We start from the raw sequence: 57,377 nt of genomic DNA, 5'->3' as shown, positions 1-57,377 counted from the left end.
ATAGTCAATATCAAGCCCGTCTGCATCATACAATCCGCCGTAAGCGTCTGAAATTCCAACTACCTTCGCACCGGCATCATGCATGAATTTAGACAAAAAGCTGCCGGCATTGCCAAATCCCTGAACGATGACACGTGCCCCTTTTATCTCGATTCCCCGTTTTTTAGCTGCTTCATGGATGCAAATCGTCACTCCTTGAGCGGTCGCTTTTTCTCTTCCATGTGACCCGCCGAGTGCCAAAGGCTTCCCGGTAATAAATCCTGGGGAATCGAATTCGCGAATACGGCTGTATTCGTCCATCATCCAGGCCATAATCTGTGAATTTGTGTATACATCCGGTGCCGGAATATCCTTTGTCGGCCCAACAATTTGACTGATTGCCCGAACATATCCGCGGCTAATGTTTTCAATCTCTCTCATTGAAAGCTGGCGCGGGTCACAGATCACGCCGCCTTTTCCGCCTCCGTATGGCAAATCCACAATACCCGCCTTCAGCGTCATCCACATAGATAACGCTTTCACCTCTTCTTCATTTACTTCAGGGTGAAAACGAACGCCGCCCTTTGTCGGACCAGGAGCATCGTTATGCTGTGCCCGGTATCCAGTGAAAATTTTCACCGATCCATCATCCATTTTTACCGGAATGCGCACCGTCATCATGCGGAGCGGCTCTTTCAACAGCTCGTACATTTCTTCCGTGTAGCCGAGTTTTGTCAGCGCTTCTTTAATAACATTCTGGGTTGATGTGAACAAGTTCAAGTTTTCAGCCATATACCTTCGCCTCTTTTATTCTCATTTTTACAGCTTTCATGCTTCCGCTTTCATTGTACGCCTGTGAAGAGACCATTCGCAAGCAATTCCGTCAGCCTTTTTTCTGTTCTTCCTTCATTGATTGTTCGATCCATTCCTGCAGCTTGTCCTGCAGTGGATGAAAGCCGTCGCCATCATCATCGATCTGAATGCCGCGCCGTTGATTCCGGCTTCCCTCTTCTGTCGCTCGAATCGATAAGCTGATTTTCGATTCATCGTCATTGACTGATAATACCTTTACGGTAACGTCATCGCCCACTGTTAAATAATCGTGAATATCACGTACAAACCCGTGCGTGATTTCCGATATGTGAATAAGACCCTGGCGTCCGTAGTCGAGCGCAACAAAAGCGCCATACGGCTGAATGCCTGTGATCTTCCCGGTCACAATCTGCCCCGGTTCAAATTTTGATTCCATCAAATCTCTCCAGTTTTTTATTGGTTTCTTGTTTTATGCGTCGCGATATTATACCATACTTTTGGTTGGCATGAAATTAATGACTGGTTTTTTGCGCAAAAAAGAAGTACAGTAGTAGTTTCGACAATGAGTAGAAATCGAGGAGTTGACGTATGAAAAAGCAGGAACAATGGTCTTCAAAAATCGGGTTTATTTTAGCCGCTGCCGGTTCGGCAATTGGCCTTGGCGCTATATGGAAATTTCCGTACATGGCCGGAACGAATGGCGGCGGCGTCTTTTTTCTTTTGTTTATTTTATTTACCATTTTAATTGGTGCACCTATATTGCTGGCCGAATTTTTTATCGGGCGCCGTACCCAAAAAGATGCGATTTCGTCCTTTCAAGCATTAGCGCCTAAAACCGCCTGGCCTATTGTCGGGACCGTTGGTGTTATTGCCGCGTTTATTATTTTATCGTTTTACAGTGTTGTTGGCGGATGGGTTCTTTCCTATATGTGGCGCACGGCTGCGGGAGTTATCAGTCAGGATATGAACTTTGATGCGCTGTTCGGTGAAATCATTTCAAATCCTGTGGAAGTGTTAATCGCGCAGGCGCTCTTTATGATCATGACGATTATGGTCGTGCAGGGCGGTGTGCAAAAAGGAATTGAACGCGCCAGCACCTTTATGATGCCCGCCCTGTTCATTTTGTTTATTGCCCTTGTGATCCGGTCCTTGACCCTTCCCGGTGCGATGGAGGGTGTACGGTTTTTACTGTCACCGGACTGGGCCTACTTAAATGGCCAGACGGCATTAACCGCGCTTGGCCAGGCTTTTTTCGCACTCAGCATCGGTGTCTCTGTCATGGTGACCTACGCATCGTATTTGGATAAAAAAGAAGATATGACACGGTCTGCTTTTTCAGTAGCAGGATTGAACATTGTTATTTCCCTGCTGGCCGGTCTCGTTATTTTTCCGGCTGTGTTTGCACTTGGATATGAGCCTGGTCAGGGTCCGGGACTGGTGTTCGTTGTTCTGCCGGCTGTGTTCGGGCAAATGCCTTTTGGCTCTCTGTTTTTCTTTGTCTTTTTAGTTTTGCTGCTGTTTGCCACGCTGACCTCCGCTTTTTCCATTTTAGAAATTGTCGTGGCTGCTGTGACAAAACAGGATGCAGGCAAACGAAAAAAAGCCGCCTGGCTAACAGGTCTGGCCATTTTTATCGTCGGCATTCCTTCTGCCCTTTCATTTGGCGTATTAAGCCACATCACGATCCTGAACCGGTCTATTTTTGATTTCGCGGACTTTATGACCAGCAGCATTGCGATGCCGCTCGGGGCACTGTTCATTGCGCTATTTACCGGATTCAAAATGAAAAAGGCCGATGTTCAGGAAGAAGTGCTGCGCGGCTCTTCGATGAGCATGGCACTCTTCAACACATGGTATGTTCTCGTGAAATTTGTTGCCCCTGCCGCTATTTTGTTTATCCTGCTGCAGTCGGTCGGTTTGTTTAACTAAAAAAGAACGGATCAAGAGCCGTGCAATAACCGGAAAAGCCGAACGACTGCGATGAACTTTCGCATTCGTTCGGCTTTTCCTATTAATTAAACGAAATAAAATCGGTTTTATTCCCCGTATATTTCTTCTTGTGTTAAATACCCGTCTTTTACAATGGTATCACGTATCGTGTCCTTCGTTATCGCAACTGGTTCCAATAAAATAGCGGGTATATCCGCTTCTCCGTTATTGACAGACTGCTCAGCGTCAACCGGCTTATCCGCTGCGACCGTTACAGCAATATCGGCCGCCTGTGACGCAAGCAAAGAGATAGGCTTATACACTGTCATCGATTGAGTGCCCGCTACAACACGCCTTACGCCTTCAAGCTCCGCGTCCTGGCCTGAAACCGGCACTTTCCCCGCCATTCCTTGTTCTGAAAGCGCCTTAATGACACCACCCGCCGTTCCATCGTTCGCTGCGATAACTGCGTCAAATTTATTCCCTCTTTGCTTCAGTGCAGCCTTCATATTTTCCTCTGCTTTGTTCGGATCCCATCCGTCCGTATACTGATCGTATGCAAGCTGTATCGTTCCTTTATCAATATGCGGCTTCAGTACATTCATCGCTCCCTGCCGGAACAACACCGCGTTGTTATCGGATTCTGCACCGCCAATATATGCATACGTGCCAGACGGTTTTATTTTAAGAATTTCTGTCGCCTGCAACTCGCCCACCTTTACGTTATCAAATGAAATATAATAATCTACTGGTGCGTTTGTGATTAGCCGGTCATAGGAGATTACTTTAACGTCTGCTTCATGCGCCATGTCTACAATTGCGGCTGAATATGCGGCATCATGCGGTACAACAACAAGCACGTCCACCCCTTCTTCAATTAATAGCTCCGCCTGCTTAAGCTGAACATCGTCATTGCCATTTGCCGCCAATGTCTTAATTCTCGCCCCTTTTGACTCCACTGCCTCTTCAAATAATTGTTTGTCTTTATACCACCGCTCATCCTTCAGCGTATCAAGCACAAAACCTACATAAAGCTGATCCGAATCGGTTAATTTCTGATCTTCTGTCGGAGAGCTGCTGTTTTCTGCTGTACCGCAAGCCGAAAGCATCAGCAGAACAAGCAAAATCCCTATCCATTTTCTCATGATTGTCCCTCCTCAAGAAAGTTTAAATTGCTGAATTCTCGCATTCATTTTCTCTGCCATTTCAGATAGCTGTTTTGCGCTCCCGGAGATAGAATGAACCGACTGTGCTTGTTCAAGCACGGTTGCTGATATTTCCTCTGATCCTGCAGCGGACAGCTCAGAAATCTGGGCAATCTGTTCAACAGACGTATTGATTTCCTGGCTCGTTTGCTCAATTAAGGCAAAAACAGAAGCGATTGCTTGAATCTTGGAAAACATTACATCAATTCGATCTTTAATATCATGAAAGTTTTGACTTGATTGCTGCATCGTTTCAGTGCCTTTCGCTACTTCACTATAGCCTTTCGTCAAATCATCTGAGATAGCCGCTGTATCAAAGTTGATAACGTTCACAATAGTAGTGATATCGTGAACGGCATGGCCTACTTGCTCAGATAGCTTTCTCACTTCTGAAGCGACGACTGAAAACCCTTTTCCCGCTTCTCCTGCACGCGCTGCTTCGATTGATGCGTTAAGCGCCAGTAAATTTGTTTGGTCAGCGATCGACTGAATGGCGCCAACAAGGGCTGTGATAGAGCCTGTTTTTTCTTCAAGTGATTTGATTTTTTCAAGTGAGCCTTCCATCACTAAATGAATTCTTTCAATCTGCTTCATCGACTCTGTCATTTGCAAATATCCTCTAGTCGATACCTCTAAAACCTCGCCAGAAAAACGATCCAGCTCCTTCGTATGTTCACCTGCCCGAATAATATCTGTGCTGAATGAGCGGGTATTGTGAGAGATAATAGACGCCTTATCCGCCTGCGAAGCTGCGCCTTGTGTCATTTCTTCAATCGTTATAGCCATTTGGCTGCTTCCCGCCCCCACCTCTTCTGATGCGGAAAACAGCATAGCACTTTGAGAATCCACCATTCGAGACAAGTCGGCTACCTCAGAAAGAGTCAACTTCAGACTGTCTCCCATTTTATTTAATGAATCAGAAAGCTGCCCAATTTCATCCTTGCCTTTATAAGTCAAAGGCTCTGTGTTTAAGTGGCCTTTGGCAATTTCATCACTTTTTTGGACGATCCGTTTTAAGCTGCTGCTGATCGACCGGCTCGTCCATAAAAGCAGGATAAGTGACAAAATCAAAGAGGCGGTCGCTGATACAAGCAATACAAAAACGGTTTTTGCAAGACTTTCTGTAGCAGAGGTAATGGCCCCTTTACTCGACTGCACAGCGGATGCCTGCAGCTTCTTTCCAAGCGCAACCGTTTCTTCTTTTAATGAATTCACTTCTATCTGCAGCGCAGCAAACTCTTCCGTATCAATATCCTGGACCTTTGGCACAACGGTGCTGAAAAAATATTGGTCCAGCTGATCATTGTTTTTTATCATATTTTCAAAGATGGGAACCTGATCTTCAGATAAATGCGGCTTCATTTCTTTTGCTGTTGCTACAAGCTCCTTGCTCGCTTCTAAATACGCTGAAAGCATTTCTTCATCAGCAAGCAAAATATATTCCGGTATTAACATGTACTTTTCTTGATAGGCAGCAACGAGCTCTCCACTATTGTTCGCCACTTCATTTTTTGTCCCCGTTTCTCTCATTTCTTCCTGTGCACCGGATAAATAAAAATAAGCCGCTAATATAGCCATAAAAAATACAAGTGCCATTACAAGAAAAATGATGGTGTATTTCAATCCAATACTGAGGTTTCTCCACCTTAAACTGTTCATACCGAATCCTCCTGTCTACCTCGACCGCAGTCACTATTTTTGCATCCTTTGAAACAAAGCTGCTTCTTCTACTTTATTTGTATATGTCTTCATATAAATGGTACTCATCCTTTATCACCGTTTCACTCAGATTGGTTTGATCTACGGCAATAGGTGACAATAAGACTGAAGGAACATCCACTTTACCGTTGTTTATTGTCTGAAATGCTTTCGTCTCTTCATCACGTGCAAGCTGAACAGCAAGGCGTGCAGCTTCTTTCGTAAGCTGTTGGATAGGCTTGTAGACTGTCATTGTCTGGGTGCCTTTCGTAATTCGCTGTACAGCTGCAAGCTCAGCATCTTGTCCGGCAACAGGAATTTTGCCCGCCAGCCCCTTTCTGGAAAGCGCTTCAATGACTCCTCCTGCTGTTGCATCATTAGCTGCAATCACCGCGTCAATCTGGTTATTGTTCGCTTTTAATGCCGCCTCCATATTGTTTAATGCATTTACGGGGGTCCAATCCTGCGTCCACTGATCATAAACAACTTGAATATCTCCGCGTTTAATATACGGTTTCAATATATTAAAAACACCTTTTTTAAATAAATGAGCATTGTTGTCTGTAATAGCTCCTCCAATATATACATAATTTCCTTCAGGTACTAACCTGGTCATCGCCTCTGCCTGAAGCTCCCCCACTTTTTCGTTATCAAATGAAATGTACAAGTCAATATCCGCATTTTTCACTAGCCGGTCATAGGCAATCACTTTTATTCCTGCCAAATGTGCTTTATGAACAATAGCTGCCGTCGCCTCCGCATTATGAGGCACGAGAACTAAAAGATCGACCCCCTGATTAATTAATGTTTCAGCCTGAGCGATTTGAAGTGCGTCATCTCCATTGGCAGCTAAGATTTCCACTTCTGCGCCCAATTCTTCAACTGATTGCTTAAACAAATCCCGGTCCCTCAGCCATCTTTCTTCAAGCAAGGTATCCATTGAAAATCCAATTCGGATTGTTTCGCCAGAAGGATCTTCAGTCAATGGGTATTCCTTTATCACTTTTTGTTCAGTAACAGGGCGCGCTTCTTTCTCACAGGCGGAACTGATCAGAATACAGCTTAACAGCAAGAAGATGAACATCATCCGATTCGGCGGCCGATTCACCTTCACAGCCCCCCTCTCTTTTTCAACTCGTTTTATTTAATAATGTTTTTCTGTATTCTTTTGGTGAAACTCCGCACATTTTTTTAAATACTTTACTGAAGTAATTAGGTTCATGATAGCCGACATCAAATGAAATTTCTTTCAGGCTTTTATCAGGGTCCATCAAAAGCTTTTTTGCTTTTTCCATCCGGCATTCTGTTAAAAATTCGATGTAATTAATCCCAAGCTTTTCTTTAAACAGTTTGCTAATATATATCGGACTCAAATCTATTTTCTTTGAAAGAATTTCAAGTGAGATATCTTCATGGGAATGCTCTTTGATAAAACGTTGAATTTGATAAATTTTATCCGCTTCCGTTTTGTCATAATGGTTTTCGTACAATACCTCCATGCGGTCAATCAAGAGCATTGTTTCCGTTCTTAATTGCCGGTAATCCTGTGCTTGAAATGAATAATAAGGTGCGTCTGACTTAATCCCCATCTCATCCATAATACGACTGGCCACCCAAAGTGTTTCAAGAGCACGCTGTTGTGTTTGGACTAAATGAGCTCCCTCCTGTTCAAAACGTTGAATCACATCGAGAATCCCCTGTCTTACTTTTTCCCACTCTCCCAAACGAATTTGGTCAAAAAATTGCTTTTCCTGCTCCTTTACGAGGCCTCTTTCTATCTTTGGGTCGAGGACAGGTACGTCAGAGTAAAACCGGAATTTCACAGGGAGCGTTGTGTCCATTGTCGCAATAAGCGATTCTTGGTAAGACTGCTTTATCTCCTCAAGTTTTGTGGAAACATTTCCGATTCCGATAAACCAGTTTATTTTCTCGTCTTTATCTGCTGCAGAAAGAATAGATTTTGCGAGAGCAATCGCCTGGGAACGAAAGGACTGCTCTCTGTTCCTGAATACAATGATTGGCAGTTGACGGCCATATAATGCGCCAACCCAGCCACTTCTCTCCTTCCGCACCTTTTCCTTGATCAGTGAATAATACCGCCCCGAACCTTCCGGCAGCAAAACAACCATAACAAATTGATCCTCTGTCGATTGAATACTTAACATGTTCATTAATAAATCGATATGTATCTCATGAACATGGTCGTATAAAAGCTGGGTGACAACATCTGTTTCAATTAGCGCTAATGCTTTCGTCCACTCCTCCTGCTTTGTCTGACGTGTGGTTTCTTCTGACTTTTCTTTCCTGTGCTCATCCAAAACCTGTCCGACTGCTGCCACAATTTCCTTCGCCTTGCTTGGCTTGAGCAAATAATCTTTGACTCCTAGTTTAAGCGCCTGGCGGGCATAATCGAACATATCATAAGCGGTCACCATGACAAACTTCATTTTCGGGTGCTGTGATTGGATTTGTTCAATCGCCTCAAGCCCGGTCATGACAGGCATCATAATGTCCATCAATATAATATCGGGATGAAAAATGTTCGTAATCTCTACCGCTGCCTTCCCATTTTTTGCTTGTTTGATAGTAAGACTCGGAAAAGCTTTTTGCAAAATCATCTGCATGCTTTCGCGTTCAATCGGCTCATCATCCACAATTAAGAGCTTAATCATGGTTCCCCTCCTCTTGTTTATAAGGTATTTTCAAATGAACACTTGTCCCTTTTCCTTCTTCACTTTCAATAGAAATTAAGTTCTTTTTACCGTAGAAAAGCTGCAATCGCTTCACAACATTTCTGAAGCCGATTCCAGACGAATGTTTTTCTATTTCTATTCGATCGCTTTCTAAAAGACGGTTAATTTTTTCAAGCGGCATCCCTTTTCCATCGTCCTTAATTTCAATGAACACAAAATCCTTCCCCGGGTGTATCCGAAACCAGATGGTTCCGCCATCTTCTTCTGGCTCTACAGCATGAATAACAGCATTTTCAATAATAGGCTGTAAGGATAACCCAGGGATTAGCACATCCAGGCAGGTCGGGTCAATTTCCACGTTAAACCGCAGACGGTCTGTGAACCGCGCTTTTTGTATGTCCATGTATTGTTTCAGCACAATGACTTCTTCGGATAATGTGACCGGATGATCCAGCCGCTTTAAATTGTAGCGCAGCAGTTCAGCTACACTGACGATCAAATCACTTGTTTCCTCAGCACCGTCCAAATATGCTTTCTTCGACAGGATATTCAAAGTGTTGAATAAAAAATGAGGATTAATTTGGCTTTGTAAATTTCTTAACTGACTTTCTTTCAGTAGCAATTTATTTTCCTGAAGTTCGTGTTCAAGATCAGCCTTTTGCTGAATTTCAGATATTAACCGATTAATGTTGATTCGCATGGCATTAAACGTTTTAGCTAAAAAAGCAATTTCATCATTTGACTCTACAGTAATAGACTGGTCAAAACGTCCATTCGACAATTCATTCGCCGCTTTTGTTAATTGGTGCACGGGCCGGGTAATACTCAAGGAAACCCAGTACGTAATAAACAGCAGAACAACGGTTATTAATAATAAAAGCCAGATGCCAAGCTTTTTTAACTCTTTCGATTGAATAATAATGTCCCGGTAAAAGTGGTCGTACGTTTTTAATTCATTGTCTAAAATCGTTAATGTCAGTTCTGAAATATATTTTGAAATCCTTGATGCTTCTGTAAATTCTGATGCGGAGGATTCTGTTTCTTCCTGATCCCGAAACGCCATTGTTCGTTCCGTTGTTTCAATTAAACTATCGATCAAGTTCATATAATTTGTCAGAGCAAATGTATTCTCCATATTCCGAAGTTCGTTAATTTCCTTTTTAACATGCCGAAGTGATTCAGTGCTTTTGTTTACTTGATCTTTTTTTGCAGCTGACGGTTCAATCAAGTAATTGTTCAAGTTCATAATCACCTGGTCACTTACGCTCGTTACTTCATTCATTTGTATATACCGCTGCAGAATATCGTTGTATTGCTCCTGCGTTTTCTGATTGTAGTACGTCAGCGTCAACCAAATAATAATCATGATTAATAAAACAACTGATACAAGCCCCCAAATTTTCTTTTGGATCGTATTCATTTCATAGACCCTGCGGATTCAATCATACGAATGCCAGTCAAATAGCCCTGCATATCCAGCGGCACGGTTTCTCCTGAAATCCATTGCGTCACACGCCTGACACTTTCTTCCCCCATCCGAAACGGGGACTGCTCAAGCAACCCGTCCAATTTTCCCTCCGCTAATAATGAATCCGATTCAGACCCATCATCAAAGGTGTAAATATGATAAGGCTCTACTTGAGAGCGGCGGCCAATTTCCTGGATCATGAGCCCTGCATGATTCGCATTAACGGCGATAAATGCATCGACCTCCGGCAATTGATTCATCAATTGCTGAGTAGTGGAGATAATTTGCTCTTTTTCGTCCCCGGTGCTTCCATATAAAAGACTGATTTCAGGGTATCCTTTTAACACAGACTGAATTCCTTCCAGACGTCTTTCCTGGTAGTACTCCTTCTCTTGATCTCCCAGTATGATGACTTGTCCGGCAACCCCCATTTGATCAAGTAGCTCTTCTGCCACTACTTTTCCAGCCTCGAATTGATCAGAGCCTATATATGTTTTCCGCAGACTTTCTTCCATCGGAACATCATTTGCAACAGTAATGATCGGAATGCCGTAAGAGGCGGCTTTTACTTTTGACAGCTCTTTAAAGGATTCAGTATCCAGCCCCTGCACGATAATTCCATCTACTTTCGAGTGTATCGCTACATCCAATTTTTTCAGAAAATCCTCTTTATTGTTGCCGTAGCTCCCCCATACCTCCAAGCTGACCTTTTCCTTTAATGCTTGTGCCTCGGCGCCTTTGCTTACCTTTCTCCAAAAGGGAGTGTCCAATTCTTGTGTGATGAGCACGAGACGAATCTCTTCTTTATCCTCTGCCGGTATGACAGGAATTTCGATGCCGGATTGAAAGACTTTTAGGGCAGAGGTGAATGTTACATACACAAGTATGATAAAAAAAACAGCAAAAATAATGATGACTTTTTTCCTCAATAAAATCCCCTCCGGAATGAAAACCCTTTCTTTTTATTATATCACCCAAATACATAAGAGCAATATCACCTATGACAATAAGCACCCTTTTATTATAAAAGGGTGCCACTGTTCCTTCATCAAGCCCGCTGCTTACGCGTCATCACATCAAAGATTACTGCTAAAGCCAGGACACTTCCGCGAATCATGTACTGATAAGAAATCCCTACACCCAGCAGATTCATTCCGCTTGATAGCGAGGCCATCACAACAGCACCAATGATGGCCCCTGTTACCTTCCCTACTCCACCAGCAGAAGATACTCCACCAACATAAGCCGCCGCAATCGCATCAAGCTCGAATAATGTTCCAGCTGTTGTTGTGGCCGATTGAAGACGAGCCGTAAAAAGAATTCCAGAGAGCGCCGCAAGCATTCCCATAGAGCCAAAAACAATATATGTAATTTTCTCTACATTAATCCCGCTTAAATGAGCTGCTTCCGGATTGCTTCCAACCGCATAAATATGACGCCCCAGAACCGTTTTGGTTGTTAAGAAGTGATAGAGAATCACAACAGCCACCATGATCACAACGGTCCAGGAAAATCCATTATAGCCTGCCAGGATCCAGGTCACATACCCAATGATTGCTGATACAATCGCCATTTTAGTGATAAAAATAGCCTTAGACGGAACATCAAAACCATACTTCACTTTATCTTTCCGGTTCGATAGCTCACTGTAAATATACAAAACAATACCAAAAATCCCCACGAGTAAAGAAAGAAGATGCAGTCCGTTCACCTGCATAATAGATGGGATAAAGCCGTTTCCGATTGCGTTAAATTGATCATCATTCACTATGATCGTTCCTGTTTTTTCTGTTACCTGCAAGAGGGCACCGCGAAAGATCAGCATCCCTGCCAGTGTCGCGACAAATGAAGGAATTCCAATTTTGGCAATAAGCACTCCATTAAAAAGTCCAACAATAATACCGAATACTAAAATAACTGGAATGGTCACAAGAACAGGTACACCGAGCTGAGTTAAAAAAATGGCCGCGATGGCACCCAAAAATCCTGCTACGAAACCAACGGACAAATCAATGTGGCGGATGACGATGACAAGCGTCATTCCAACGGCTAATACAGCGATGTAGCCAGCTGAATCCAGTAAGTTGCTTATATTTCGCGATGACATAAAAAGTCCGTTTGTCATAATAGTAAAAGTAAGCATAATGACGATCAGTGCGATGTACATGCCATAATCACGAATATTTGCTTTAACAAGCTGTTTTGCTTCTGTTAAGTAATTCATTGTCAATACCTCCTATTGCGTCGCTAGCTCCATAATATTCTCCTGCGTCGCTTCTTCGATGGCCATTTCACCTTTTACTTTTCCTTCTGCCATGACATAAATACGATCACTCATGCCAAGAATTTCGCCTAATTCGGATGAAATCATAATGATGCTCATGCCTTCATTAATGAGCTGATTCATAATGGAATATATTTCAAACTTCGCTCCGACATCAATCCCCCTGGTCGGTTCATCCAGGATGAGTATCTTAGGTCCTGTAAACAGCCATTTGCCAAGCGATACTTTCTGCTGATTTCCTCCGCTCAGTTTTCCGACAATCTGTTCTAGTGAACTCGCTTTAATGTACAGGGAATTTTTATACTCAGTCCCCACCTTTACTTCTTCATTCAAATTTAAAACACCCTTTGTGGAGATGCCTTTCAAGTGGGCGGCCGAAACGTTGCTTTTAATATCCTGCAGTAAAAACAGTCCATCTCCTTTACGGTCCTCCGTCACGTAAGCAATGCCTGCTTTTATCGCTTCACTCGTATGCTTCAGCGCTTTGGGCGCCCCATGAATGTGCATATTTCCTTGCAGCTTGTACTTCTTCGGATTACCAAAGATGCTAAGAGCAAGCTCCGTTCTTCCTGATCCCATCAAACCGGCAATACCAACAATTTCACCTTTTTTCACTTCTAGATTTACATTTTCGACTACGTGTCGACCGAGCTGCGCATCGTAAGCAGACCAATTGTCCAGCTTCAGCACCGCGTCCCCAATGTTCTTATCGGGGCGTTTCGGGTAAATATCTTCTATATCGCGGCCTACCATATTTTTAATAATAACGCTTTCTGTTATTTCACCCTTTTCCGCCTCCAACGTACAAATGGTTTTGCCGTCACGAAGAACGGTTGCTTTATCCGCAATCGAAATCACTTCTTTTAATTTATGAGAGATCATAATGCAGCTGATTCCCTGGCTTTTCAGCTCTTTCAGGAGATCCAATAGGTTTTCACTGTCATCTTCATTTAGAGCGGCGGTTGGTTCATCCAAAATTAATAACTTCACATCTTTGCTCAATGCTTTAGCAATTTCAACAAGCTGCTGTTTTCCAACGCCTAAATCCTTTATTAATGTTTCCGGAGCAACATGAAGCTTTACTTTTTTTAACATGCTGGTGGCCTGTACAATGGTTTGATTCCAGTCAACTAACGGTCCTTTACTCACTTCGTTTCCGGCAAAAATATTTTCATAAACCGTTAAATCCGGAAAAAGCGCCAATTCCTGATAAATAATTCCAATTCCAGCTTTCACACTGTCATTAATTTCATTAAACTTTTGTACTTGACCTTCAAACAGGATATCGCCCGAATAGGTTCCATGCGGATAGACCCCGCTCAACACTTTCATTAACGTTGATTTTCCTGCCCCGTTTTCGCCAATCAAACAATGAATTTCACCTTTTTCCACTTTGAAATTCACATTTGTCAGCGCTTTAACTCCAGGGAATTCTTTAGAAATATCCTTCATTTCTAAAATATAGCTACTCATCTAAATGCCTCCTTTGCCATGAACAAATCGTGAAGGAAGAAGCAGTGGGAACAAATGGCCCACCGCTTCTTTTTCCTCAAAATAAGATGCTTACTCTATTCCTGTGAAATCGCCTGCTTCATAATAACCGGAGTCAATAAGCTCTGCTTTCACATTTTCTTTATCAACCACGATGACATCTGTTTGTTTTGCCTTTACTTCAACTTCTCCATTATCGTAAGAACCTGTTGTTTCCGGTGATGCTCCATCTAAAATCTCAACTGCCATGCCCATCGCATCTTTCACCAATGTGCGAACATCCTTAAACACGGTCATCGATTGCTTTTCATCGATAATGTATTGGATAGACGCTTGTTCTGCATCCTGACCTGTTACAAGATAGCTTGTAATTGCACTGTCAGAAGCGAATACATCCGCAATGGAGCGTGCAGTTCCGTCATTTGGCGCCAGAATTGCAACGTCCCCTTTTTGATCGTTTCCAACAGCCGTTAAATGCGTTTGCGCTTTGTTTTTTGCTTCATTCGGATCCCAGTTCGTCGTAATTTGATCGATAATTTTTCCTAATTGATCACGGGACAAGTCAGCTGAATCCTTCAGCTTTTCTGCTTCGTTTGAGTTCGCAATCTTGAATGTTCCATCAGCGATTTTAGGCTGCAGCACTTTCCAGGCTCCTTCAAAAAATAAAAAAGCATTGTTGTCCGAGCCCGCGCCAGCGTACAAGTAAAGCGGAATGTCTGAGCCTTGTGCATTATCCACTAAATATTGGGCCTGTGCGGCACCAACTGCCAAGCTGTCAAACGTTACATAGTAGTCGACTGCATCGGTGTCAGTTATCAGCCGGTCATACGAAATAACTGTTACATCATCTTTTTTCGCAGCTTCCACTGCGGCAGCTGCTGCTGCTCCATCATGCGGAGTGATAATCAGCACTTTAATCCCTTTATTTAAAAGCGCTTCAACGTTTTCTTTTTCTTTCGCTGATGAACCTTGACTAAACAAAATCTCTGTTGAATAATCTGAATCCGCCAGCGCATCTTTGAATCGCTGTTCATCTTGTACCCAGCGCGGCTCATCCTTTGTTGGCAGGACAATCCCTACGTCGACTCCACTGCCGCCTCCGCTGCCCCCCGCATTTCCACAGCCCGCTGCTACTACTGCAAAAACCATAGCCATAATAATAAATGTTAATTCTTTAAAACGTTTTCTCATGCTCGTCTTCATCTCCTTTGTAAGTATTAGTACTTCTTTAGTATAAATTTTGAAAATGATTATGAAAGCGTTATCACAAGCATTTTTTTAATATTAGCTGTACTTTTTTAACATTTCGTATAGTACGGTGAATTTCCAAGATCCTGAGCAAAAAGAATGGTCCTTAATCAAAAAAACACCTTTCGACTAGAATTTAGTTGTTTAAAACTAAATTCAAATCGAAAGGTGTATATGAGCTGTTTCTTTTTCCTGACCATCCTCATCGAACTGTTTTTACTTCGTATTGTTTTCAATAAAACGGCTTATTCGTTTAACGGCTTCCTGCAGCTGGCTCATGGACGAGGCGTACGAGCAGCGAATGTAGCCCTCGCCGCCTGCCCCGAATACCGATCCCGGCACGACCGCTACCTTTTCTTCAAGAAGCAGCTTTTCCGCAAACTGCTCGGACGTCAAGCCTGTTGATTGAATGGACGGGAAAACGTAAAAGGCACCGCCCGGCAAATGACAGTCCAGCCCGATTTCTTTAAAAGACTGCACCATATAATTGCGCCGCTGCCGGTAGTCCTTTTTCATGCTTTCCACATCACCCATGCCATGCTGCAGCGCTTCTAACGCCGCATATTGGGCAGGAGTTGAGGCGCACATCATCGCATACTGATGAATTTTCAGCATTGCACTTGAAATTTCCTCCGGTGCACACGTGAAGCCGAGACGCCAGCCCGTCATCGCAAATCCTTTTGAGAATCCATTGATTAAAATCGTCCGCCCCCGCATTCCTTCGAGCGAGGCAATGGACGTGTGTGCCTGATCATACGCAAGCTCTGCATAAATTTCATCCGCAATTACAAGCAGATCATACTTTTTCACCATCTCCGCGATCGCTTCAAGGTCATCCCGGTCCAGCTGGGTTCCAGTTGGATTATTCGGGTAGCAAAGCAATATCGCTTTTGTTTTATCGGTTATGGCCGCCTCCAGCTGCTCTGGCTGCAGCTTAAAGCCCGTATCGCCTGTGGTGCCAATTGTCACAGCGCGCCCGCCTGCAAGCTCTACCAGCGGAGCATAGGAGACAAAGCACGGCTCCACGACAATAATTTCATCACCCGGATCTGTGATAGCCCGGATCGCAATGTCAAGCGCCTGGCTTGCCCCGACCGTTACAATGATTTCTTCCTTCGGTGAATAATGCACGTGGAAGCGATCACTCATGTATCGGGCAATTTCCTGCCGCAGCTCGATCAACCCGGCATTGGCCGTGTAGGATGTGAATCCCCGTTCAAGTGAATTGATCGCCGCTTCCCGAACAGACCAGGACGTGACGAAATCCGGCTCGCCCACCCCGAGTGAGACAACCCCGTCCATCGTTGCGGCCAGGTCAAAGAACTTTCGGATGCCAGACGGACGCATCTGCTCCACTGACTTCGCGACATAGCTTTTCGTAATTGTCATTACGGCGACACCACGATTCGGTTGTCTTCACGCTTGGCTGTATAGATCATGCCGTCATGCTTATATTTTTTCAGCTGGAAATGAGTCGTCGTTGAAACAACGGAATCAAGCGTTGATAATTTTTCTGATACAAAGCGGGCAATTTCATTCATCGATTTTCCTTCAACCGTTACCGATAAATCATACACACCCGACATTAAATAAACCGAGCTGACTTCCTTGAAGCGATAAATCCGTTCTGCCACTTCATCAAAGCCGACGCCTCGTTTCGGGGTTACCTTCACATCGATCATCGCCGTTACACCTGTGTAATTGTCCATTTTCGCCCAGTCTACGAGTGTGGCGTAGTGCACAATCACTTTTTCTTCTTCCAGGCGTCGAATAGTGTCGGCTACTTCCGTTTCAGAAAGACCGATCATTTTAGCGATGTCCGCCGCTTCAAAACGGGCGTCCTTTTGCAGAATTTCCAGGATTTCCACTTCTTTTTCATTCAGCTTCATTACAAGTCCTCCTCAATAAGTCAAAACTACAAGCTTCATTATAACAAAAATCCCACTCGTTTGTTTTATCCACTAAAAATATCTATTATTTTTGTGTTTTTTCACAAAGAGCATGATGAATTTCTTTTTATTTCCAATAGTTTCTCTGCTAATTCAATCGGTTCTCCGCCAGGCATCGGCTGATCGAAGGAGTGCTCATAAATGGAACGGATTTGAGCGGCAAGCTTTAACGCCTTTTCCTGCTGATGAACAGCGTAAATCACATCGGCCATTTCCGTTTCATAAAATCCCTCACCCGCTTCGTATGGATCAAATGCCTGCAATTCCTCCATAAGCGCCAAATTCAACTGAGCCGTTTCATTCATTTGTATTCCCCTTCTTACTTGATGTATGTTTATTGTCAAGGAGAGTGAGAGACATGTCAAGATTTGATGAAGTCATTGAACGCCGTGGAACACATGCGGTCAAGTGGGATGGATTAAAAACTGTTTTTGGTCGTGAGGATGTGCTGCCAATGTGGGTAGCGGATATGGATTTTAAAGCGCCAGACGAGGTGTCTGAAGCGATTCAAAAAGCGGCAGCACATGGCATTTTCGGTTATACGATCGTTCCAGACTCCACAAAAGAGGTGATTGTCAACTGGATGCAGAGCCGCCATCACTGGTCCGTTCAAAAAGAATGGCTTCTGTTCAATCACGGTGTCGTTCCGTCTATCGGTGCCGCCGTTGAAGCATTAACGAAACCCGGAGATGCCGTGATCGTTCAGCCGCCTGTTTACAATCCGTTTTTCGAGATGATTGAACGAAATGAACGAAAGCTTGTCCACAATGAGCTGCTCTTGAAGGATGGGCGTTACGAAATGGATTTTGCTGATTTAGAAGAGAAAATTCAAACGGAAAAAGCGAAGATGGTCGTTTTGTGCTCACCTCACAATCCAGGCGGACGTGTTTGGACGAAGGAGGAGCTGACGACGCTTTGTGAGATTTGCGAAAAACACAATGTGTATCTCGTTTCAGATGAAATTCATGCGGACTTAACACGCGAACCGAACAAGCATCTTCCCGCTGCCTCGTTGTCCGAGCGCTATGCCGCCTTTACCGTGACTCTTGTGGCACCGAGCAAAACGTTTAATCTGGCCGGACTGCAGGCTTCCGCGCTTATTATTCCAAATAAAGACATTCGCACCAGGCTGCAAAAGGTCTTTGCCCGTCAAGGACAGTTTACGCTCAACCAGCTGGGTATCGCCGGCATGGAAGCCGCTTACCGCCATGGCAGTGAATGGCTTGAGGAAGCGCTCGATTACATACAGGAAAATGCCCGTCTTGTGAAAGAGTACGCAGAAAAGAACATTCCGTCCATTAGCGTCATGGAGCCGGAAGGAAGCTACCTTGTCTGGGTCGACTGCCGGTCACTCGGCCTGCCTGACAAAGAGCTGCTGGACCTCTTTTTAGTTCACGGCGTTGCACTCGGAAACGGTGCCAAGTACGGCCCAGGCGGAGAAGGGTTCATGCGCATCAACGTCGCCTGCCCGCGCGCAACGGTAGAAGAAACGATGAACCGAATGAAAAAAGCAGTCGAATCCCTTTAACGAGAAAAGCCAAGCCGGTGTCCCGGCTTGGCTTTTCATGCTGTTGAAAAAAAGGCGTCAATGAATAGCAAGTGACAGCTTTTCTTTTTTTAAGCCACTGTGCTTGCGCGAACACGGTCTGGGCGGCTTCTGCAGGACTGCGCGTTCCTGGGGGCGGGCGGTGAGCTAACTTTTGCCGCTGCCGCGACAAAGACTAGCTCACCGCCTGCTTCGCAGAAAAGCGGAGCCGGCAGCCCGGAGCCCCTGTATGTTTTTTTAGAAAAAGATCGTTTTTATGTTGCTCATAAAAAGGAAAATACCATAAAAGACACCTGTATTTCCTTGACATGTTTGTTTTTCAATACTATAAAAAGCCAAGCCGGCATCCCGGCTTGGCTTTTTGTTATACGCCTTTTTTATTTCCCCACACAAAGGTATGGAGCTGCGGAAGAACACGGACCCGCTTAAATTCCGGATCCGGCATAACCCGGTCGATCAGCCACTCATACTTACGGGCTAAATGACCAAGCAGCCTGGAATCATCTTTTTCATCCAGCTCATCATTGCCCACCTGCAAATAAAACGGGACATCCGGAAAGCGCTGATGAATGCTTTTTGCATAAGCGAGATCTTCTTCATTAAAAATCACTACTTTTAAGCTGACGGACTGCCCTTTTGTTTCATTTAAAATAAACGACAGCTTATCGACGTCCGTATCCATACCGGAGCTTGGCGGCTTTGGGGAAATCGTCAGTTCATCAATAAACTTGAACCACGGCTGGTATTTCGATCCCTGCGTTTCAAGCGCGGATTCAATTCCCTTTTCCTTGAAAAGGGCAAGCAGCTCGCCGATGCCGGCCAGAAGAGCCGGATTGCCTCCGGAAATCGTGACGTGGTCAAATGTATCGCCACCGGCTTCCAGCAGCGTCTGATAAATCTCTTCCGGCGTCATTTTCCGGATGTCCTCTTTTGCACTTCCGTCCCACGTAAAAGCCGAATCGCACCAGGAGCAGCGGTAATCACAGCCCGCTGTCCGGACGAACATCGTTTTACGCCCGATCACAGCTCCTTCTCCCTGAACCGTTGGACCGAAGATTTCAAGCACCGGGATCATGAGAAGTCCTCCCTCTTCGGGCGAAACAGGACGTAGCTTGTCGGCGTTTCACGGACATACACTTGAAGACACTTCGGTTTATTTACCGTTTGATCAAGCTCTTTTTGTACAACCTCCCAAATGACCCTTGCGACAACCTCCGTTGTCGGAAAACGCTCGGAAAGATCTTCTGAAAAAAGCCCGTCCTCATTTAGCACTGTATGATCAAACCGTTTATGAACAAGGGACTTCACCAGTTGAAAGTTCACCAAAAAACCAGAATCGTTCAACGTATCACCTGCTACCGTAATATTGACAAAATACGTATGGCCGTGCATTTTCCGGCAGGCACCCGCTTCGTCATGCGGCACATAGTGCGCAGCAGCGAAGTGAAAGTCTTTATTTAATTCGTACCGGAAGTCATGCGCCGGTGCGGGATAGATTTGCTGCATCATTGCATGCTTCCTCCTTTTTCTTCTATATATTGATCCAGGCCGTTTTGACGAAGCTCACAAGCCGGGCATTCCCCGCAGCCTGATCCTTTTACGCCGTTGTAGCATGTCAGCGTCCGCTCACGTACATAGTCGAACGCGCCTAAATCATCCGCCAGCTTCCACGTTTCTTTTTTATCGAGCCACATAAGAGGCGTGTGAATAACAAACTCATGATCCATGGACAGATTTAACGTGACATTCAATGATTTCACGAAAGCATCACGGCAGTCCGGATACCCGCTGAAGTCTGTTTCACAAACACCGGTCACAATATGGCGCGCTCCCGCCTGCTTTCCAAAAATAGCCGCAAAGGATAAAAACAATAAATTACGCCCTTCTACAAAGGTAGACGGCAGTTCGCCTTCTTTTACTTCTATGTCAATATCCGAACGAGTTAATGCACTGGGGGCCAGCTGATTTAAAAGCCCCATGTCTAAAATATGATGCGGTACATTCAAATCATCCGCAATGTCTTTCGCGACATCAATTTCAGCATCATGCCGCTGTCCATAATGAAAGGTAACAGCGATGACTTCCTTAAACGTTTGCTTAGCCCAGAACAAGCATGTTGTACTGTCCTGGCCGCCGCTGAAAACAACGACGGCTTTTTCATTTTTTAACATAATGGTTTTCCTTCTTTCTTCTTTCGAAAGAAAAGGAACGCGAAGACAAAAGAAAAAAACCTTCCGAACCGGCGGTTTACGCCTGCTGGACAGGTCACAAAAGCGATGCAGCACAGAGCCGCTCTATGGGCTTTTGATTATTAGTTTTTTATAGAGGGAATTCGCGAACCTCTCCCGCTTCATGCGGAATGTTTTCTTTCATTGATTTATGATTTTTCTTCGTTGGCTTTACGGATTTGTTCTTCCAGATGTTTTGTTTTCTCTTCTTCTTTTTTAGATACGCGCTTGATCAGAAGAAAAGCAAGAACCGCCATCAGGACAAAGACACTCATTGAAATGGCCGCCGGAATGTATTCACTTTTATCTTCCGGAAAATATAAAAAATTGCCGAAGCCGAGCAACAGGTTCATCAGCACACGCTTTGCCTCCATTCATTTGTCCTCGTTCATTATAGCAGGAGAACTTCATAAATCAAAGTGGCGTGATTGTGTCATTTCCATTCGCACAGGAAAATTGATACAATAACTATTTAAAGGAGGGGAATAAATTGACCATTGGCGATTTGGTTACAGCCCATTATAAATCCGGCAAATATACCGGCACCATCACCGGCATCCGCCCTGGCGGCTATACGGTTAAAGTGACATCTGTTCTCAGACACCCGGCGCAGGGTGATCTTCATCACCCGAATCAAGCGGAGGACGTGTTTTTTCACGAACGAAAAGCCCTTGCCCACCTTGAGCAGGCGAATATCGCAGAATCTGCCGTTCATCCATTTGAAGGAGAACCTGAAGCATACAACGATTCTTTATTTGCTGCCGTTCGGAAGCTGGAGAATCGGTTGAAAGAAAAGGACGACGCTTTTTCAAGGCGCAGCCTTCAAGCGCTGGAGGAAGTAAAAAAAGAGTATGCCATTATGTACAAAATTTCGTTCGAATAACCCATTTTTTGTGTAGAAGAGCCCTTTATTTCCAAGATCGTTTCCTTTATGATGGTACATAAGCACGTTTAAACTCGAAAAGGCGGTTGATGAATGAGAACGGTTTTAGGATACGTACTCATTATTTTGCTTATCCCCCTTTCTGTGTTGACCTTTTATTATGCCGATGCAGAAGCAGGGAAAGTACAAAATTTTGATGATTACGTTGAAGAACGAATAGTGATTAATGAAGTGGATCTGCCACAGGCAAGCAAGATAAAAGACACAAATGGCGACATTTATGTGGAGCTCCATCAGCCAAACCGGATCGTGGTGGAGGGGGAAAAAATCCCCGCGTTTTTAAAAGAACTATTCCTTCAATCTGAGGATCAGCATTTCTATGAGCACTCCGGCGTAGATGCGGCAGCGGTCATCCGTGCTTTTATGGTCAATGCCCAGTCGGATGAAATCGAACAGGGTGCGAGTACCATTACGCAGCAGGTTGCCCGGAACATTTACTTAACACAGGACCGGACGCTTGCGCGGAAAATAGCAGAAGTGCTTTATTCCTACCAGATTGAAAAGAAGCTGGAAAAGAATGAGATTTTGGACTTGTATTTAAATGTTATTTATTTTAATAACAATGTCTATGGTGTCGAAGCAGCTGCTCAATACTATTTCCAAACACCGGTGGACAAGCTGTCAAAAGCACAGATGGCGTTTATCGCTTCGATCCCGAATAATCCGTCGCTGTACAACCCTGAAAAGCACTTCGACAATACGAAGACTCGTCAGGAGCGTCTGATTGATATTATGGCGCGGGAAGAATTTATTACCGCGGAAGAAGCCGAGCAAATTAAAAATGAACCGATCACGTTAAATACGAGAAGCCGTCTGGACAAATACCCGGATTATTCTACGTTTGTCATGACGGAATTCAGACAGCTTGTTTCAGAATCGGAAGGGTTTGATCAGCAGCTGTTAAATGCTGAGGGCGATGCACGCGATGCCATTCAGGAAAAACTGAGCAATCGTGTGAATGAAATTTTAGCGTCCGGTGTGATTATCCATACCGCTCTAGACCCGGCTATTCAGAAAAAAGCCGTCAGTGCGGTGAACAATGTACTCGGTGGCTCGTCCGTTCAAGGCGCAGCAGCCGTTGTCGGCAATCAAACGAAAGATGTTGTTGCTCTGTCAGGCGGAAAAGACTATGACAATACGCAGTTTAACCGCTCCTATCAGGCATACAGGCAGCCTGGTTCAACGATCAAGCCGCTCCTTGATTACGCACCTTATGTTGATACGTATGGCGCTAGCGTCAATGATCTTGTTTCTGCAGACAACTTCGACTCTTCCTTCTGTCCGGGGGGCGAAAAAACCTGCTTCGAGAATTATAGTTTAAAAGAATACGGCATGGTGACGCTGACAGAAGCGTTAACAAAATCCCACAATACCGCTGCGATGCGGTTGTATTTACGGACCGGAAAAGAACGGGCGTTTTCGTACTTGGATAAATTTGATTTCGACCGAGTTCTTGAGGAAGAGCGATATAATTTATCTCCTGCCCTTGGCGGATTCACGTACGGCGTCTCCCCTTTGGAGATGGCAGGTGCTTATACCTCCTTTGTAAAGGGGACGTACCAGGACCCCCGTTCCATTAAACGGGTGACGGACTTTCAAGGCAATACCGTGCTGAAGTGGCCGGAAGAAGAGCCGGTACGTGTCTGGTCGCTGGCAACAACGTCTAAAATGCGCCATATGCTTAATAGTGTCATGGTAAACGGAACAGGGCGAAAAGCTGTTTTCTCTACGTCCGGATACATCGGCGGCAAAACAGGCACAACCAACGATTACCGTGATTTATGGTTTGTCGGTTTGACAGAAGGCTATACGGCAGCTGTCTGGACGGGCAAGGATAAATATGAAGAATCATGGGACAACATCCGTTTCATGGAATCCTATGCGCCACACCAATTGATTTGGAAGCGAATTATGAGATTAAAAAAAAGCCCCCTAGTGAGGGGCTTTTTTTATGCGTTTGTTTCGTCGTAAATGGGCACCCAGCCTTCTTTTGTCACAAAAATACGCACGGCAACGACTTTGCGGTCTTCCATCAGCGTAAAGTAGTGGCGCGTATTCACCGGCACGGAAATCAAGTCGCCTGGCTCAAGCTCTACATTAAAGAACTGGCCGTCTTTTGCTTGAATCGCAAAAATGCCGTGGCCGCTGACGATAAACCGAACCTCGTCATCTGTATGGATGTGAATTTTTTGAAAGTTTGTCAGCAGCTCATCCAGGTTCGGCGTGCTGTCTGACAAGGAAATGACGTCATGCGCCTGGTAGCCGCGACGTTCTGAAATGTCTTTAATTTCGTTGCTGAACGTATCCAGTACTTGCTGCTTGTCTTCATCCGATAACGTAAAATTTTCACGCAAATTTTCAGGAAGCTTGGAGATGTCCCACTTTTCATAAATAACACTTTGCGCGCCTAAAAAAGCGTCAATCGCGTTTTTGTCCGTTAACCGTTCGCCTGTTTCTTGAAATTGAATCACTGCCATATTGTTATCTTCCTTTCAACATGAGTAATTTGATATGCCATGAAAATAAAAATTCGTAGGCCTCTAAAAATTTCTTTGCTTCGAATGCATCCCGGCCCCATGCTGTGATGCCGTGATTGCGGATCAAAACAGCTCCCGCGTCTTCTGATACGTAGCGGCTGAACTCTTTAGCGAGCGCCGGAATATCAGCATGATTCGGAATAATAGGGATTGTGACGGACGCATTCTCTTCCCAAACACCAAATGCCTTGATAATTTCCTGACCGGTGAATGTAACTTCACCCGCTTCGCCGTACAGCTCGGAAATCACATTGTTATCTACTGTATGAACGTGCAGGCTGCAGCCGGCATTTGTTTTCCCGTACACCTCCACGTGCAGAAGCGTTTCAGCAGACGGCTTGCCCGCAAACCCTTCCACCGCGCTTCCATCAGCAGAAACAAGCAAAAAATCCTCGTCCGTCTCTTTTCGCTTATCCTTGCCGCTCGCCGTCACTAAAAAGAATTCATCGTCTACTTTAATCGATAAATTGCCGCTCGTGCCTGGAAACCAGTCCCGGGCAGCGAGCTCCCGCTTCACATCTGCAAGCTCGTTCCATCTTAATTGCATCACATTCATTCGATTACCTCTTTCACATGATCGATCACATCATAAAATGTATGAAACGGCCGGTAATTCAAGCCGAGCTGCTCGCTTTTTTCAAGCAAAAAGTCACGAGCAATGACGAGTTTCGCAAGCTTTGCCGCTTCTAAATCCGTCACCGAATCACCAATGACAATCACATCGTGATTTGGTGCAACCTGGCGGACAATAGAAGGCTTGCAGCAGCCGCACTCGTTCGTACACTCATCGTCACAAGCATTCGGCCAGTGGATGTGAATACGGCTGTCTGAAAAATCGGCTTCATTGCAAAAAATATGATCCTCTGGAATCATCCCATTTAAAATAGGCTTCACAAAAAAATCCATGCCGCCGCTGACGATGTAAAGCGGAATGCCTGCTTTCTTTGTATACGAGACAAACTCAGAAAATCCTTCCCGAATTTTGGCATCATTCAAAATAAAGTCGGTGATTTCTTTCTTCTGAGCAGAAGGAAGAAGAGCAAACATCTTCCCTACTCCTTCTTTAATGGATATGTCCTGCGAAAGCACACCGTCTTTAAGTGCAACCCATTCCGGCGGCGCAAACTTTTTCATGATGGCGATAATATTATCATTTTCTGTAATGGTTCCATCAAAGTCACAAACGAGCACCGGGTTTTTCATCATTTCCCGGACCCCCAGAGCTGCAGCGCCATTTTCAAGTCTTCCTGATCTACGTCAGCAATCGCCTGGCCAGCTATAACGGCATCAATCGCCTGGCGAAATGCGCGGCCGCCGCCCTGAGCTCCGTTCGGATGTCCATGGACGCCGCCACCGGCATTAATGATCGAATCTGTGCCGAAGTCCTTGAACAGCACCGGCACCAACCCGGGATGAATGCCTGCAGACGGCACCGGAAACGTCGGTTTAAACGGAACACTTTCGTCTAGCGCCATTTGAGCTGTTTTAAGAGCAGCGCTCCGCTCGAGTGCAACGGACCCGTACGGTGAAGGGAACAGGGTAAAATCAGCCCCTGCCGTCCGGACAAGCTTGCCAAGCATCAGATCGGTTGAAAAACCGTGATACGGTGCAGACGTGAAGGCGCCGGAAACAGCAGGGTGGGCCATAATCGGCACGTTGATGTCCGGGTCTTCTGCCAGCTCCTGCAGCACATCAAGACCGTACGCAAAAACGTTAAAAAGATAAGCAGATGCCCCGAGTTCGACCCCTCTGCGTGCTTTCTCCTTTAATTCGCTCGTCCGTCCAGATAAGTTGACGGCATACAGCGCTTTTCTTCCGCTTTCTTTGATCACACGCTGGCCCAGCTTCACACGTTCTTCAAACGGTGTGAGTGGATTATCAAATAAAATTTCATCGTCCTTCACGATGTCAATGCCGCCCTCAATTTGCGCCTTCAGCTGTTTTTCCATAAACGCGAGGTCGCGGCCGATTACACCCTTGAAAATACTCATAAGAAGCGGCCGGTCATACACACCGGTTTTCTCCCGAATGCCCGCAACACCGAACTTCGGTCCCGGAAAACGGCCCGCAAGATCCTCTGAAAATGACAAGTCAATCAACTGAACAGCCCCATCAAGCGAAAGCTTTCCGAAAACGGTGACTAAAATAGCCGGAAGGTCCGCACTGAAGTTGGCTGCCGGATACGCAATCTGAATATCTGCTTCCCATCCATATTCGGTTTCCCGTCCGCTTTCCTGAATTGATACAACCCGGCCTTTATGCTGCTTTAGCTGCTCCTGCTCAAGTGCCGGCAAATCCGTCCACGATCCGATCGTAAGACCAAGCGCGATGCCTTCTGCTTTTTTTTCAAATGCCCCTTTTGGATCAAAAAGGCGATAAGTTGCCAAGACTTCCCTCATGTCCATTTCTCCATTCTAAATGCCTACTAGTTTACTAGGATTGTTTCATTTTTTCGACAATTTGTCAATGAAGCGAGCCGTGCGCGGAGGGCTTATTCGTCTGCAAACAAGTGAAGCGTTCCGATACGCTGGATCGCTTCTTCAAGGCGTTCTTCGTCTGTTAAAAGCCCGACGCGCACATACCCTTCTCCGTAAGCGCCAAACCCGATTCCCGGGGCCGTTACCACATGTACCTTTTCCAACAGAAGATTGGAAAACTCAACCGACGTGTACGGCTTTGGAACCGGCAGCCAGGCGAAAAAAGAGCCAGCTGGAGCCGTTACCTTCCAGCCGATTTTCTGACAGGCGTTTACGAGTGCATTCCGACGGCGCTCATACCGGTCAGACAGCTCTATTACACAGTCCTGCGACTCAGTCAGCGCTGTGGCAGCCGCCTGCTGAATGGCGCTGAATAAACTAACGTATAAGTGGTCCTGGAGAAGGTTGACGGCGGAGATGACACTTTGATTGCCAGCTAAAAACGCCACCCGCCAGCCGGCCATGTTGTATGTTTTAGAAAGAGTGTACAATTCTACACCAATGTCTTTTGCTCCTTCTGACTGCAAAAAGCTCGGCGGCTTTTGGCCGTCAAATCCAATTCCTCCGTAGGCAAAATCGTGTACCACACAAAGATCATGCTTTCGTGCGTGCTGAACCGTCTCGTCGAAAAAAGCACTTGTTGCCTGCGCCCCGGTTGGATTGTTCGGGTAGTTCAGCAGCAGCAGCTTTGCCCGGTCCAGCCGTTCTTGCCCAATCTCCTCATAGTCCGGGAGAAACTGTTTTTCTTCGACAAGCGGCATGTAATCCATTTTTACTTTTGCCATGGCGGCTCCGGACCAGTAATCCGGATACCCAGGGTCCGGGACGAGCATATACTCTCCTTCATTCATCAAGCACATTGGAAGTTCAACGAGCCCTGCCTTGCCGCCGAATAAAATCGCAATTTCGGTTTGCGGATCTAAGTCGACGTCATATTCCCGCTTGTAAAAAGCGGCGGCGGCTTCCTTTAAAAATCCCTGCCCTTGAAAAGGCGGATATTTATGAAAATCAGGACGATCCGCCGCTTCTTTTAAAGATGCGACAATATGCTCCGGTGTTGGCTGGTCAGGATTCCCCTGTCCCAGATTGATCACATCGTGCCCCATTGCGGCGTATTCGGTTACTTTTCTGGATAATGCCGCAAAAAATTGATCCGGCAATGCATTCAGCAGGGCGGATTGTTCAAACTGCTTCAATTTATTCACCTTCTTACAAATTTTCTTGCAATTTCAGTCATAAATATATATATTTATGAGCAAATTGTAAATCTTTTTGGAGGTATGTTCATGTCTTCTTATCAATCACTGACGATCGATTCTGCCGCAGCCCTCGTGAAAAAGCTCGGCTTGTTTGACGAATCAGAATCGCTCACGTCAAACGAAATTGGCGATGGCAATTTAAATTACGTGTTTCATATAAAAGGGACGGATAATAGCGTGATCGTCAAACAGGCGCTTCCGTATGCAAAGGTTGTCGGTGAAAGCTGGCCGCTCACGCTCGAACGTGCTGATATTGAAAACCGCGCGCTGCGGATTCAAGGAACGTTTTCACCTCATTATACACCTAAAGTCTACTATTCTGATAAAGATTTGGCCATTACCATTATGGAAGATTTATCGCATTTGGAGATCGCCCGGACTGGCTTGATCAATGGACAAGACTATCCGCATATCGCCAGACATACAGGCGAATTTATCGCACGCACACTTTACGGTACGTCGGATTTTGCTCTTGGCCCACAGGAGAAAAAGAAGCTGCAGCATACCTTCTCTAACCCGGAGCTGTGTGATATTACAGAAGGGCTTGTTTTTACAGATCCCTTTTTCGACGCAGAAACGAATGATTTTGAAGAAGCACTCCGCCCCGAAGTCGAATCTCTATGGGGCGACAATGAGCTGAAGCTCCATGCGGCGCAGCTAAAGCGTTTGTTTTTAACGTCCGGTGATGCGCTGCTGCATGGCGATCTTCATACAGGAAGTATTTTCGCGAGTGAGACAGAAACGAAAATTATCGATCCTGAATTTGCGTTTTACGGTCCATTCGGCTTTGACATCGCTCATTTCACCGCTAACTTGTTGATGAATGCCTTATCTCGTGCAGAAAACCGCCGCGAACCTCTTTATGAACACGTGACAACCGTTTGGAACGTATTCACGCAGGAATTCACACGACTTTGGCAGGAAAACAATACAGAAGCATTTGCCGATACGGACGGCTATCTCGAATGGCTTTTGGATGATGTGTTCAAACAGGCAACCGGATTTATGGGCCTTGAAATGATTCGCCGGACAATCGGCCTTGCTCACGTAAAGGACTTGGATGGAATCGAAGACGACACAGCACGTCTTCAGGCAAAACGGCGGTCATTATCCATTGGTGCTCATTTCGTGAAAGAGCGGGCGAGCTATTCATCAGCAGAACAGCTTGTTGCTGCTTTTAAGGAGGCGGTAAAATGAACATTCCACAATCCGTTATTTGGGAAAAGGGCGCCATCCAGCTTCTTGATCAGCGAAAGCTGCCGCATGTGACAGAGTATGTGACGCTTGATACCGTTCCCGCAGTGTTCGATGCGATTCAGTCCTTAGCCGTTCGCGGCGCACCGGCCATTGGGATTGCGGCTGCCTTTGGCGTGGCGTTATCCGCCATGTCCCATCCGACCGGCGACATTGACGAGCTGAAAGAACAGGTGCTGATCGACAGCGGTTATTTATCGCAGTCCCGTCCGACGGCCGTGAATTTATTTTGGGCGCTGAACCGGATGAATGATGCGGTCACTCGTGCTGTGACAGCAGATGAATTACGGGAAAGCGTAGTGGCTGAGGCACTCGCCATCCAAAAAGAAGACGAAGATGTGTGCCGCTCGATTGGCGAGCATGCGCTTCCATTGTTTAAAGATGGCGACCGGGTGATGACGATTTGCAACGCCGGCTCGATCGCAACGGCTAAATACGGCACAGCTCTGGCGCCGTTCTTTCTATCAAAAGAACGCGGGCTTCAGCTTTCTGTTTTCGCATGTGAAACGCGGCCCGTTTTCCAGGGCGCACGATTGACTACGTGGGAGCTGATGCAAGCCGGTGTTGATGTAACGTTAATTACCGACAGCATGGCGGCTCATACGATGAAAACAAAGAACATTACGGCTGTCATTACCGGTGCAGACCGTGTAGCTGCTAATGGTGATTCCGCCAATAAAATCGGCACATTCGGTCTCGCCGTGTTGGCGAAGTCTTTCGGCATCCCGTTTTATATTGCGGCTCCATTATCAACATTTGATCTTGATACGCCAAATGGTGATGCTATTCCGATTGAAGAGCGCAATCCAGCCGAGATCACCGAAGTGAACGGTATGCGCATCGCACCTGAAGGCATCGCGGTTTTCAACCCGGCATTTGATGTCGCCCCCGCCGACCTGATTACCGGCATCATTACCGAAAAAGGAATCGTAAAGCCGAACGAGCAGGCGATTGCCAAATTGTTTGCATAAAAAAAGGACTTCGCTTAAGCGAGGTCCTTTTTCTTAAAGTGGGATGGAAGCAAGCAGTCCGTTGTAGAGCTTCATAAAAATAAGAGCAAGAAGCAAGCCGAAGAAAATCCAGAAAACAGCTTCAAACACGATAATCCCGATCATTTGCGGCGTTGTAATGTGCGGGCTCAGCTTATAAACAAAATACACGACATACGCTACAGCCGTCACAAGAAAAATAATGCCGGTTCCGACAGCGGATGAAAAGCTGACCAGTGAAATCAGTCCGCCGACAAAGAAAATCACCGCACCAAATCGTGTTTTTTTCAAAAGCTCTCCGTCTGCATCTTTCGAAAAGAAAAGCAGCGCAAGCTCATTTGCCGTGTTCGCCAGCAGCTTAAGCGTCGCGAAAATCATTGTAAACACGACCATTAATCCGCCAATGACCACAAGATTAACTTCCGTTTTTGTAAAAATATCGAGCATCGTATTGTACAAATTTGCTTTTTTCAGCAAATCGACAATAAACGTCTGTCCAAACATCGATAAAGACAAGCTGAACAGTAAAATGGATAAGAGCGGCATATAGCCGGTTAAATATGAGTTTTTCATCAACATGAATCTCTCCTGTCACAATCAGTCACTGTTCATTATGCAAGACGTTGATTGTTATGACAAGTGATTTCCGTTCTTTTTTTGGAAAAACTGCACAAAATCTGTCAAAATCCGCATATCTCTGCATCGTTTTTATAAAAAATTTTCACGCCTTTACGCCGCGTTTCTACATATTTATTATCAATGATTGAGTTTTCAGGATCGTCTGATTTTATGAAATGCACAATCATTTTTTTTGCGCTATAATTTGAATCAGCACGAAAACATAAGGAGGGATTCATTTGTCTTTGCTTCATTGGGCCATTCTCGCTCCTTTTATAATGGCCGTATTCGTTCCTTTTTTGCGAAAAAAAGCAGCGTCTATACATACAGGCTGGTTTGTTCTCATTTTACCGGTCGTTTTATTTAGTACGTTTCTTCAATATTTCCCTGTCACGATGAATAATGGGTCGGTGTCTGAAACGGCAGCCTGGATTCCATCGCTTGGTATTGATTTTACGGCGTATGTAGATGGACTCAGCCTGCTTTTTGTTCTGCTCATTACAGGAATCGGGGCACTCGTTGTGCTCTACTCGATCTTTTACTTATCCAAAACGAAAGAAAGCCTGCATCATTTTTACGTGTATTTGCTCATGTTTATGGGGGCCATGCTTGGCGTCGTTTTATCGGATAATGTCATTACACTTTATATGTTCTGGGAATTCACATCGATTTCCTCGTTCCTGCTGATTGCTTACTGGTACGATCGTGACCGGTCCCGCTACGGTGCATTAAAATCAATGCTGATCACTGTGTTCGGCGGGCTGATGATGCTTGGCGGCTTCCTTGTTTTATCCATTATGGGAAACACGTTCAGTATTCGCGAGCTTGCCGCACAGGCACCGGAGCTCAATGATCATCCGCTTTTTTTACTGGCTATGATCCTTGTTCTTCTAGGAGCGTTCACAAAGTCCGCTCAGTTTCCGTTTTACATCTGGCTGCCTGATGCGATGGAAGCGCCGACACCCGTCAGTGCCTACCTGCATTCCGCCACAATGGTCAAAGCCGGTATTTATCTAGTTGCCCGTTTCAGTCCTATCTTTGCCTTTTCCGGCTACTGGTTCTGGATTGTCGGTGCAGTCGGTTTGTTTACAATGGCATGGGCATCCTTTAATGCGGTAAAGCAAACAGATCTAAAAGGGATTCTTGCGTTTTCAACCGTCAGTCAGCTTGGCTTAATTATGTCCCTTCTTGGCATCGGCGCCGCTTCACTTCATTTTGATGCTCTCGATGACAACATTTACACCGCTGCTGTCATTGCAGCCGTTTTTCACTTGATCAACCATGCGACGTTTAAGGGAAGCTTGTTTATGGTTGTCGGCATCATCGACCACGAAACAGGCACCCGGGACATTCGCAAGCTGGGCGGACTTATGAGCCTGATGCCGATTACCTTCACGCTGTCTGTAATCGGGGCTTTTTCAATGGCCGGGCTTCCGCCATTTAACGGCTTTTTGAGCAAGGAAATGTTTCTTTTATCCATGATCCAGCTAATGGAGCTTAATTTGTTTAATGTGGAGTCGTGGGCACTGCTTTTCCCTGTTTTGGCCTGGGTCGGCAGTGTGTTTACCTTCATATACAGCATGATGATTGTCTTCAAGGTGTTCACCGGCAAATTCCAGCCGGAAAAGCTGGACAAGAAGCCGCATGAAGCACCCCTCGGCATGCTAATATCACCGATTGTGTTAGCGCTGCTTGTTGTCGTTTTTGGCTTGTTTCCAAACCTGCTTTCTTACAGCTTGATCCAGCCGGCAGCTGCGGCGATTGTACCGTCGATTATTCCGCCTGGCGAGCAGCTGTATGTGAATATTTATTTCTGGCACGGCATTACACCGGAGCTGCTGATGACAATCGGTGTCATCATCGTCGGCCTTCTGCTTTATAAATGGCTGCCAAAATGGATGGGTGTTTATGATTATTTCCCTGGCAAAGTCACATTGAACCACTTTTATAACGCTTCATTATATGCAGCGGAACGGGGATCAAATTCGATTACAAATGCTTATATGACGGGCTTTATTCGCAGCTATCTCGTTTATATCTTTGCTTTTTTCATTGCCGCGCTCGGGTTTACGATGTGGGCAAAAGAAGCATTCACATTTGATGCGTCTGCAGCAGCACCGATCAACTTTTATGAAGTAGCGTTAGTCCTTGTGTTAATTGCGGCGACACTGACCATTTTATTCGCTAAATCACGGTTGACGTCGATTATTTCGCTTGGTGCTGTCGGTTATACGGTGTCCCTGTTTTTCGTCATTTTCCGAGCACCGGATTTAGCACTGACCCAGCTCGTGATTGAGACGGTATCTACCGCACTGTTCCTGCTTTGCTTCTACCATTTGCCGAAGCTGTCCCGCCACGAGGAACGGCGCCGATTCCAGGTAGGAAACGCGATTATTGCCGCTGGGGTCGGGATGATTGTGACACTAATCGGCATTTCTGCGCACAGCTCGAAGTTTTTCGATTCGATTAATGCGTATTACATTGAAAACACGTATACAAAAGCCGGCGGCGAAAACATGGTAAATGTCATTCTTGTCGATTTCCGCGGCTTTGATACACTATTTGAAATTGCCGTTCTGTCCGTTGCAGCACTCGGCATTTACGGCTTGATTAAGCTTCGTTTAGAGAAAGGCGGCGAAACGAATGAAAACGAATGATGTCATTTTTCAAACCGTCGCTAAAATTGTGTTTTTTATGATCATTTTCTTTGCCATTCACCTGTTTTTTGCCGGGCATTATTACCCGGGCGGCGGTTTTGTCGGCGGTCTTTTGACATCCGGCGCCATTGTTCTTTTGCTGCTGGCGTTTGATATGAAAACGGTCCGTCGCGGCTTCCCTGTTGATTTTAAATGGCTGACTGCTCTTGGTCTCCTTTTTTCAGTTGGGACCGCTGCAGGATCATTGATCTTTAATGTGCCGTTTTTCACTCACGCATACGATTATTTCCAGCTGCCGCTGTTTGGCAAAACATCGCTCCACACCGCGATGCTGTTTGATTTAGGTGTGTATCTTGTTGTCATTGGTGTAACCATGACCATTATTCAAACGATTGGAGAGAGTGAATAATGGAAATTTTAATGTGTATTGTCGCAGGCTTGCTTTTTGCAGCTGCGGTGTATTTAATGCTTTCGAAAAGCCTGCTTCGAATTATTATCGGAACAGGACTGCTCAGCCACGGCACGCACCTCATGCTTCTAACGATGGGCGGGCTGAAAACCGGGGCGGTGCCGGTGCTTGGTGAAAATGCCGCTTCTTATACCGATCCGATCCCGCAGGCGCTTATTTTAACAGCGATTGTGATCAGCTTCGGTGTAACAGCTGTGTTTCTCGTTATCGCGTACCGGGCTTACCAGGAACTGGGCACCGACAATATGGATCAGATGAGAGGGATGGAAACGGATGATTAATGCACCGATTTTGCCAATTCTCATTCCGCTTGTAGCTGCTGTTGTGCTCATGTTTTTATCAAAAAGTGTGAAAGCCCAGAGAATCGTGTCTGTTGCTGCTTCTGCCGCCACTGTGATTGCTGCGTTATTTGTTTTGAAAAAAGTTCGGGAAAATGGCATTCAAACGGTCGATATGGGCAGCTGGCCGGCTCCGTTCGGTATTACACTCGTATCGGATATGCTGAGCATCCTGCTTGTTCTGACCGCTTCTATTATTACACTTTGCGTGGTTGTGTACTCCTTCCGCTCGATTGGAAGCGGGCGTGAAGCCTTTTATTATTATCCGATCGTGCAGTTTTTGCTGGTCGGTGTAAATGGATCGTTTACAACGGGCGATATTTTTAACCTGTTTGTTTTCTTCGAGATCATGCTTATGTCGTCGTATGTGCTGATAGTCATCGGCGGCACAAAGGTTCAATTGCGTGAATCCATCAAATATGTGCTGGTAAATGTAATCTCCTCCGCGCTATTTGTTATCGCCGTCGGGTATCTTTATTCGATGACCGGGTCTTTGAACATGGCGCATATTTCATCCCGCCTTGCCGAAATTGGCGCCGATCCGCTCGTCACTGTTTTAGCGATTTTGTTTTTGATCGTTTTCGGCTTAAAAGGTGGCATTTTCCCGCTGTATTTCTGGCTGCCCGGATCGTATTCTGCGCCTCCCGCTCCTATATTGGCGCTGTTCGGAGCGCTTCTGACAAAGGTCGGAATATACGCCATTATGCGAACGTACACGCTGTTCTTTTATCACGACCAGGCATTTACACATGACATTCTCGCCCTGCTGGCAATGTTAACAATGATTGCCGGTTCCATCGGGGCACTGGCTTACAAGGATGTTAAGCAAATTTTAATTTATAACATTATCATTGCTGTTGGGGTGCTGCTGTTCGGCATTGCCGTTATGACAGAAGAATCGATGGCGGGAACGGTGTTTTATCTCGTTCATGACATGATCATTAAAGCGGGCTTGTTCCTGCTTGGCGGCATCATGATTTACGCTGCAGGCACGTCGAATATGACCAAAATGGGCGGCTTGATTCGTCTTTATCCCGTTCTTGGCTGGACATTCCTTGTCGCGTCCTTTGCCCTTGCCGGCATTCCGCCTTTATCTGGCTTTACAGGCAAGCTGCTGATTGTCCGGGCGGGTTTTGAATCCGGTGAATACGTCGGAGCCATTGTCGTTCTTCTTTCGAGCCTGGCTGTTTTGTATTCTGTTGTGAACCTGTTTATGGCCGTTTTCTGGAAAACGCCTGAAGGTGAGCTGCCGAAGAAAAAAACACAAATGGCTTCCCTGTTTATTCCGTCAGCAGCGCTTGTCGTTCTTTCTGTTTTATACGGTGTAGGGACAGAAGCTGTATATCCTTATGTGATGCAGGCCGTTGACGCGCTCATCCATCCGGAAATCTATATAGACGCCGTATTGAAGGAGTAGATCATATGGCCTTTCAAATTTTATTAAATGTATTTCTCGCGTTTCTCTGGATGTTTCTGCAAGTTTCTTTTTCCGCTCAAACGTTTATTATCGGGTATTTACTTGGGCTTCTTGTGATGCTCGGGATGCGGCGCTTTTTCAAAGGGCGCTTTTATCTGCATCGCGTATGGGCTGTCACCTACTTGTTTCTCCTGTTTTTAAAGGAACTGATTAAAGCGAACATCGATGTATTAAAGCTTGTTCTCCGTCCCAAGCTGAATATCCGTCCGGGCATTTTTGCTTTTCAAACAGAGCTTGAGACAGATTGGGAAGTAACCCTGCTGTCAAACTTGATTACCTTAACACCGGGCACGCTCGTTGTTGACGTTTCGGATGACAATAAAACCCTTTATATTCATGCGATTGACATAGGGGACGTGGCAGAAGCAGTAGAAGACATTAAAAATTCGTTTGAAAAAGCGATTATGGAGGTGAGCCGTCATGATTGAGCCAATTCTCCACGTTACGCTGGCTGTACTGGCTATTGCCATGATCGGTCTCATATACCGCTTAGTGAAAGGGCCGACCGTACCGGATCGTGTCATTGCGCTGGATGCAATGGGCATCAATCTCGTGTCGATTACGGCCGTTCTTTCCATGATTCTAGATACGAGCAATTATTTGGATGTCATTTTGCTGATCGGGATTCTAGCCTTTATCGGGACCGTTGCATTTGCGAAGTTTTTAGAGAAGGGCGAGGTGATTGAATATGACCGTGACCAGTGAGGTGTTCATTGCTGTTTTATTGCTTATAGGAGCGTTTTTAAGCCTGGTGGCAGCATTCGGCCTTATCCGCCTCCCGGACGTGTACACACGAAACCATGCGGCCTCTAAAAGCGCAACACTTGGCGTTATGTGTATTTTGCTGGCAACCTTCTTTTATTTCCTGGCGGCAGACGGCTTTTTCAGCTCCCGTCTCCTGCTCGGAATCGCCTTTTTCTTCATTACCGCTCCGGTGGCCGGCCACTTAATCAGCCGCGCTGCCTACAATTCAGGTGTGAAGATGTGGGACCAAAGTGTTCGTGACGATTTAAAAGATAAAGCAAAAAAAGAAGCAGCCTCTAAGCGATGAGGCTGCTTTTTTTCATTCATATAGTGTTTGGTCTTTCTTGCCGTTTTCTTGATAAACGGTCAGGATGCCTTCGTGTTCATTCACGTATTTTTTCGCTTCGATTAGGAGATCCTGTTTTGTTTCTTCAGAACGGATCGCTCGCTCTCCATTTTCTTTTTTCAGCACCCAGCGGTCGTTCTCGTGCTTTACTTCATAGTGCGGGCGCCCGTCGTCTTTCCTTCCTTCTGCGCTTCTTGCCCGGTCGATGCCGATGGCGATGGAGCGTCCTTCATCATAGCCGTCCTCCAGCAAAGCATTGGCGATTTCAATGGCTTTATGACGGATAGGCTCCGGCAGGTTTTTCATCGAAGCAGGGTAGTCATTTTTGCTCCAGGGCATGCAATCACTCCTTTGCCAAAAAGGTTCCCGCCCCTCCTGCTCCTCAAACCTTATTTTTTCTTCACAACGGCGACGGTGCAGCGTGATAAACAGATCAGATCCCCTTCCTCATCCGTTACGTCAATCGTCCAGACCATCGTCGATTTTCCATAATGCACTACTTTAGCTGTTGCTGTCACCATTCCGTCCCGTTTTGATTTCATATGGTTGGCGTTGATTTCAATGCCGAAGCACAGCTCCGTTTCCATATTGATCAGCGCAGCCGCTCCCACACTTGCTGCAGTTTCGGCCAGTGCCACGGATGCACCGCCATGCAAGTAGCCAAATGGCTGGCGTGTTCGTTCGTCAACCGGCATCGTCATGACAACAAAACCCTTTTCAATGCGGACCGTCTCAATCCCCAACGCAGCGATCAGTGTATGTTCTGTTGAAATATTCATTCAAATCTCTCCTTTTACAAAAAAAGCGCCCCGATAAACGGAGCGCTTTTTTTCATTATAATATCATAGCGGCGATCCAGCCGAAAAGAATAACAGGGATGTTGTAATGAAGAAACGTCGGAACCACTGTATCCCAAATATGATCATGCTGTCCATCCGCATTTAATCCGGATGTAGGACCAAGCGTACTGTCTGATGCCGGAGAACCGGCGTCGCCAAGGGCTCCTGCTGTTCCAACAAGCGCAATCGCAGCCATCGGACTAAAGCCCAGTTCAAGTGCCAGTGGCACAAAAATTGTGGCAATAATCGGGATTGTGGAAAAGGACGAGCCAATTCCCATCGTTACCAGCAAGCCGACCACCAGCATAAGCAGCGCGCCCAGCGCCTTGTTGCCGCCAATCGCTGCTGCTGAATTTTGCACAAGGGTTTCAACGTCACCGGTTGCGCCCATTACATTGGCAAAACCGGAGGCGGCAATCATAACAAAGCCGATAAACGCCATCATCCGCATGCCGTTCGTTAAAAGATGATCTGCTTCATTCCAGCGAATGGCCCGGAACACATACAGCACGACAATACCGGCCAGCGCACCGAAAACCATTGAATCTGTCGCTAGCTGTGCCCAGAGCGCAGCAACAATAGCTACACCTGACACAATCAAGCCAAATGACGTATAGCCGGCTTGATGAGCTTCTGTCTCAACCGGAATAGGCAGCCCGCTTTCGCTGTATTCACGCGGCTTTCGGTAAGAGAAAAAGACGGCAATCAGCAAGCCGACAAGCATGCCGGCTGCCGGCAGAAGCATCGCTTTCGGTATCTCGTCGATTGCTACCTCAAGGCCGCTGTCTTTCATGTTTGTAGCAATAATCTCGTGAAAGATTTGACCAAAGCCAACTGGAAGCAGCATATACGGCGTGACAAGACCGAATGTCAATACCGTTGCTGTCAAACGCCGGTCAATCCGCAGCTCGTTCATGATTTTCAAAAGCGGCGGAATAAGAAGCGGAATAAAAGCAATATGCACCGGGATCACATTTTGTGAAGAACAAGCCATGATCAGAATGACAAACAAAATCAGTGCTTTCGGTAATTTTTCTGACCGTGCTTCTTCTTTTTTTCCAATAAAACGTAGAACAAACGCCACGAGCGCTTCCGGAAGACCGGTGCTCGAGACCGCTACGGCAAATCCTCCAAGCATCGCATAGCTCAAAGCGACATTTGCTCCGCCGCCGACTCCTTCTGAAAAAGCGGCGATCGTACCATCCATGCCAAGACCGCCAATCAACCCGCCCACTAATGCGCCTGTGATAAGGGAAAAGACGACATTGACGCGGAGAAGGCTGAGAACGAGCATGACAATGACCGCAAAAACAACTGCATTCATTTTTATATACCTCCAACACTTTAATCTGCTAAATTACTAAAGGATCGTATAAAAGATAGCAAATTGTCCGCGGCATTGTCAATATGCTTTCCTATTATATGAAATAGGCGGATTATTCAGATTGGTCTGACAGCGCTAAAATGGCTAACGTGCGTGTCATGACACCCGGCGTCAGCTCCGCACTGCCGGCAATGTCAAGGTGCACCCACGGCGTATTTTCTGCAAATTCGCCAATAAAGCCCCCGCCCATAATCGCATGTCCGTCACGGCCGGGAGAATTATTTAAATCGGCCACATCACTATTTCGAATGCGCTTTTTATCGTAGTCCGTAAGCGGCAGCTGCCAGATCATTTCTCCTGCTTCATGAGACGCCTGCAGAACTTCTTCAAAGAACGGCTCATTGTTCGTCATGGCACCCGTTTTATCTTTGCCGAGCGCGATCACAACTCCGCCCGTCAACGTTGCCACATCGATTAATTTGCCGGCACGCTGCTGCTTCGCATACGTAATCGCATCTGCCAGGACAAGCCGGCCTTCCGCATCGGTGTTTTTCACCTCGATCGTTTTCCCTGACAGAGAAGTAATCACATCATCAGGCTTAAAGGCATTGGCGCTGATCACATTATCCGTTGCCGGGATCACCGCCATAACCGGACGATCCGGCCGAAGCTTGCCGATAATCTCCATTGCACCCAGTACGGCTGCTGCGCCGCCCATGTCCGTTTTCATGCCGACGATGCCATCCTTTGGCTTGATGGAGTAGCCTCCTGTATCAAACGTGACACCTTTCCCAACGAACGTCAGCACATCCTCCCACGCATCAGTCGGATTATATTTCAATGTAATCATTTTCGGTGGCTCTGTGGAACCCTGTGCCACCGCTAAAAAAGCACCCATGCCGATTTTCTCCATATCTTCCCGTTCCAGCACTTCAACATCAAAGCCGTATTGCTCCGCAAGCGTCTCGGCATGGTGCGCAAGGTCGCCGGCTGTCATCATATTCGGTGGTGTCGCCGTTAACCGAATTGCGGTGTTCGTTCCTTCAGCCATTGCCCGGCCAACCTCGCAGGCGGCTTTTATTTCAGCAGCATCTGCTTCGGTATACACATCAATGGCGGTTACGTGCGTTTCAGGTTCATTCCCCGGCGTCCGGTAGCCATTGTAGCGGAAGCGCGCCATAAACAAAGCTTCCATTACAGCTTCTGCCGCCTCAACAGCGGTGACATTTTCGGTCACAAACGAATCCAGTGCAATAGCCAGCGACTGGAGACCGTATGATTTCGACTGCTTGGCCGCTTTCGTCACAGCTTTATGAATGACATGAAAATCGGCTTCCTTTTCTTTTCCGAGCCCTGCTGTCACCAGCCGTTTTGTTGGAATATGACCGAACGAGGGAATAACAGATGTGTGTTCTTTTTTCGCTGACACGTCTCCATTTTTCACAAGCTCCGTCAATCCGCCTGAAAACGCTCCATCAAGGGGCTGCAGCACCCCGTCAAATTTCAGAGGCTTATCAAAAAGCCCGATTAAAAGCGCATCCATTTTCGTTTGAGTTATTTGTTCATTTTTGATTGTAAACAATTCCATCACCTCACATGCTATTATAGTGGAAAATGAATAGGAGTGGTGCTATGAGGATTGTGTCCATTTGTCCAAGCAATACAGAAGTGTGTGAATATCTTGGCCTTGCCAGCCAAATTGTAGGAGTAGATGATTATTCGGATTTACACCGGGTTCGGCTTGGGCCTGATTTGTCGATTGATATGGAGAAGCTCGCCAAACTAGAGCCAGACATCGTACTGGCCTCACTCAGTGTCCCTGGCATGGAGAAAAACGTGGAGGAGCTTGTTAAACGCGGCATTCCCCATATTGTCACGAATCCACATTCACTTGATGATATCGGGGTTTCTATTGGACAGATCGCGGACGCCTGCGGAATAGATGGTGCCTTTGCTCAGGAAAGGTGGGTACAGTCAATCGAATTCTACCGTTCACGTGAATGGGAAAACCGAACGCGCCTTTACTGGGAATGGTGGCCGAAGCCTTTGTTTACACCAGGCGGCGCCAATTGGCTGACGGAAATAAGCGAGATGTGCGGAGGAATCAATGTCTTTCACGATCAGCCGGAGCCAAGCATTCAAACAGACTGGGAAACCGTGCTGGCGAAAAAGCCTGATGTTATTTTACTGTCATGGGTCGGAGTGATGACCGATAAAGTGAATGTGAATGTCGTGAAGAAAAGAAACGGCTACAATGGAACACCTATTTTTGTGATGGAGGAAAAAGATTTTTGCCGCCCTTCCCCTAATCTCTTAAAGGGCCTTGAAAAGCTGGACCACCTTCTCCTTACAAAAGAGTTTGGACATAACAGTGAGGGCAGTCAGTGAAGCCAAACAATCCAGTAACTGAAAGCCTTGATTGTTCTTTTTCGCTGGAAAAGCACACTCAGGGGCTCCGGGCTGCAGGCTCCGCTTTCCTACTGGGCGAACGCTGAACCAGCCCAAAACCCGTGGCTGTTTCAGCCTGTCCGCTCGTCCAGTGGGAGTCTTCGCCGGCCTCCCTGCGCCCGTGGTGGTTCTAATTGTTTGAAAACGGCTCTTTTCAATGACTAACGAGCAACTGTATGAGCAAAAGCATCTCTTTTTCGTATGAATGGCAGTATGGCTTGTTCTTTCCTGTTTCTCCTGCTCTTGTTGTGGTTTTACCAACTGCTTGCCCTCCCCACTAAGGGCGGATGGCGCAGGACGAAGACTCCTTGGGGATTGAGCGGGTCAGGTGAGATCCACTTTTGACGCGGCAGCGGCAAAAGTTAGCTCACCGCCCGCCCCCAGGAACGCGTAGTCCTGCAGAAGCCGCCCAAACTGTGTTTGCGCAAGCGCGGTCGCCAAAGGGCTCAGCATCTTCAAGATCAAAAAAGAAAGCCGAACGAATACCCTCGTCCGGCTTTCTCTTCTATTCAAAACCTTCTGTCCAAAACTTTCTTAAAACATTTGGTAGCCTTTTGCCCGCAAAAGGCGCATGACAAACCCGCTGCCTACTGCTCCAAGCAGTCCGCACAGCAGAATCGTAATGTCTACAGGCTGTAATCCCGCCATTCGCTCGCCGAGAACGTGAAAGGATTCCCCTGCGTTAAACACATAATCAAACGTGCTGATCCCATCGACAATCGCAATCGTGACAAGCGGATAAATAAACGCCATCACCCACGTCATGCGAAGCAGCATGTTTAAAATAAACCCGATGCCGAAAAACAGCACAAAAAAGAGCAGCGCCGACACGAGAACCGTTGCAATATGCATGAAGCCATTCCCCCTAGATGTATAATACAAGTGTACTGAACACGCTTTAAAAGGTCAATGAGCGAAAATGTGACAAAAATAAACACCGGATACGAGGGGGATTCGTACCCGGTGCTTTGTAAAAGTATTTCCTTTATAGGAGGAAATAAACTTCTCTACCTTCAGTATAACCCGTTCGTAATATTTTTATCTCAATATTCTGACAAAATATCACTGTTAAATGAAAAACCGGTAGGCTGTATAGCCAAACTGCGGACCTGGGTCGGGTATTTCCTGACACGCCAGACCAGATGTTTCAAACAGTTTCACAATATTTCTTAAAAGAACCGATGTGTCAGGGTCTGCTTCCAGTTCTTCGGCTGTCACCCACCTTGCGTCAAGCAATTCTCCCGGGTGCGCTTCTGGTTCTTTTTCTTCGAGAAGAGTCATATGAAAGATAATCATCGTATCGCTTACATCTTGCTTGATCACGCCGGACCGAATCCCGGCGACGCCGCAGACAGCTGCATCCACACCTGTTTCTTCCTTTACTTCCCGCACTGCCGCTTCGTCTGCCGTTTCACCGGCATCGACAAATCCCGCCGGAAGAGACCACTGGCCTTTTAACCCTCCGTACGATTTTTTCACGACAAGCCAGCGTCCCTGGCTGTCTATCACCACGCCCGCTGCCGCAAGCCACACTTTTCCCCGTTTCACTATTCGCTCCTCCTTTCTTTTTCAGAAAACAAAAAAGAAGCTGCCCCTGAATCGAGACAGCTCCCCTTTTGGTTTTATAGTACGTTGAATTTCCCTTTTTTCAAAACAAGTGAAGGGCCGCCGACCATAAACAGGGCACGGTTATCAATCATTTTCTTCATGAATGATGCTTTTGTGCCGGTTAATTTTTTGTCGAAAACGACACCGATTGCATCATCATCACCGAGTGAACATACCGTTCCTTTTAAGTGTGGAACGAACGCTTCAAGGTCTGATTGTCCTTTCACAAGCTTTACAAGGTTTTTCGCCACTGTCTCACCTTGCTGCATCGCAATTTGAGCGGTTGGCGGGTAAGGACGGTTAATTTCTTCGTTGATGATTAATGAACAGTCACCAAGAACGAAAATATCGTCGTGACCCGGTGCGCGAAGATCCGGATTTACTTTTACGCGTGCACGCATGTTTTCAATGCCTGATTTTTCGATGATGCTGCTGCCGCGAACGCCCGCAGCCCATACAACTGTACCTGCTTTGATTTCTTCTGTTTCATCTTCACCTTTTGCGACGATGATGCCTGTTTCTGTGGCGCCTTTGATTGGCGTGCCGATTTTGAACTCAACGCCTTTTTTCTCAAGCTGCGCAACGGCATATTTCACAAGCTCCGGATCAAACCCAGGAAGAACCATTGGCGCTGCTTCTACGCAGTAAATACGAACTTTTGAGTAATCGATATCGTACTCTTTGCAAAGCTCAGGAACGCGATTGGCAAGCTCCCCGAGGAATTCAATACCTGTGAAGCCGGCACCGCCGACAACAAACGTCAAACGCTCCTCTTGTTTTACTTCTTCGTTTGCGTATGTAGCAAACTGGAATTCGATATGATCACGCAATTGACGCGATGTGTTGACGTTCGAGATTGTGAAAGCGTGTTCTTTCAACCCTTCGATGCCGAATGTTTCAGACTCGCCGCCCAGAGCAACAACAAGATAGTCGTAGTCCACTTCGCCTGTATTTAAAATTACTTTCTTTTCTTCTGGTTTAATATCCTGTACTTCCGCACGGATAAATTCCACTTTGCTGCGGTTAATAACGGAATCGACATCATAGCGGACACGGTCGTGGTGCATCGTGCCAGCTGACGCTTCATGCAGCCATGTTGTTTCGTAGTGGTAATCATTTTTATTGATCAGCACAATATTTGCTTCGTCCACTGATAACGCTTTTTGCAGACGTGTTACGGTAATCAAACCGCCATAACCGGCGCCTAATACTACAATTTTCGGCTTTCTCACTGTCATCTTTATCCACCTCTATTAAAATATTCGCGCGAAGAATGTGATACTCTTCACGTATACTGATAAAAAAACATTCTTTCTCTTTTTCACAAAAAATAAGGTTAATGTGCACAACTAGGTTAATCATAGACGTTTTACTGCCTTTTTTCAAGTTATTTCCCCAATAAATTTCAAATGAGACTTCAAGAGAAAATTTCTGTAAAATAAGAAATCATACGCCAGGATGACGCAGCTGTTGTGTTGATGGCGACCATTTCAAAGGGGGATTACGCGTGACAGACATTACGATTATTGGGGCAGGCCCCACCGGATTATTTGCTGCTTTTTACGCCGGCATGCGGGGTGCTTCCGTGAAAATTATTGAAAGCCTTCCACAGCCGGGCGGTCAATTATCCGCTCTGTATCCGGAAAAGTTCATTTATGACGTAGCGGCTTTTCCTGCTGTTCGTGCGCAGGAGCTGGTTGACCGCCTCGTCGAGCAGATGAACCGGTTTCCTGTTGAATTATGTCTTGAGGAAGCTGTGCAAAGCTTAATGAAACAGCCTGATGGAACGATCGTGCTTCAAACCGATAAAGGCACGCACGAAACAAAGGCCGTGATCATTACAGCTGGAAATGGCGCTTTTCAGCCGCGCCGTCTTGAATTGCCTGAGACGGAGTCGTTGCCGAATGTCCATTACTTTATCAATGACCTGTCCGCTTTTTCCGGCCGGCGTGTTGCGGTTCTCGGAGGCGGAGATTCCGCTGTGGACTGGGCAATGATGCTCGAAAACACAGCAAAAGACGTGACGATTATTCACCGGCGCGATAAATTCAGAGCTCACGAGCACAGTGTCGAGCTGCTGCATGAATCCCGTGTGAATGTCCTGACCCCTTTTGTCCCGGTATCATTTGACGGGAGACAACTTCAGCTTGAGGAAGTAAAAGGAGAGCGGACGGAAAACCTGGAGATAGACGACCTTATCGTGAACTACGGTTTTATTTCTTCGCTTGGCCCGATGAAAAACTGGGGGCTGGACATTGAACGAAATTCGATCATCGTCAACTCCCGAATGGAGACGAATATCGAGGGCGTTTATGCGGCGGGAGACGTGGCAACATATGACGGGAAGGTCAAGCTCATTGCGACCGGATTCGGGGAAGCGCCGACCGCTGTCAATAATGCAAAGTCGTATATTGATCCATCAGCGAAAGTGCAGCCTCTTCACAGCACCTCCTTGTTTTAATTTTTTTGCCACGGGTAAACTAATGGTAAAAAAGGGTGGTTACGTATGCACGTACTTGTTATTGGCGCTGCCGGTACAACCGGCCGTCTTGTTGTTCAAAGTCTTTCCGAAAACATTCAGCATCACGTGAAGGCGATGGTTCGAAAAACCGATCAAATGACGGATATGGAGAAGCTCGGCGCAAGGCCTATTTTGGCTGACCTGGAGCAGGATTTCAGCTATGCGATGAATGACGTGAACGCGGTGATTTTCGCGGCGGGCTCCGGACCTTCCACCGGACCGGATAAAACTACCGCTGTTGATCGAGACGGCGCCATTAAAGCCATTGATCTTGCTGCGGCTCATGGAATCGAACGATTTATCATGCTGAGCTCGCTTGGAGCAGACCGGCCGGATGCCGGACCTGAAGCCATGCAGCATTATTTGCAGGCTAAGCACGATGCGGATGCCCATCTGATGAAAAGCGGCCTCACTTATACCATTGTCCGGCCCGCTGCACTGACCAATGATCCGCCATCCGGCAAAATCAGCGCCGATGTACAGATTGTCGACAGAGCCGGATCCATTTCACGGGCTGACGTGGCAGAAGTACTCGTGCAATGCCTGACGTGCGATCATACTCAAAACCGCACGTTCGAAATGGTTTCAGGCGATGACCCGATTGCAGACGCATTAAAACGTATTTAAACAAACACCCCGTTCAATGGTGAACGGGGTGTTTGTTTTCGTTTAAGCTGCTGGTTTTGTTTTTTTCTTTCCTTTTGAATCCGTCCACTTTTGGACGTTTTCCGTTCCGATAATCTCGACATCCTGCTTTGTATCGATTTGCACTTCTTTTACTTCGGCTCCACGCAGATCAATGACCTGCCCTTTTTGAGGAGTGGAGATGATCACTTTATTGTATTTCAGCCCTTCTCCCTCTAAGGTAGCTGAATGCTTGACGACGATTCCCTTGCTGAACCGCGCCCCTTTGTCAAATTCCAAATGAATGCCCGGCTTTGCCACAACAAATTGTTTTTTCTTCAAGGCAGGCACATACACAACATCTTCTTCAGTGGTATCTTCCTGAAATGTCGTACGGATCACAACAGGATCGTGGTCGCTCGCTCGCCCATGCTCTTCCATGAACTGAGAATTGGTATGAACGATATCCACCTCTGTTGACGATGCCATATTATTCGTGACGAGGATATGATCCAGAACCTGTGCGTTTCCTTGATACGAATACGTAAACCGCTCTTCCGCCGGAACTTGATCTATCATATTCGTTAATGCGGTCCCTTTTAAAATCGATAGTGATTCCGTGAACTCAAAGTCATTAAAGTCTCCAGCCAGAACGATGTTAGCATCAGCGTCCGCTGCTTTCACGTCCTGAACAAAGCCGTTGACAACTGCCGCAATTTGCTTGCGCTGTTCTTCACTGCCTAAAAACGGCGGCTGGTTTTTGCCGAACAGCGGCTCATCTCCGCCTTTTGAATTAAAGTGATTCGCAACCACAATCACGTTTTCACCGTTAAACGTAAACTGGGCAGCAACCGGCTTACGGCTGTCATCAAATGCGGCGTTTTCCGGATCAATCCGGCCCGGGTTCAACGTCAGCTTGCCGTCTGCATAACCAACTGCTTCTGCCGCTGTTCCTTTTGTTCCTTCTGTAAGAGAAACACGTTCCGGATTGTACAGAAAGCCGACACGGATGTTGCCGCCTGGCTGCCCTCCGTCCATCTTGTCCGCTGGGGCAACATCTGTGTACGCATACGACGGACCGCCGAGCGCTTCAATAGCAGCAATAAGAGTTGCCGCACTTTCAGAAGCATCCGTTATGCCTGAATCTGTCGGTCCATCGTTGTCCTGTACTTCTGTCACCGCAATGACATCCGGCGACTTCATGCCGCTGACGATGCCTTCCGCAAGCCGGCTTGTTTTTTCTGCTCCGGAAGCGGTTGAGAAGTTTTCAAGGTTATAGGACGCAATCGTTAAGCCGTTTTCCGTGGCGGTTAAATTCGTTTCCTCTCCCTGTAAACCGCCATCGATCAATTCCGGCACGTCATCTACAAGCACTTTAAAGTTACTGAAGCCGTAGCTGACGACGCCTGTTACGTTTCCGTTAAAGAAATCGCCTGTTTTCGCCACAAATTCTTCGTCATTTAGATCCAAATGAATGCGTTCTGGATTGTAATCCTCCGCTGTAATTCGCAACGCACCTGCTGTAGTATTTGTTTCCACATTTTCTGGTACAACGATCACTTCCCCGTAGTTTTGAGGCGCAATCACTTTCGGGTTGTTTACTTGAATCCGCATACCTTCAACGCTTTCAAAAAAGTCGATGCCGTCCTGCTCCGGATCGAATGTGCCGAATTGATCGTTGTCGATGACCTCTGTCGGCATCATGCGGTCTTCATTGATGATGACCGGTGCTGGGAGAGTGTGGCCTGAAGTAACGTCATAGATTTTGGAAGCGTTGATTTCCGTTACAGGCAGGTCTGTCTGCAGCTTTTCTGAATAGCCGTCAAGCACCCATTCCTTTACTGTCCCATCTACAGAAACAAAATCTCCCTTCACAAGTCCGTGTGCTTTTTTATAAACAAGAATGCCTTCAGATGTTTTTTCGTCGTCATCCGGCTCCACGCTTTGCATGTAGACGTTGTTGCTGTCGACAACGTGCGTGACAACTCCTTGAATACCGGTAACGGTTAAATTGTTGTAAGGAGAGGTGTGGCCTTCTCCCTGGATATCATGAATCTGAACATCATCCTTTTTTATCACATACGTGAACGTAGAAAGAATGCTGTCGTTCAATCCATCTTTAAACGCTTTTGCTTTAACGGTTTTGTTTTCATCGATCACAATAGGTTCAGTGTATAAAGCACTTTCTTTTGTCGGTTCAGACCCGTCCAGCGTGTAGCGGATTTCCGCTCCTTCTGTCGGAGAAAAAAGCGTCACACCTGTTCCTGCCTCCACGATGCCGGCTGCCGGATTCGCTGTAACAGGCTGAACGGTTGACGAATCTGCTTCAATATCGGCTGCGTCACGCGGAATCAGCTGGTACACATTGTTGTAAGAGCCTACGACACCCGTAATGCTGTCATAGCTTGTGTCTTCTGCAAGAAGTGACGGATCCTGTGGTCTAATCTGAAACGAATGACCCTGCTCATCGGCTGCTGTGTAGTTCCCGCCTGAAAAGCTGGAAACAGTGACATTGTTGATCTTCACAAGTGTTCCTTCCGCTTCTTCTGTCAATCCTGAGGCTGGAATAGTTGACGGTTCAGGCACCTCGCTGCTTCCAATAACCGTCACTCCACCTGACGCCACAGCAATTTCAAGCAATGAATTGTAATCATCGATCTTCCCTTTTGCTGCAACAATGTCGCCGACTGCCACCTTCATGCTGGAGCCGTATAAAACGATCCCGGCTGTTTCATCCTGAATGTAAACGGTATTGCCAAAAACAGCTGTCACAATTCCGGAAGTTAATACGTCCGTTCCTTCTGCTTTTTGACGAGCAGATGCGATTGTTTCCTTCTCAAGTTCTATTGGTTCCTCGGGCTGTTCTGTATCTCCCTCCGCTACAATCGACACAGAAGAAGGGTTTTTCAAGCCTGGCACATTAAAATAGGGCTCAAGCGAACCGGTGACTTGAATTTTTTTGCCTAGATTATCTGGGTTTTCCATTAAATTAATTCCCGCCCGGACAGACGTGGTCAGTTGAACAGGCAGGATGTTAGCCGGGTTTGTTTCACCTGCCGTGTCAGCAATGCCCACATTCGTTGCCTTGTATTTAGCTGGATCCGTTGTATATGATGTTCCTGACAAAGCGTAGCCGACAATATAGCCTTCCACTGTTGCTGTTCCTGCATTATTCGCAATCGCATCCGCTACAGAGATCGATGCGGCACGTGCAGGAGTTTGAAAGGGCAGAAGTGAACCGATCACGAGAATAACCGCCAGTAATGCTTGTCCTATTTTTTTCACACTAAAACCTCTCTTCTATTTTTTGATGGGCCGTTCTGAATGAACCTCCTTTATTGTAATCTACTTTCTATTGTAAAATAGAATCTTTACAGATAATTTAAAAAACTTTAATAAATAGAAAAATCAGGAAAAATATCACAGTCTGTTATATAGGTATAAAAGCATCCACTCTGAGACAATGGACCTTTTTAAGTTGAATAAAAAAGGGCTCCCTGTCCATACTAGGAGAAAATAGAGGGTGAGGGGGAAAGAACATGTATAATGACTGGTGGCTTCTCCAATTTATTTTCCTTTTTTTCGTCACTTTTTTTATTATTGTTCCGCTTATTTCTATCTGGTTTACGAGAAAAAAGAAACAAGATCAATAAAAAAAGCTTTTGCCGCCAATGGGGCAAAAGCTTTTTTATCATAATAAATGCTCACTTAGCAATTCTCTGGCGTTCCTTCATTTGTTTTTGTTCGGAAGGAAGAACCACAGCCGCAGGAAGCGATCGCATTTGGATTTTCAATGGTAAACCCACCGCCCATTAAGGACTCCTTGTAATCCACAACCGTGCCATTTAAAATGCCTGCATCGTTTTTCGCGACGACAATCGGAATCCCGAACTGGTTCAGCTGAAGATCTCCTTCCTCCGCCTCAGGTGTAAAGCCCATGCCGTAGGACAAGCCGCTGCACCCTCCGCCGTGAACTGCCACTCGTAAAAACGACCCTTCTTCTTCGTTTTGCTTCATCATATCTTTTATTTGAAAAGCCGCGGCTTCTGTAATGGTCACTACTTGTTGTTCAGACAAATGAATCGCTCCTTTCATTTTCTTTTAGTATACGTGGAACCTGCTGAATCATCAACTGAAGCGCTCATCTACTTTTTGCACAAAAATAATTCTTTTTACCCTTAAATCCTGTATAATAAAATAAGCATAAAGACCCCAATACCGATCGAAGGAGGCTTAATTAATGTCAAATGTCCCTCCCCTTTACAATAAAACGATGAAATGCCCTCATTGCAAGCAATCCTTTAATGCCACAAAGGTACGAAAAAGCAATATTAAAGTGACCGGCCAGGATACCGATTTAAAACCGCTTTATGAAGATGGCCAAATCAATCCGCTTTTTTACAATGTTCACGTTTGCTTTCACTGCGGCTACTCTTTTACAGAAGATTTCACGCCTTACTTTGCACCGGGAACCGCTGATGTGCTGAAGGCGTCTGTCTCTGACCATTGGGTAGAGCAGGATTTCAGCGGTGAACGGTCCCCTGCTAAAGCCATTAAAAGCTATAAGCTCGCTCTTTATTCCGGCGTGCTGAAAAAAGAAAAGCATTTAACGCTCGCAGGCCTTGCGCTGCGAACCGCCTGGATTTACCGGGACATGAGCCGAAAAAAAGAAGAAAAGCGCTTTTTGTCCATAGCCGCCCGTGAATACGAAGAAGCCTTTTCAAAAGAAGATGTAGCTGAAAAAATGTCTGAAATTAAAGTGCTTTATCTTTTAGGGGAATTAAACCGGAAATTAGGGCGCAACGAAAAAGCGGTTTCGTTTTTTTCAAAAGTCATTGAACGGCAGCGCAACTCCAATGAAAAACAAATTGTCGAAATGGCCCGCGACCGCTGGCATGACTTGCGTGACCAAATGAAAGAATCAGACGAATCAGCATAAGAAAACCGGATGTCCTTGAACGGCATCCGGTTTTCTTGACGTTTAAAACAGCCACGTTTCGTCAATAAAAGTATATATATTTGAAACAAGCTCATCCGGCGTTGCGCCGCTGACGACTTCTCCATTGACGAGTGCAAATGGAGAATCCGAACAGCGTGTGCAATAACTAAGACAGCCGTATTCGATCACGTCCAGGGTAGAATCCCGTTCAAGCTTTTCAAATGCCTCCTGTGATCCGCTTGCTAAATTGCTGACGCAAAATTCAATAATTGGCTTCATACGATCCTTCACCTCACTCATTCATTGTACTATCAATTCCGTCCAGAAAAAAGCCGGAAGTTTTCCGGGAAGTCTGTTGTATAAAAGGTGCATTTTCGCTATACTCGGATATGAATAAACGGACACATACTATGCACGAATATGAAACAGAGGGGTTATACATATGAAGAACTTAGTTTTGCTTGGAGGCGGCTACGGCAATATGCGTGTGCTTTTAAGACTATTGCCGAACCATCTTCCAGACGACGTAGCGATTACATTAGTTGATAAAGTGCCTTACCACTGCTTGAAAACCGAATATTACGCATTGGCGGCAGGAACCGCTTCTGACCATGAAGTGCGTGTGTCGTTTCCAGAACACGAAAAGCTAAAAGTGATTTATGACGAAATTACCTCCATTCAATTGGAGAAAAAAGAAGTGCTATTGCAAAACCACGGCGCTCTTCCCTATGATGACCTGGTCATCGGCCTCGGCTGCGAGGACAAATACCACGGCGTTCCTGGAGCCGCTGAACATACAAACAGCATTCAGTCCATTCAGAAATCACGTGCTACGTACGAAAAATTAAACAATATGCCTGCCGGATCAAAGGTTGGGATCGTCGGCGCCGGTCTTTCCGGCATTGAGCTTGCGAGTGAGCTTCGTGAAAGCCGTCCGGATCTTGACATCAAGCTGTTCGACCGCGGCCCCCGCATTTTAAAAGACTTTCCTCAGCGCTTAAGCCGCTACATTGAAAAATGGTTTACCGATCACGGTGTAGAAGTCGTTAGTGATGCGAACATTACCCGCGTCGAGCCCGATCGCATTTACAACCACGAGGACGTATACGAAATGGACGCGGTTGTTTGGACCGCCGGCATTCAGCCAAGCCTTGTCGTTCGTGATATGCCGGTGGAAAAAGACCGCTCGGACCGGGTCATTTTAACGCCGCATCATAACCTGCCAGGCAATGAACATGTTTACGTTGTAGGAGACTGCGCGAGCCTGCCGCACGCACCGAGCGCGCAGCTGGCCGAGGAACAAGCCGAGCAAATTGTCGATGTGCTGCAAAAACGCTGGAGAAACGAACCGCTTCCGGAGACCATGCCGGAAATGAAACTAAAAGGCGTGCTTGGCTCTCTCGGCAAAAAGCAAGGCTTCGGCTTTGTGGCAGACCGCGCCATCACCGGACGCGTCGCCCGCTTCTTAAAATCCGGCGTACTCTGGATGTACAAATACCATAACGGATAACAAAAAAAGAACCCGGCGCAAAAGCACCGGGTTCTTTTATAGTGTCGAAAAACAAACTCGTCAAGAGAAACTAGATGTTTTTTCGAGATTGTTTCCTTTTTCTTAGCAAAAAATAGGCTGTTTTTCTAGAAAAGAACACTCAGGGGCTCCGGGCTGCCGGCTATTCTTTAAAACATGTGACATCAAGAAGAAAGCCCGCTTTTCCTAAATCGTGAAAAGGAGAGGATTCTCATCTCTTTTTTTTCACTCAGAACTATTTCCATTTTTGGTTTTACGATTTGCTTTTCCTCCCCACCAGGGCGGCTGGCGCAGGACGAAGACTCGGGAGGGACCAAGCGGGTCAGGTGAGATCCACTTTTGGAGCGTAGCGACAAAAGTTAGCTCACCGCCCGCCCCTCCGAACGCGAAGTCCTGCAGAAGCCGCCCCTACTGTGTTGGCTCAAGCACAGTGGCTTCGAAAAAGAGAAGTTGTCACTTGATTTTCATTGACATCTTTTTCAAAAGCATGAAGGAACCCGGCGCAAAAGCACCGGGTTCTTTTTTTTGTAAACGGCTTATAATCCGAGAGAAATATATTTGACTTCTAAAAACTCATCCATTCCGTGATGACCGCCTTCACGACCAAGGCCGCTTTCTTTGAATCCGCCAAATGGCGCCTGCGCAACCGATGGCAATCCGTCGTTTAAGCCGACAATGCCGTATTCCAGCCCTTCGCTTATTTCAATGGCTTCTGATAAGTGCTCTGAGAACACGTAGGCGGCAAGACCGAACGGCGTGTTGTTCGCCCGCTTGATCACTTCCTCCGTTGTCCGGTACACCGTAATGGGCGCCAGTGGGCCAAACGTTTCATCCACCATGCAGTCCATTTCATCCGTAACATTCGTCAACACCGCAGGCGTCACATAGTTCCCTTTTGTTTCACCGCCCATTTCCACAACGGCGCCTTTGCTTTTTGCATCCTCTAGCTGGCTCTGGACTTTTTCCACAGCGTCTTTGTCGATCAGCGGGCCAATATTCACGCCACTTTCCATGCCGTTTCCTACTTTTAACGTCTTCACTTCTGCTTTAAAGGCTTCAATAAATTCTTTTTCAATCGACTCGTGAACATACACCCGGTTTGCACAAACACACGTCTGGCCGGCATTGCGGAATTTCGAGCCGATCAAGCCCTTTGCCGCTTTTTCAATATCGGCATGAGCCGTGACGATAAAAGGAGCGTGGCCGCCAAGCTCCAGCGAAACTTTTTTCATCGTGTCCGCTGCCTGCTTCATCAGCACCTTGCCGATTTCTGTTGAACCGGTGAATGTCACCTTCCGCACGCGGCTGTCTTCCATCCAGGCGCCGGCTACTGATTTGGAATCGCCCGTGACGACGTTTAAGACACCATTCGGGATTCCTGCTTCGTGTGCAAGCTCAGCCAGCTTCAGCGCCGTAAGAGGAGTGGCGGAAGCGGGCTTAACAACAGCCGTACAGCCGGAAGCGAGAGCAGGTGCAACCTTCCGTGTAATCATCGCCGCCGGGAAGTTCCACGGCGTAATTGCTGCGACAACGCCCACAGGCTGCCTAGACACAAACAGCCGTTTTTTCGGATCGGAGGCGGGAATCGTTTCGCCGTAAATGCGCTTGCCTTCTTCTGCATACCACGAAATAAAGCTGTTTGCGTAGGTGACTTCGCCAATGGCTTCCTGAAGCGGCTTGCCCTGCTCTTCTGTCATAATCCGGCCGATTTCTTCCTTGTTTTCATCGATCAGCCGGTACCAGGCCATTAAGAGCTCAGCGCGCTCGCCAGCTGTTTTTTTCGACCACGATGTAAAGGCCTCGTATGCCGCATCCACTGCCTTGCTAGCTTCACCTGCGCCTCCTTTTGGCACCGTCGCGATCACTTCATTGACAGCCGGATTGACTACTTCAATTTGTTCATCCGCAGTCAGCCATTGACCGTTTATGTACATGCTCCATTCTTTCAAAAAAATCCTCTCCCTTTTTTCCTGTTTGTACTGTACTATTGCCCCACTGCACGAGTTTAAACGCCTTATTTTCAGTTCCTAAATAACGGATGAGAATAAAGCAGCGGTTTTTCCCTTTCTCGGCAGGAGAAATTGCATTTTCAATTTAAAATCATTATAATATATGTATCGAATCGAAAGGAGCCGATGATTCATGCAAACACAAGAACAAGAAATTTACGGTGAAGTTCAGGAAGTACTAGATAAATTACGTCCATTCCTACTTCGCGACGGCGGCGACTGTGAACTCGTTGATATTGAAGACGGGATCGTGAAGCTTCGTCTGCTCGGCGCATGCGGCAGCTGCCCTAGCTCAACCATCACATTAAAAGCCGGGATTGAGCGCGCATTGCTTGAAGAAGTTCCTGGAATTGTTGAAGTTGAACAAGTCTTTTAATGACAAGAGCTGATCCTTGACGGGATCAGCTCTTTTTTTCATGACCGTCTTTATTAAAACTGAAGCACATCTTTATTCACGAGCGTTTTAGGCGGCCGTTCATCGAATACCGCTTCAATGTTGTCACAGCAGGTCATCATCATCGCAATCCGCGTTTCTCTTGAAGCGCTGCCGATGTGCGGAAGCGCCACGACATTTTTCATTGATAAAAATGGGTGATCGGCCGAGATCGGCTCTTTGTCAAATACGTCGAGACCAGCAGCGGCAATGTCTCCTGCTTTTAGCGCATCGATCAGCGCCTTCTCGTTAATAATAGGGCCCCGGCTTGCATTAATAAACATGGCGTCCTGTTTCATTTTCTGAAAGTGTTCACGCTGAAACAATCCCCGTGTATCCTCATTTAATGGCGCCAGACAGACGACAAAATCTGCTTCCTCCAGCAGCTCGTCAAAGCTTCTGTATTGCGCACCCAGCATTTCTTCAGCCACTTCATGGCGGCGGCGGTTATGATAAAGAATTTCCATATCAAAGCCGGCTGCCCGTTTTGCCACAGCTGTCCCGATTTTTCCCATACCGACAATCCCAATTTTTTTATGATGAACATCCGTCCCAACCAGCATCATCGGCGCCCAGCTTGTCCATCTTCCTTCTTTCACAAACTCGGATGCTTCTGTCATGCGACGGGCTGTTGCTAAAAGCAGTGCAAACGTTAAATCCGCTGTTGTATCGGTCAGCACGTCCGGTGTATTGCAGATTGCTACACCATGGCGGCTGGCGGCTTCGAGGTCAATATTATCAAAGCCGACCGCCATATTAGCCACTACCTTTAATTGCGGAGCATGAGAAAACAGCTCCTCGTCCACCCCATCCGATATAACGGTCAGCAGCGCATCGGCCGTCGATGCTTTTTCAATAAGTATGTTTCTTGGAACCGCTTTATCCTCTTCACACCACGTCTCAACCTCGTAGGATGCAGACAGTCTTGTGACAATCTCTTCAGGCACTTTTCGTGTTACATAGACAAAAGGCTTCACCAGGCGCACCCCATTTCAGATTATTCCGTCTTATTGTATCATTTTCCACTTGAGTATGTCACAATGAAAACGGGTATAGGAGTAAAAGAATGGCATATTATATTGAGTAAAAAGGTGTGTTGAAGATGACAATTGAAGAAAAGCGCGTAATGAGTATGTCTGAAAAAACAGCCCGCCGCTGGATTGGTGAGCGAGGTGTCAAGATGGAAGATATCGCCGAGCTGGTTGTGTACCTGCAAAAGCCTTATCACCCAGACTTAAAGCTTGAAGAAGCAATGGAGCATGTGGAAGCTGTGCTGCGCAAGCGTGAAGTACAAAACGCGGTGTTAACAGGAATTCAGCTCGATATGCTGGCAGAGAAAAAGCAGCTGGATGACCCGCTTCAATCGATTATTGAAACAGATGAAGGACTGTACGGCCTTGATGAAACGATTGCGACGGCGATCATTAACGTATATGGAACGATCGGCTTAACGAGCTACGGGTATATCGACAAGCAAAAGCCGGGCATCCTTCAGTTTTTAAATGATAAATCAACAGGCCAGGTGCATACGTTTTTAGATGACATCGTCGGTGCCATCGCAGCAGCAGCAGCGAGCCGCCTTGCCCATAGAGCAGCTCATACAGAATAAGAAATGTATTTTGATAAAAGCTGGACGGTTTTGCGAACATCGCAATCGCCCAGCTTTTCTCTTTTATCAAAAAGAAATGTTTTGATAGCCGGGATATTGACTAGTCAACTCATGATCTCTTACCGTTTATCGAGAGGCTTGATGGCAGGGCCTTCCAGTACTTCCCCGTCATATGAAAACCGCGAGCCATGGCATGGACAGTCCCATGAACGCTCGGCATCGTTCCATTCCGTTTCACAGCCCAGATGCGTGCACGTGATATCCACCAGGTGGCAATGTCCGTGTTCGTCCTTATACGCACCAGTTTTTTTGCCGTCGACCATGACCACGCCGCCTTCATCGGTTAAAAGGGAATCAATGCTGACGGTCGTTCTTTTTAATTTCCCACTGATTAATTCTTTTGCCACTTTTGCGTTTTCCGTAACAAATGTTTTTACATCCGCGGGTTTTGCTTTCATCCGCTTCGGATCATACAAGTCAGCGTACCGGCTTTCCCCCTTTGTGATAAGGTCAGTGATCACATGCGCGGCAACCGTTCCGTTAGTCATTCCCCATTTTGCATAGCCGGTTGCCACGTAGCAGTTTTCATGGGTCCGGCCAATATACGGCACACGGTCAAGCGTAATTAAATCCTGGGCAGACCACCGGTAAAGCACTTCCTTGGCGCCGAAGTGGCGTTTGGCAAAGTCGGCCAATTCCTCATAATGATGCATCGTTTCCTGCTCGCTGCGGCCGACCGGATGGTTTTCACCGCCCATAATCATCAGACTTTCACCTGTTTCCATTGTGGCCTGGCGAATCGAACGGGATGGCTTGTCTTCGCTGATATACATGCCGTCCTCAAGCTGACGGTCCC

At 46.4% G+C, this 57,377-nt stretch carries 58 protein-coding genes and 1 riboswitch (2 of these 59 cut by a window edge); of the genes, 20 read left to right on the top strand and 38 right to left on the bottom strand.

What is annotated here, in order from left to right; all coding sequences use genetic code 11:
* Window positions 1-771, bottom strand: partial view of a Glu/Leu/Phe/Val family dehydrogenase gene (locus BW952_RS12545; protein ID WP_045850381.1) — the 5' portion only. It extends 474 nt beyond the left edge of the window; the window shows 771 of its 1,245 coding nt (coding positions 1-771); the start codon lies at window positions 769-771; its stop codon lies off the left edge, out of view.
* Between the two features lie 91 nt (window positions 772-862).
* A complete protein-coding gene (yugI, locus tag BW952_RS12540) occupies window positions 863-1,228 on the bottom strand; it encodes a S1 domain-containing post-transcriptional regulator GSP13 (RefSeq protein WP_045850380.1) in 366 nt (121 codons plus the stop codon).
* Window positions 1,229-1,380: 152 nt separating this feature from the next.
* On the opposite strand from yugI, the gene BW952_RS12535 reads away from it, so the two are divergent.
* On the top strand, window positions 1,381-2,721 hold the full coding sequence (locus BW952_RS12535) for a sodium-dependent transporter (protein ID WP_045850379.1): 1,341 nt from the start codon (window positions 1,381-1,383) through the stop codon (window positions 2,719-2,721).
* A 107-nt stretch (window positions 2,722-2,828) separates the two neighbouring features.
* On the opposite strand, the gene BW952_RS12530 is transcribed toward BW952_RS12535, so the two are convergent.
* From BW952_RS12530 to BW952_RS12475, 12 genes are all read right to left on the bottom strand, one after another.
* Entirely contained in the window at window positions 2,829-3,866 is a 1,038-nt protein-coding gene (locus tag BW952_RS12530; RefSeq protein ID WP_045850378.1) for a sugar ABC transporter substrate-binding protein, read from the bottom strand.
* A 12-nt stretch (window positions 3,867-3,878) separates the two neighbouring features.
* Window positions 3,879-5,585 carry a methyl-accepting chemotaxis protein gene (locus tag BW952_RS12525; protein WP_045850377.1) on the bottom strand — a complete coding sequence of 569 codons (1,707 nt, stop codon included), beginning with the start codon at window positions 5,583-5,585 and terminating at the stop codon, window positions 3,879-3,881.
* A gap of 73 nt (window positions 5,586-5,658) precedes the next feature.
* Entirely contained in the window at window positions 5,659-6,711 is a 1,053-nt protein-coding gene (xylF, locus tag BW952_RS12520) for a D-xylose ABC transporter substrate-binding protein (RefSeq protein ID WP_045850390.1), read from the bottom strand.
* Window positions 6,712-6,754: 43 nt separating this feature from the next.
* Window positions 6,755-8,296 carry a response regulator gene (locus BW952_RS12515; RefSeq protein WP_045850376.1) on the bottom strand — a complete coding sequence of 514 codons (1,542 nt, stop codon included), beginning with the start codon at window positions 8,294-8,296 and terminating at the stop codon, window positions 6,755-6,757.
* Window positions 8,289-9,737, bottom strand: a complete 1,449-nt coding sequence (locus BW952_RS12510; protein ID WP_045850375.1) for a sensor histidine kinase — start codon at window positions 9,735-9,737, stop codon at window positions 8,289-8,291. Before BW952_RS12510 ends, BW952_RS12515 begins: the two co-directional genes overlap by 8 nt.
* Window positions 9,734-10,714 carry a sugar ABC transporter substrate-binding protein gene (locus tag BW952_RS12505; protein WP_045850374.1) on the bottom strand — a complete coding sequence of 327 codons (981 nt, stop codon included), beginning with the start codon at window positions 10,712-10,714 and terminating at the stop codon, window positions 9,734-9,736. Before BW952_RS12505 ends, BW952_RS12510 begins: the two co-directional genes overlap by 4 nt.
* Before the next feature lie 119 nt (window positions 10,715-10,833).
* Entirely contained in the window at window positions 10,834-12,009 is a 1,176-nt protein-coding gene (locus BW952_RS12500) for a sugar ABC transporter permease (protein WP_045850373.1), read from the bottom strand.
* Window positions 12,010-12,021: 12 nt separating this feature from the next.
* Window positions 12,022-13,542 carry a sugar ABC transporter ATP-binding protein gene (locus BW952_RS12495; protein WP_045850372.1) on the bottom strand — a complete coding sequence of 507 codons (1,521 nt, stop codon included), beginning with the start codon at window positions 13,540-13,542 and terminating at the stop codon, window positions 12,022-12,024.
* A gap of 90 nt (window positions 13,543-13,632) precedes the next feature.
* Window positions 13,633-14,751, bottom strand: a complete 1,119-nt coding sequence (locus BW952_RS12490; protein ID WP_045850371.1) for a sugar ABC transporter substrate-binding protein — start codon at window positions 14,749-14,751, stop codon at window positions 13,633-13,635.
* A gap of 273 nt (window positions 14,752-15,024) precedes the next feature.
* On the bottom strand, window positions 15,025-16,197 hold the full coding sequence (locus BW952_RS12485) for an aminotransferase (protein ID WP_045850370.1): 1,173 nt from the start codon (window positions 16,195-16,197) through the stop codon (window positions 15,025-15,027).
* Entirely contained in the window at window positions 16,197-16,697 is a 501-nt protein-coding gene (locus BW952_RS12480; RefSeq protein WP_045850369.1) for an Lrp/AsnC family transcriptional regulator, read from the bottom strand. The genes BW952_RS12485 and BW952_RS12480 overlap by 1 nt, the downstream gene beginning before the upstream one ends.
* 101 nt (window positions 16,698-16,798) lie before the next feature.
* Window positions 16,799-17,062, bottom strand: coding sequence for a DUF1871 family protein (locus tag BW952_RS12475; RefSeq protein WP_045850368.1), 264 nt, complete (start codon window positions 17,060-17,062; stop codon window positions 16,799-16,801).
* Between the two features lie 53 nt (window positions 17,063-17,115).
* Between BW952_RS12475 and BW952_RS12470 the strand changes: the two genes are divergently transcribed.
* Window positions 17,116-18,285, top strand: coding sequence for a MalY/PatB family protein (locus tag BW952_RS12470; protein ID WP_045850367.1), 1,170 nt, complete (start codon window positions 17,116-17,118; stop codon window positions 18,283-18,285).
* Window positions 18,286-18,667: 382 nt separating this feature from the next.
* Here the strand turns inward: BW952_RS12470 and queE are convergent, their stop codons facing one another.
* From queE to BW952_RS12450, 4 genes are all read right to left on the bottom strand, one after another.
* Window positions 18,668-19,378, bottom strand: coding sequence for a 7-carboxy-7-deazaguanine synthase QueE (gene queE / locus BW952_RS12465; protein WP_045850366.1), 711 nt, complete (start codon window positions 19,376-19,378; stop codon window positions 18,668-18,670).
* Window positions 19,375-19,812 (bottom strand): 6-carboxytetrahydropterin synthase QueD, encoded by a 438-nt coding sequence (queD, locus tag BW952_RS12460; RefSeq protein ID WP_045850365.1) that lies wholly within the window; start codon window positions 19,810-19,812, stop codon window positions 19,375-19,377. The genes queE and queD overlap by 4 nt, the downstream gene beginning before the upstream one ends.
* Window positions 19,809-20,474 (bottom strand): 7-cyano-7-deazaguanine synthase QueC, encoded by a 666-nt coding sequence (gene queC / locus BW952_RS12455; protein ID WP_045850364.1) that lies wholly within the window; start codon window positions 20,472-20,474, stop codon window positions 19,809-19,811. The genes queD and queC overlap by 4 nt, the downstream gene beginning before the upstream one ends.
* A 134-nt stretch (window positions 20,475-20,608) precedes the next feature.
* Window positions 20,609-20,652: riboswitch (PreQ1 riboswitch) on the bottom strand.
* Between the two features lie 28 nt (window positions 20,653-20,680).
* Entirely contained in the window at window positions 20,681-20,905 is a 225-nt protein-coding gene (locus BW952_RS12450; protein WP_045850363.1) for a hypothetical protein, read from the bottom strand.
* Between the two features lie 116 nt (window positions 20,906-21,021).
* Here BW952_RS12450 and kapB point away from each other — a divergent pair, with 116 nt between their 5' ends.
* Together kapB and BW952_RS12440 are read left to right on the top strand one after the other, a co-directional pair.
* Window positions 21,022-21,414, top strand: a complete 393-nt coding sequence (gene kapB / locus BW952_RS12445) for a kinase-associated lipoprotein KapB (protein ID WP_045850362.1) — start codon at window positions 21,022-21,024, stop codon at window positions 21,412-21,414.
* Window positions 21,415-21,507: 93 nt separating this feature from the next.
* Window positions 21,508-23,445: a transglycosylase domain-containing protein gene (locus BW952_RS12440; protein ID WP_045850361.1), complete on the top strand. Its 1,938-nt coding sequence runs from the start codon at window positions 21,508-21,510 to the stop codon at window positions 23,443-23,445.
* Here BW952_RS12440 and BW952_RS12435 read toward each other — a convergent pair.
* The 5 genes from BW952_RS12435 to BW952_RS12415 form a co-directional block, all read right to left on the bottom strand.
* A complete protein-coding gene (locus BW952_RS12435; RefSeq protein ID WP_045850360.1) occupies window positions 23,424-23,951 on the bottom strand; it encodes a 1,2-dihydroxy-3-keto-5-methylthiopentene dioxygenase in 528 nt (175 codons plus the stop codon). The two genes, BW952_RS12440 and BW952_RS12435, sit on opposite strands and share 22 nt — an antisense overlap.
* A 4-nt stretch (window positions 23,952-23,955) precedes the next feature.
* Window positions 23,956-24,567 carry a methylthioribulose 1-phosphate dehydratase gene (locus BW952_RS12430; protein ID WP_045850359.1) on the bottom strand — a complete coding sequence of 204 codons (612 nt, stop codon included), beginning with the start codon at window positions 24,565-24,567 and terminating at the stop codon, window positions 23,956-23,958.
* On the bottom strand, window positions 24,564-25,217 hold the full coding sequence (locus tag BW952_RS12425) for a 2-hydroxy-3-keto-5-methylthiopentenyl-1-phosphate phosphatase (protein ID WP_045850358.1): 654 nt from the start codon (window positions 25,215-25,217) through the stop codon (window positions 24,564-24,566). The genes BW952_RS12430 and BW952_RS12425 overlap by 4 nt, the downstream gene beginning before the upstream one ends.
* Window positions 25,214-26,410, bottom strand: a complete 1,197-nt coding sequence (locus tag BW952_RS12420) for a 2,3-diketo-5-methylthiopentyl-1-phosphate enolase (protein ID WP_045850357.1) — start codon at window positions 26,408-26,410, stop codon at window positions 25,214-25,216. The genes BW952_RS12425 and BW952_RS12420 overlap by 4 nt, the downstream gene beginning before the upstream one ends.
* A gap of 92 nt (window positions 26,411-26,502) precedes the next feature.
* On the bottom strand, window positions 26,503-27,684 hold the full coding sequence (locus BW952_RS12415) for a pyridoxal phosphate-dependent aminotransferase (protein WP_045850356.1): 1,182 nt from the start codon (window positions 27,682-27,684) through the stop codon (window positions 26,503-26,505).
* 90 nt (window positions 27,685-27,774) lie between these two features.
* Between BW952_RS12415 and mtnK the strand changes: the two genes are divergently transcribed.
* Both mtnK and mtnA read left to right on the top strand, forming a co-directional pair.
* On the top strand, window positions 27,775-28,944 hold the full coding sequence (mtnK, locus tag BW952_RS12410) for an S-methyl-5-thioribose kinase (protein ID WP_094031980.1): 1,170 nt from the start codon (window positions 27,775-27,777) through the stop codon (window positions 28,942-28,944).
* The gene (mtnA, locus tag BW952_RS12405) at window positions 28,941-29,972 is read left to right on the top strand and encodes an S-methyl-5-thioribose-1-phosphate isomerase (RefSeq protein ID WP_045850355.1); all 1,032 of its coding nucleotides are present in this window, start codon (window positions 28,941-28,943) and stop codon (window positions 29,970-29,972) included. The genes mtnK and mtnA overlap by 4 nt, the downstream gene beginning before the upstream one ends.
* 33 nt (window positions 29,973-30,005) lie before the next feature.
* Here the strand turns inward: mtnA and BW952_RS12400 are convergent, their stop codons facing one another.
* Together BW952_RS12400 and BW952_RS12395 are read right to left on the bottom strand one after the other, a co-directional pair.
* The gene (locus tag BW952_RS12400; protein WP_045850388.1) at window positions 30,006-30,563 is read right to left on the bottom strand and encodes a DUF5366 family protein; all 558 of its coding nucleotides are present in this window, start codon (window positions 30,561-30,563) and stop codon (window positions 30,006-30,008) included.
* Window positions 30,564-30,670: 107 nt separating this feature from the next.
* On the bottom strand, window positions 30,671-30,862 hold the full coding sequence (locus tag BW952_RS12395; protein ID WP_045850354.1) for a hypothetical protein: 192 nt from the start codon (window positions 30,860-30,862) through the stop codon (window positions 30,671-30,673).
* Between BW952_RS12395 and BW952_RS12390 the strand changes: the two genes are divergently transcribed.
* Genes BW952_RS12390 through mnhG form a run of 7 tightly spaced genes read left to right on the top strand, consistent with a single transcriptional unit; the run spans window position 30,848 to window position 36,600 of the window.
* Complete coding sequence (locus BW952_RS12390) at window positions 30,848-33,265, top strand: Na+/H+ antiporter subunit A (RefSeq protein ID WP_045850353.1); 2,418 nt, start codon at window positions 30,848-30,850, stop codon at window positions 33,263-33,265. The two genes, BW952_RS12395 and BW952_RS12390, sit on opposite strands and share 15 nt — an antisense overlap.
* Window positions 33,252-33,674 (top strand): Na(+)/H(+) antiporter subunit B, encoded by a 423-nt coding sequence (locus BW952_RS12385; RefSeq protein ID WP_045850352.1) that lies wholly within the window; start codon window positions 33,252-33,254, stop codon window positions 33,672-33,674. Before BW952_RS12390 ends, BW952_RS12385 begins: the two co-directional genes overlap by 14 nt.
* Window positions 33,674-34,015, top strand: coding sequence for a Na(+)/H(+) antiporter subunit C (locus tag BW952_RS12380; RefSeq protein WP_045850351.1), 342 nt, complete (start codon window positions 33,674-33,676; stop codon window positions 34,013-34,015). Before BW952_RS12385 ends, BW952_RS12380 begins: the two co-directional genes overlap by 1 nt.
* Window positions 34,008-35,489, top strand: coding sequence for a Na+/H+ antiporter subunit D (locus BW952_RS12375; RefSeq protein WP_045850350.1), 1,482 nt, complete (start codon window positions 34,008-34,010; stop codon window positions 35,487-35,489). The genes BW952_RS12380 and BW952_RS12375 overlap by 8 nt, the downstream gene beginning before the upstream one ends.
* Before the next feature lie 5 nt (window positions 35,490-35,494).
* Complete coding sequence (locus BW952_RS12370) at window positions 35,495-35,977, top strand: Na+/H+ antiporter subunit E (protein ID WP_045850349.1); 483 nt, start codon at window positions 35,495-35,497, stop codon at window positions 35,975-35,977.
* Complete coding sequence (locus BW952_RS12365; protein ID WP_045850348.1) at window positions 35,970-36,254, top strand: Na(+)/H(+) antiporter subunit F1; 285 nt, start codon at window positions 35,970-35,972, stop codon at window positions 36,252-36,254. Before BW952_RS12370 ends, BW952_RS12365 begins: the two co-directional genes overlap by 8 nt.
* Window positions 36,238-36,600: a monovalent cation/H(+) antiporter subunit G gene (mnhG, locus tag BW952_RS12360; protein WP_045850347.1), complete on the top strand. Its 363-nt coding sequence runs from the start codon at window positions 36,238-36,240 to the stop codon at window positions 36,598-36,600. The genes BW952_RS12365 and mnhG overlap by 17 nt, the downstream gene beginning before the upstream one ends.
* 12 nt (window positions 36,601-36,612) lie before the next feature.
* Here mnhG and BW952_RS12355 read toward each other — a convergent pair whose 3' ends face one another.
* The 4 genes from BW952_RS12355 to BW952_RS12340 form a co-directional block, all read right to left on the bottom strand.
* Complete coding sequence (locus BW952_RS12355) at window positions 36,613-36,978, bottom strand: DUF2188 domain-containing protein (RefSeq protein WP_045850346.1); 366 nt, start codon at window positions 36,976-36,978, stop codon at window positions 36,613-36,615.
* Window positions 36,979-37,028: 50 nt separating this feature from the next.
* Window positions 37,029-37,418 (bottom strand): hotdog fold thioesterase, encoded by a 390-nt coding sequence (locus tag BW952_RS12350; protein ID WP_045850345.1) that lies wholly within the window; start codon window positions 37,416-37,418, stop codon window positions 37,029-37,031.
* 55 nt (window positions 37,419-37,473) lie between these two features.
* A complete protein-coding gene (locus BW952_RS12345) occupies window positions 37,474-38,802 on the bottom strand; it encodes a Na+/H+ antiporter family protein (RefSeq protein WP_045850344.1) in 1,329 nt (442 codons plus the stop codon).
* Between the two features lie 112 nt (window positions 38,803-38,914).
* On the bottom strand, window positions 38,915-40,384 hold the full coding sequence (locus BW952_RS12340) for a leucyl aminopeptidase (protein ID WP_045850387.1): 1,470 nt from the start codon (window positions 40,382-40,384) through the stop codon (window positions 38,915-38,917).
* A 50-nt stretch (window positions 40,385-40,434) separates the two neighbouring features.
* Here BW952_RS12340 and BW952_RS12335 point away from each other — a divergent pair, with 50 nt between their 5' ends.
* Window positions 40,435-41,190, top strand: a complete 756-nt coding sequence (locus BW952_RS12335; protein ID WP_045850343.1) for a cobalamin-binding protein — start codon at window positions 40,435-40,437, stop codon at window positions 41,188-41,190.
* A 594-nt stretch (window positions 41,191-41,784) separates the two neighbouring features.
* Here BW952_RS12335 and BW952_RS12330 read toward each other — a convergent pair.
* The 3 genes from BW952_RS12330 to BW952_RS12320 form a co-directional block, all read right to left on the bottom strand.
* The gene (locus BW952_RS12330) at window positions 41,785-42,102 is read right to left on the bottom strand and encodes a YuiB family protein (protein ID WP_045850341.1); all 318 of its coding nucleotides are present in this window, start codon (window positions 42,100-42,102) and stop codon (window positions 41,785-41,787) included.
* A gap of 216 nt (window positions 42,103-42,318) precedes the next feature.
* Window positions 42,319-42,798, bottom strand: a complete 480-nt coding sequence (locus BW952_RS12325; protein ID WP_045850340.1) for an NUDIX domain-containing protein — start codon at window positions 42,796-42,798, stop codon at window positions 42,319-42,321.
* A gap of 74 nt (window positions 42,799-42,872) precedes the next feature.
* A complete protein-coding gene (locus tag BW952_RS12320; RefSeq protein ID WP_045850386.1) occupies window positions 42,873-44,090 on the bottom strand; it encodes an NAD(P)/FAD-dependent oxidoreductase in 1,218 nt (405 codons plus the stop codon).
* A 275-nt stretch (window positions 44,091-44,365) separates the two neighbouring features.
* Here BW952_RS12320 and BW952_RS12315 point away from each other — a divergent pair, with 275 nt between their 5' ends.
* Window positions 44,366-45,319, top strand: coding sequence for an NAD(P)/FAD-dependent oxidoreductase (locus BW952_RS12315; RefSeq protein WP_045850339.1), 954 nt, complete (start codon window positions 44,366-44,368; stop codon window positions 45,317-45,319).
* 45 nt (window positions 45,320-45,364) lie between these two features.
* A complete protein-coding gene (locus tag BW952_RS12310) occupies window positions 45,365-46,006 on the top strand; it encodes an SDR family oxidoreductase (RefSeq protein ID WP_045850338.1) in 642 nt (213 codons plus the stop codon).
* A 42-nt stretch (window positions 46,007-46,048) separates the two neighbouring features.
* Here the strand turns inward: BW952_RS12310 and BW952_RS12305 are convergent, their stop codons facing one another.
* Window positions 46,049-49,288, bottom strand: a complete 3,240-nt coding sequence (locus tag BW952_RS12305; RefSeq protein WP_052698400.1) for a DUF6359 domain-containing protein — start codon at window positions 49,286-49,288, stop codon at window positions 46,049-46,051.
* A gap of 423 nt (window positions 49,289-49,711) precedes the next feature.
* Entirely contained in the window at window positions 49,712-50,098 is a 387-nt protein-coding gene (locus BW952_RS12300) for a HesB/IscA family protein (RefSeq protein ID WP_045850337.1), read from the bottom strand.
* Window positions 50,099-50,243: 145 nt separating this feature from the next.
* On the opposite strand from BW952_RS12300, the gene BW952_RS12295 reads away from it, so the two are divergent.
* Window positions 50,244-50,942, top strand: coding sequence for a DUF2225 domain-containing protein (locus BW952_RS12295; protein ID WP_045850336.1), 699 nt, complete (start codon window positions 50,244-50,246; stop codon window positions 50,940-50,942).
* 42 nt (window positions 50,943-50,984) lie between these two features.
* Here BW952_RS12295 and BW952_RS12290 read toward each other — a convergent pair whose 3' ends face one another.
* Window positions 50,985-51,221: a YuzB family protein gene (locus tag BW952_RS12290; protein WP_045850335.1), complete on the bottom strand. Its 237-nt coding sequence runs from the start codon at window positions 51,219-51,221 to the stop codon at window positions 50,985-50,987.
* 163 nt (window positions 51,222-51,384) lie between these two features.
* Between BW952_RS12290 and BW952_RS12285 the strand changes: the two genes are divergently transcribed.
* A complete protein-coding gene (locus BW952_RS12285) occupies window positions 51,385-52,452 on the top strand; it encodes an NAD(P)/FAD-dependent oxidoreductase (RefSeq protein ID WP_045850334.1) in 1,068 nt (355 codons plus the stop codon).
* Between the two features lie 554 nt (window positions 52,453-53,006).
* On the opposite strand, the gene BW952_RS12280 is transcribed toward BW952_RS12285, so the two are convergent.
* Window positions 53,007-54,404 (bottom strand): NAD-dependent succinate-semialdehyde dehydrogenase, encoded by a 1,398-nt coding sequence (locus BW952_RS12280; protein WP_045851786.1) that lies wholly within the window; start codon window positions 54,402-54,404, stop codon window positions 53,007-53,009.
* Window positions 54,405-54,612: 208 nt separating this feature from the next.
* On the opposite strand from BW952_RS12280, the gene BW952_RS12275 reads away from it, so the two are divergent.
* Window positions 54,613-54,855 (top strand): NifU family protein, encoded by a 243-nt coding sequence (locus tag BW952_RS12275; RefSeq protein ID WP_045851782.1) that lies wholly within the window; start codon window positions 54,613-54,615, stop codon window positions 54,853-54,855.
* A 53-nt stretch (window positions 54,856-54,908) separates the two neighbouring features.
* Here the strand turns inward: BW952_RS12275 and BW952_RS12270 are convergent, their stop codons facing one another.
* Complete coding sequence (locus BW952_RS12270) at window positions 54,909-55,892, bottom strand: 2-hydroxyacid dehydrogenase (RefSeq protein WP_045851785.1); 984 nt, start codon at window positions 55,890-55,892, stop codon at window positions 54,909-54,911.
* A 122-nt stretch (window positions 55,893-56,014) separates the two neighbouring features.
* On the opposite strand from BW952_RS12270, the gene BW952_RS12265 reads away from it, so the two are divergent.
* The gene (locus BW952_RS12265; RefSeq protein WP_045851781.1) at window positions 56,015-56,521 is read left to right on the top strand and encodes a phosphatidylglycerophosphatase A family protein; all 507 of its coding nucleotides are present in this window, start codon (window positions 56,015-56,017) and stop codon (window positions 56,519-56,521) included.
* Between the two features lie 119 nt (window positions 56,522-56,640).
* Here the strand turns inward: BW952_RS12265 and BW952_RS12260 are convergent, their stop codons facing one another.
* On the bottom strand, window positions 56,641-57,377 hold the 3' portion of the coding sequence (locus BW952_RS12260) for an FAD-dependent oxidoreductase (protein ID WP_045851780.1). It continues 769 nt past the right edge of the window; the window shows 737 of its 1,506 coding nt (coding positions 770-1,506); the start codon falls outside the window, past its right edge; it ends in the stop codon at window positions 56,641-56,643.

Origin of the sequence: Domibacillus enclensis (assembly GCF_900156125.1) — a bacterium.
Classification (GTDB): domain Bacteria; phylum Bacillota; class Bacilli; order Bacillales; family Domibacillaceae; genus Domibacillus; species Domibacillus enclensis.
Note: the sequence above shows the minus strand (reverse complement) of the source record. Positions and strands in the feature narration are given on the sequence as shown.

Bases quoted from the DNA above. Each gene is read 5' to 3' on its own strand.
- BW952_RS12380 (WP_045850351.1), top strand. From the start codon at position 33,674: ATGGAAATTTTAATGTGTATTGTCGCAGGCTTGCTTTTTGCAGCTGCG.
- BW952_RS12425 (WP_045850358.1), bottom strand. From the start codon at position 25,217: ATGATGAAAAACCCGGTGCTCGTTTGTGACTTTGATGGAACCATTACA.
- BW952_RS12285 (WP_045850334.1), top strand. From the start codon at position 51,385: ATGAAGAACTTAGTTTTGCTTGGAGGCGGCTACGGCAATATGCGTGTG.
- BW952_RS12400 (WP_045850388.1), bottom strand. From the start codon at position 30,563: ATGAAAAACTCATATTTAACCGGCTATATGCCGCTCTTATCCATTTTA.
- BW952_RS12440 (WP_045850361.1), top strand. From the start codon at position 21,508: ATGAGAACGGTTTTAGGATACGTACTCATTATTTTGCTTATCCCCCTT.
- BW952_RS12495 (WP_045850372.1), bottom strand. From the start codon at position 13,542: ATGAGTAGCTATATTTTAGAAATGAAGGATATTTCTAAAGAATTCCCT.
- BW952_RS12335 (WP_045850343.1), top strand. From the start codon at position 40,435: ATGAGGATTGTGTCCATTTGTCCAAGCAATACAGAAGTGTGTGAATAT.
- BW952_RS12515 (WP_045850376.1), bottom strand. From the start codon at position 8,296: ATGATTAAGCTCTTAATTGTGGATGATGAGCCGATTGAACGCGAAAGC.
- BW952_RS12490 (WP_045850371.1), bottom strand. From the start codon at position 14,751: ATGAGAAAACGTTTTAAAGAATTAACATTTATTATTATGGCTATGGTT.
- BW952_RS12310 (WP_045850338.1), top strand. From the start codon at position 45,365: ATGCACGTACTTGTTATTGGCGCTGCCGGTACAACCGGCCGTCTTGTT.
- mtnA (WP_045850355.1), top strand. From the start codon at position 28,941: ATGAACATTCCACAATCCGTTATTTGGGAAAAGGGCGCCATCCAGCTT.
- queD (WP_045850365.1), bottom strand. From the start codon at position 19,812: ATGATGCAGCAAATCTATCCCGCACCGGCGCATGACTTCCGGTACGAA.
- BW952_RS12345 (WP_045850344.1), bottom strand. From the start codon at position 38,802: ATGAATGCAGTTGTTTTTGCGGTCATTGTCATGCTCGTTCTCAGCCTT.
- yugI (WP_045850380.1), bottom strand. From the start codon at position 1,228: ATGGAATCAAAATTTGAACCGGGGCAGATTGTGACCGGGAAGATCACA.
- BW952_RS12330 (WP_045850341.1), bottom strand. From the start codon at position 42,102: ATGCATATTGCAACGGTTCTCGTGTCGGCGCTGCTCTTTTTTGTGCTG.
- mtnK (WP_094031980.1), top strand. From the start codon at position 27,775: ATGTCTTCTTATCAATCACTGACGATCGATTCTGCCGCAGCCCTCGTG.
- BW952_RS12475 (WP_045850368.1), bottom strand. From the start codon at position 17,062: ATGAATGAAACGGCTCAGTTGAATTTGGCGCTTATGGAGGAATTGCAG.
- BW952_RS12535 (WP_045850379.1), top strand. From the start codon at position 1,381: ATGAAAAAGCAGGAACAATGGTCTTCAAAAATCGGGTTTATTTTAGCC.
- mnhG (WP_045850347.1), top strand. From the start codon at position 36,238: ATGACCGTGACCAGTGAGGTGTTCATTGCTGTTTTATTGCTTATAGGA.
- BW952_RS12510 (WP_045850375.1), bottom strand. From the start codon at position 9,737: ATGAATACGATCCAAAAGAAAATTTGGGGGCTTGTATCAGTTGTTTTA.
- BW952_RS12370 (WP_045850349.1), top strand. From the start codon at position 35,495: ATGGCCTTTCAAATTTTATTAAATGTATTTCTCGCGTTTCTCTGGATG.
- BW952_RS12265 (WP_045851781.1), top strand. From the start codon at position 56,015: ATGACAATTGAAGAAAAGCGCGTAATGAGTATGTCTGAAAAAACAGCC.
- BW952_RS12275 (WP_045851782.1), top strand. From the start codon at position 54,613: ATGCAAACACAAGAACAAGAAATTTACGGTGAAGTTCAGGAAGTACTA.
- BW952_RS12395 (WP_045850354.1), bottom strand. From the start codon at position 30,862: ATGAAGCAAAGACAAATGAATCCCTCCTTATGTTTTCGTGCTGATTCA.
- BW952_RS12485 (WP_045850370.1), bottom strand. From the start codon at position 16,197: ATGACAATTACGAAAAGCTATGTCGCGAAGTCAGTGGAGCAGATGCGT.
- BW952_RS12355 (WP_045850346.1), bottom strand. From the start codon at position 36,978: ATGCCCTGGAGCAAAAATGACTACCCTGCTTCGATGAAAAACCTGCCG.
- BW952_RS12280 (WP_045851786.1), bottom strand. From the start codon at position 54,404: ATGTACATAAACGGTCAATGGCTGACTGCGGATGAACAAATTGAAGTA.
- BW952_RS12365 (WP_045850348.1), top strand. From the start codon at position 35,970: ATGATTGAGCCAATTCTCCACGTTACGCTGGCTGTACTGGCTATTGCC.
- BW952_RS12525 (WP_045850377.1), bottom strand. From the start codon at position 5,585: ATGAACAGTTTAAGGTGGAGAAACCTCAGTATTGGATTGAAATACACC.
- BW952_RS12530 (WP_045850378.1), bottom strand. From the start codon at position 3,866: ATGAGAAAATGGATAGGGATTTTGCTTGTTCTGCTGATGCTTTCGGCT.
- xylF (WP_045850390.1), bottom strand. From the start codon at position 6,711: ATGATGTTCATCTTCTTGCTGTTAAGCTGTATTCTGATCAGTTCCGCC.
- BW952_RS12435 (WP_045850360.1), bottom strand. From the start codon at position 23,951: ATGGCAGTGATTCAATTTCAAGAAACAGGCGAACGGTTAACGGACAAA.
- BW952_RS12430 (WP_045850359.1), bottom strand. From the start codon at position 24,567: ATGAATGTGATGCAATTAAGATGGAACGAGCTTGCAGATGTGAAGCGG.
- queC (WP_045850364.1), bottom strand. From the start codon at position 20,474: ATGTTAAAAAATGAAAAAGCCGTCGTTGTTTTCAGCGGCGGCCAGGAC.
- BW952_RS12450 (WP_045850363.1), bottom strand. From the start codon at position 20,905: ATGGAGGCAAAGCGTGTGCTGATGAACCTGTTGCTCGGCTTCGGCAAT.
- BW952_RS12500 (WP_045850373.1), bottom strand. From the start codon at position 12,009: ATGAATTACTTAACAGAAGCAAAACAGCTTGTTAAAGCAAATATTCGT.
- BW952_RS12480 (WP_045850369.1), bottom strand. From the start codon at position 16,697: ATGAAGCTGAATGAAAAAGAAGTGGAAATCCTGGAAATTCTGCAAAAG.
- queE (WP_045850366.1), bottom strand. From the start codon at position 19,378: ATGATCCCGGTGCTTGAAATCTTCGGTCCAACGGTTCAGGGAGAAGGA.
- BW952_RS12350 (WP_045850345.1), bottom strand. From the start codon at position 37,418: ATGAATATTTCAACAGAACATACACTGATCGCTGCGTTGGGGATTGAG.
- BW952_RS12385 (WP_045850352.1), top strand. From the start codon at position 33,252: ATGAAAACGAATGATGTCATTTTTCAAACCGTCGCTAAAATTGTGTTT.
- BW952_RS12470 (WP_045850367.1), top strand. From the start codon at position 17,116: ATGTCAAGATTTGATGAAGTCATTGAACGCCGTGGAACACATGCGGTC.
- BW952_RS12300 (WP_045850337.1), bottom strand. From the start codon at position 50,098: ATGAAAGGAGCGATTCATTTGTCTGAACAACAAGTAGTGACCATTACA.
- BW952_RS12375 (WP_045850350.1), top strand. From the start codon at position 34,008: ATGATTAATGCACCGATTTTGCCAATTCTCATTCCGCTTGTAGCTGCT.
- BW952_RS12420 (WP_045850357.1), bottom strand. From the start codon at position 26,410: ATGAGGGAAGTCTTGGCAACTTATCGCCTTTTTGATCCAAAAGGGGCA.
- BW952_RS12295 (WP_045850336.1), top strand. From the start codon at position 50,244: ATGTCAAATGTCCCTCCCCTTTACAATAAAACGATGAAATGCCCTCAT.
- BW952_RS12290 (WP_045850335.1), bottom strand. From the start codon at position 51,221: ATGAAGCCAATTATTGAATTTTGCGTCAGCAATTTAGCAAGCGGATCA.